Source organism: Paracraurococcus lichenis (genome assembly GCF_030657435.1).
Taxonomy (GTDB): Bacteria; Pseudomonadota; Alphaproteobacteria; order Acetobacterales; family Acetobacteraceae; genus Paracraurococcus; species Paracraurococcus lichenis.
In genome coordinates, this window is the sequence record NZ_JAUTWS010000035.1 from 1 (window position 1) to 54,746 (window position 54,746).

Annotated in this window: 52 protein-coding genes and 1 tRNA gene (1 of these 53 running past the window's edge); 32 read left to right on the top strand and 21 right to left on the bottom strand. The window is 71.6% G+C overall.

Annotated features, from left to right (window positions below):
* Positions 1 to 389: 389 nt before the first annotated feature.
* A tRNA-Ala gene (locus Q7A36_RS25865) sits at positions 390 to 465 on the bottom strand.
* A 129-nt stretch (positions 466 to 594) separates the two neighbouring features.
* On the opposite strand from Q7A36_RS25865, the gene Q7A36_RS25870 reads away from it, so the two are divergent.
* A complete protein-coding gene (locus Q7A36_RS25870; RefSeq protein ID WP_305106657.1) occupies positions 595 to 1,326 on the top strand; it encodes a CoA transferase subunit A in 732 nt (243 codons plus the stop codon).
* A 4-nt stretch (positions 1,327 to 1,330) separates the two neighbouring features.
* Positions 1,331 to 1,978, top strand: coding sequence for a CoA transferase subunit B (locus Q7A36_RS25875; protein ID WP_305106658.1), 648 nt, complete (start codon positions 1,331 to 1,333; stop codon positions 1,976 to 1,978).
* Between the two features lie 37 nt (positions 1,979 to 2,015).
* On the opposite strand, the gene Q7A36_RS25880 is transcribed toward Q7A36_RS25875, so the two are convergent.
* On the bottom strand, positions 2,016 to 2,429 hold the full coding sequence (locus Q7A36_RS25880) for a DUF4149 domain-containing protein (RefSeq protein WP_305106659.1): 414 nt from the start codon (positions 2,427 to 2,429) through the stop codon (positions 2,016 to 2,018).
* 116 nt (positions 2,430 to 2,545) lie between these two features.
* On the opposite strand from Q7A36_RS25880, the gene Q7A36_RS25885 reads away from it, so the two are divergent.
* Positions 2,546 to 3,787 carry an NAD(P)/FAD-dependent oxidoreductase gene (locus Q7A36_RS25885; protein ID WP_305106660.1) on the top strand — a complete coding sequence of 414 codons (1,242 nt, stop codon included), beginning with the start codon at positions 2,546 to 2,548 and terminating at the stop codon, positions 3,785 to 3,787.
* Between the two features lie 188 nt (positions 3,788 to 3,975).
* Positions 3,976 to 5,199, top strand: a complete 1,224-nt coding sequence (locus Q7A36_RS25890) for an oxalate decarboxylase family bicupin (protein ID WP_305106661.1) — start codon at positions 3,976 to 3,978, stop codon at positions 5,197 to 5,199.
* A 61-nt stretch (positions 5,200 to 5,260) separates the two neighbouring features.
* Here Q7A36_RS25890 and ahcY read toward each other — a convergent pair whose 3' ends face one another.
* Positions 5,261 to 6,664: an adenosylhomocysteinase gene (ahcY, locus tag Q7A36_RS25895; RefSeq protein ID WP_305106662.1), complete on the bottom strand. Its 1,404-nt coding sequence runs from the start codon at positions 6,662 to 6,664 to the stop codon at positions 5,261 to 5,263.
* 213 nt (positions 6,665 to 6,877) lie between these two features.
* Here ahcY and Q7A36_RS25900 point away from each other — a divergent pair, with 213 nt between their 5' ends.
* Together Q7A36_RS25900 and Q7A36_RS25905 are read left to right on the top strand one after the other, a co-directional pair.
* Complete coding sequence (locus Q7A36_RS25900; RefSeq protein ID WP_305106663.1) at positions 6,878 to 8,065, top strand: PQQ-dependent sugar dehydrogenase; 1,188 nt, start codon at positions 6,878 to 6,880, stop codon at positions 8,063 to 8,065.
* A 5-nt stretch (positions 8,066 to 8,070) separates the two neighbouring features.
* Positions 8,071 to 8,658: a c-type cytochrome gene (locus tag Q7A36_RS25905; RefSeq protein ID WP_305106664.1), complete on the top strand. Its 588-nt coding sequence runs from the start codon at positions 8,071 to 8,073 to the stop codon at positions 8,656 to 8,658.
* Between the two features lie 39 nt (positions 8,659 to 8,697).
* On the opposite strand, the gene Q7A36_RS25910 is transcribed toward Q7A36_RS25905, so the two are convergent.
* Genes Q7A36_RS25910 through Q7A36_RS25940 form a run of 7 tightly spaced genes read right to left on the bottom strand, consistent with a single transcriptional unit; the run spans position 8,698 to position 15,748 of the window.
* Positions 8,698 to 10,233, bottom strand: coding sequence for an amidase (locus Q7A36_RS25910; RefSeq protein WP_305106665.1), 1,536 nt, complete (start codon positions 10,231 to 10,233; stop codon positions 8,698 to 8,700).
* A 14-nt stretch (positions 10,234 to 10,247) separates the two neighbouring features.
* A complete protein-coding gene (locus tag Q7A36_RS25915) occupies positions 10,248 to 10,949 on the bottom strand; it encodes an ABC transporter ATP-binding protein (protein WP_305106666.1) in 702 nt (233 codons plus the stop codon).
* The gene (locus Q7A36_RS25920) at positions 10,949 to 11,686 is read right to left on the bottom strand and encodes an ABC transporter ATP-binding protein (RefSeq protein ID WP_305106667.1); all 738 of its coding nucleotides are present in this window, start codon (positions 11,684 to 11,686) and stop codon (positions 10,949 to 10,951) included. Before Q7A36_RS25920 ends, Q7A36_RS25915 begins: the two co-directional genes overlap by 1 nt.
* The gene (locus Q7A36_RS25925) at positions 11,683 to 12,684 is read right to left on the bottom strand and encodes a branched-chain amino acid ABC transporter permease (RefSeq protein WP_305106668.1); all 1,002 of its coding nucleotides are present in this window, start codon (positions 12,682 to 12,684) and stop codon (positions 11,683 to 11,685) included. The genes Q7A36_RS25920 and Q7A36_RS25925 overlap by 4 nt, the downstream gene beginning before the upstream one ends.
* Complete coding sequence (locus Q7A36_RS25930) at positions 12,684 to 13,550, bottom strand: ABC transporter permease subunit (RefSeq protein WP_305106669.1); 867 nt, start codon at positions 13,548 to 13,550, stop codon at positions 12,684 to 12,686. The genes Q7A36_RS25925 and Q7A36_RS25930 overlap by 1 nt, the downstream gene beginning before the upstream one ends.
* A 7-nt stretch (positions 13,551 to 13,557) precedes the next feature.
* Complete coding sequence (locus tag Q7A36_RS25935) at positions 13,558 to 14,787, bottom strand: urea ABC transporter substrate-binding protein (RefSeq protein WP_305106670.1); 1,230 nt, start codon at positions 14,785 to 14,787, stop codon at positions 13,558 to 13,560.
* 22 nt (positions 14,788 to 14,809) lie between these two features.
* On the bottom strand, positions 14,810 to 15,748 hold the full coding sequence (locus tag Q7A36_RS25940; RefSeq protein ID WP_305106671.1) for an acetamidase/formamidase family protein: 939 nt from the start codon (positions 15,746 to 15,748) through the stop codon (positions 14,810 to 14,812).
* 344 nt (positions 15,749 to 16,092) lie between these two features.
* Here Q7A36_RS25940 and Q7A36_RS25945 point away from each other — a divergent pair, with 344 nt between their 5' ends.
* Complete coding sequence (locus Q7A36_RS25945; protein ID WP_305106672.1) at positions 16,093 to 17,061, top strand: Bug family tripartite tricarboxylate transporter substrate binding protein; 969 nt, start codon at positions 16,093 to 16,095, stop codon at positions 17,059 to 17,061.
* A gap of 10 nt (positions 17,062 to 17,071) precedes the next feature.
* Here Q7A36_RS25945 and Q7A36_RS25950 read toward each other — a convergent pair whose 3' ends face one another.
* Complete coding sequence (locus Q7A36_RS25950) at positions 17,072 to 17,758, bottom strand: 2OG-Fe(II) oxygenase (protein WP_305106673.1); 687 nt, start codon at positions 17,756 to 17,758, stop codon at positions 17,072 to 17,074.
* A 120-nt stretch (positions 17,759 to 17,878) separates the two neighbouring features.
* Between Q7A36_RS25950 and zapE the strand changes: the two genes are divergently transcribed.
* The 9 genes from zapE to Q7A36_RS25995 all read left to right on the top strand — a co-directional run bounded on the left by zapE (position 17,879) and on the right by Q7A36_RS25995 (position 28,668).
* Positions 17,879 to 19,051, top strand: a complete 1,173-nt coding sequence (gene zapE / locus Q7A36_RS25955) for a cell division protein ZapE (RefSeq protein ID WP_305106674.1) — start codon at positions 17,879 to 17,881, stop codon at positions 19,049 to 19,051.
* A 58-nt stretch (positions 19,052 to 19,109) separates the two neighbouring features.
* A complete protein-coding gene (locus tag Q7A36_RS25960; RefSeq protein ID WP_305106675.1) occupies positions 19,110 to 19,475 on the top strand; it encodes a hypothetical protein in 366 nt (121 codons plus the stop codon).
* A gap of 218 nt (positions 19,476 to 19,693) precedes the next feature.
* Positions 19,694 to 20,647, top strand: a complete 954-nt coding sequence (gene mdh / locus Q7A36_RS25965) for a malate dehydrogenase (protein ID WP_305106676.1) — start codon at positions 19,694 to 19,696, stop codon at positions 20,645 to 20,647.
* A 78-nt stretch (positions 20,648 to 20,725) separates the two neighbouring features.
* A complete protein-coding gene (sucC, locus tag Q7A36_RS25970) occupies positions 20,726 to 21,949 on the top strand; it encodes an ADP-forming succinate--CoA ligase subunit beta (RefSeq protein ID WP_305106677.1) in 1,224 nt (407 codons plus the stop codon).
* Between the two features lie 3 nt (positions 21,950 to 21,952).
* Positions 21,953 to 22,837 (top strand): succinate--CoA ligase subunit alpha, encoded by an 885-nt coding sequence (sucD, locus tag Q7A36_RS25975; protein WP_305106678.1) that lies wholly within the window; start codon positions 21,953 to 21,955, stop codon positions 22,835 to 22,837.
* A 324-nt stretch (positions 22,838 to 23,161) separates the two neighbouring features.
* Positions 23,162 to 26,053 carry a 2-oxoglutarate dehydrogenase E1 component gene (locus Q7A36_RS25980; protein WP_305106715.1) on the top strand — a complete coding sequence of 964 codons (2,892 nt, stop codon included), beginning with the start codon at positions 23,162 to 23,164 and terminating at the stop codon, positions 26,051 to 26,053.
* A 47-nt stretch (positions 26,054 to 26,100) separates the two neighbouring features.
* Complete coding sequence (odhB, locus tag Q7A36_RS25985; protein WP_305106679.1) at positions 26,101 to 27,342, top strand: 2-oxoglutarate dehydrogenase complex dihydrolipoyllysine-residue succinyltransferase; 1,242 nt, start codon at positions 26,101 to 26,103, stop codon at positions 27,340 to 27,342.
* A 135-nt stretch (positions 27,343 to 27,477) separates the two neighbouring features.
* Entirely contained in the window at positions 27,478 to 27,765 is a 288-nt protein-coding gene (locus Q7A36_RS25990; RefSeq protein ID WP_305106680.1) for a hypothetical protein, read from the top strand.
* 111 nt (positions 27,766 to 27,876) lie between these two features.
* Positions 27,877 to 28,668, top strand: a complete 792-nt coding sequence (locus tag Q7A36_RS25995; protein WP_305106681.1) for an SDR family NAD(P)-dependent oxidoreductase — start codon at positions 27,877 to 27,879, stop codon at positions 28,666 to 28,668.
* Between the two features lie 164 nt (positions 28,669 to 28,832).
* On the opposite strand, the gene Q7A36_RS26000 is transcribed toward Q7A36_RS25995, so the two are convergent.
* Positions 28,833 to 29,162: a DUF1330 domain-containing protein gene (locus Q7A36_RS26000; protein ID WP_305106682.1), complete on the bottom strand. Its 330-nt coding sequence runs from the start codon at positions 29,160 to 29,162 to the stop codon at positions 28,833 to 28,835.
* A 146-nt stretch (positions 29,163 to 29,308) separates the two neighbouring features.
* Positions 29,309 to 30,652 (bottom strand): hypothetical protein, encoded by a 1,344-nt coding sequence (locus Q7A36_RS26005; RefSeq protein ID WP_305106683.1) that lies wholly within the window; start codon positions 30,650 to 30,652, stop codon positions 29,309 to 29,311.
* A gap of 286 nt (positions 30,653 to 30,938) precedes the next feature.
* Here Q7A36_RS26005 and Q7A36_RS26010 point away from each other — a divergent pair, with 286 nt between their 5' ends.
* The 4 genes from Q7A36_RS26010 to Q7A36_RS41650 all read left to right on the top strand — a co-directional run bounded on the left by Q7A36_RS26010 (position 30,939) and on the right by Q7A36_RS41650 (position 34,059).
* Entirely contained in the window at positions 30,939 to 31,205 is a 267-nt protein-coding gene (locus Q7A36_RS26010) for a hypothetical protein (RefSeq protein ID WP_305106684.1), read from the top strand.
* Between the two features lie 96 nt (positions 31,206 to 31,301).
* Complete coding sequence (locus Q7A36_RS26015) at positions 31,302 to 32,906, top strand: cytochrome ubiquinol oxidase subunit I (RefSeq protein WP_305106685.1); 1,605 nt, start codon at positions 31,302 to 31,304, stop codon at positions 32,904 to 32,906.
* A gap of 5 nt (positions 32,907 to 32,911) precedes the next feature.
* Positions 32,912 to 33,958 carry a cytochrome d ubiquinol oxidase subunit II gene (gene cydB, locus Q7A36_RS26020; RefSeq protein ID WP_305106686.1) on the top strand — a complete coding sequence of 349 codons (1,047 nt, stop codon included), beginning with the start codon at positions 32,912 to 32,914 and terminating at the stop codon, positions 33,956 to 33,958.
* Between the two features lie 2 nt (positions 33,959 to 33,960).
* Positions 33,961 to 34,059 (top strand): DUF2474 family protein, encoded by a 99-nt coding sequence (locus Q7A36_RS41650; RefSeq protein WP_370655710.1) that lies wholly within the window; start codon positions 33,961 to 33,963, stop codon positions 34,057 to 34,059.
* Between the two features lie 69 nt (positions 34,060 to 34,128).
* Here Q7A36_RS41650 and Q7A36_RS26025 read toward each other — a convergent pair whose 3' ends face one another.
* Genes Q7A36_RS26025 through Q7A36_RS26035 form a run of 3 tightly spaced genes read right to left on the bottom strand, consistent with a single transcriptional unit; the run spans position 34,129 to position 36,286 of the window.
* The gene (locus Q7A36_RS26025; RefSeq protein WP_305106687.1) at positions 34,129 to 34,632 is read right to left on the bottom strand and encodes a universal stress protein; all 504 of its coding nucleotides are present in this window, start codon (positions 34,630 to 34,632) and stop codon (positions 34,129 to 34,131) included.
* On the bottom strand, positions 34,632 to 35,378 hold the full coding sequence (locus tag Q7A36_RS26030) for a TIGR02186 family protein (protein ID WP_305106688.1): 747 nt from the start codon (positions 35,376 to 35,378) through the stop codon (positions 34,632 to 34,634). Before Q7A36_RS26030 ends, Q7A36_RS26025 begins: the two co-directional genes overlap by 1 nt.
* Positions 35,378 to 36,286, bottom strand: coding sequence for a sulfite exporter TauE/SafE family protein (locus tag Q7A36_RS26035; protein ID WP_305106689.1), 909 nt, complete (start codon positions 36,284 to 36,286; stop codon positions 35,378 to 35,380). Before Q7A36_RS26035 ends, Q7A36_RS26030 begins: the two co-directional genes overlap by 1 nt.
* 217 nt (positions 36,287 to 36,503) lie before the next feature.
* On the opposite strand from Q7A36_RS26035, the gene Q7A36_RS26040 reads away from it, so the two are divergent.
* Both Q7A36_RS26040 and Q7A36_RS26045 read left to right on the top strand, forming a co-directional pair.
* Entirely contained in the window at positions 36,504 to 37,430 is a 927-nt protein-coding gene (locus Q7A36_RS26040; protein WP_305106690.1) for a hypothetical protein, read from the top strand.
* 189 nt (positions 37,431 to 37,619) lie between these two features.
* Positions 37,620 to 37,883, top strand: a complete 264-nt coding sequence (locus tag Q7A36_RS26045) for a hypothetical protein (RefSeq protein ID WP_305106691.1) — start codon at positions 37,620 to 37,622, stop codon at positions 37,881 to 37,883.
* A 61-nt stretch (positions 37,884 to 37,944) separates the two neighbouring features.
* Here the strand turns inward: Q7A36_RS26045 and Q7A36_RS26050 are convergent, their stop codons facing one another.
* Positions 37,945 to 38,892 carry an MlaA family lipoprotein gene (locus Q7A36_RS26050; protein ID WP_305106692.1) on the bottom strand — a complete coding sequence of 316 codons (948 nt, stop codon included), beginning with the start codon at positions 38,890 to 38,892 and terminating at the stop codon, positions 37,945 to 37,947.
* Between the two features lie 80 nt (positions 38,893 to 38,972).
* On the opposite strand from Q7A36_RS26050, the gene hpnI reads away from it, so the two are divergent.
* Together hpnI and hpnJ are read left to right on the top strand one after the other, a co-directional pair.
* On the top strand, positions 38,973 to 40,118 hold the full coding sequence (hpnI, locus tag Q7A36_RS26055; RefSeq protein ID WP_305106693.1) for a bacteriohopanetetrol glucosamine biosynthesis glycosyltransferase HpnI: 1,146 nt from the start codon (positions 38,973 to 38,975) through the stop codon (positions 40,116 to 40,118).
* 121 nt (positions 40,119 to 40,239) lie between these two features.
* Positions 40,240 to 41,685 (top strand): hopanoid biosynthesis associated radical SAM protein HpnJ, encoded by a 1,446-nt coding sequence (hpnJ, locus tag Q7A36_RS26060; RefSeq protein WP_305106716.1) that lies wholly within the window; start codon positions 40,240 to 40,242, stop codon positions 41,683 to 41,685.
* Between the two features lie 57 nt (positions 41,686 to 41,742).
* On the opposite strand, the gene Q7A36_RS26065 is transcribed toward hpnJ, so the two are convergent.
* Positions 41,743 to 42,171, bottom strand: coding sequence for a hypothetical protein (locus Q7A36_RS26065; RefSeq protein WP_305106694.1), 429 nt, complete (start codon positions 42,169 to 42,171; stop codon positions 41,743 to 41,745).
* A gap of 141 nt (positions 42,172 to 42,312) precedes the next feature.
* On the opposite strand from Q7A36_RS26065, the gene hpnK reads away from it, so the two are divergent.
* The 5 genes from hpnK (at position 42,313) to Q7A36_RS26090 (ending at position 46,591) form a co-directional block, all read left to right on the top strand.
* A complete protein-coding gene (gene hpnK, locus Q7A36_RS26070) occupies positions 42,313 to 43,119 on the top strand; it encodes a hopanoid biosynthesis-associated protein HpnK (protein ID WP_305106695.1) in 807 nt (268 codons plus the stop codon).
* 35 nt (positions 43,120 to 43,154) lie between these two features.
* Positions 43,155 to 43,625: a DUF3429 domain-containing protein gene (locus tag Q7A36_RS26075; RefSeq protein ID WP_305106696.1), complete on the top strand. Its 471-nt coding sequence runs from the start codon at positions 43,155 to 43,157 to the stop codon at positions 43,623 to 43,625.
* A 100-nt stretch (positions 43,626 to 43,725) separates the two neighbouring features.
* Positions 43,726 to 44,748, top strand: a complete 1,023-nt coding sequence (locus Q7A36_RS26080) for a lysylphosphatidylglycerol synthase domain-containing protein (RefSeq protein ID WP_305106697.1) — start codon at positions 43,726 to 43,728, stop codon at positions 44,746 to 44,748.
* Positions 44,749 to 44,825: 77 nt separating this feature from the next.
* Positions 44,826 to 45,374 carry a DUF3159 domain-containing protein gene (locus tag Q7A36_RS26085; RefSeq protein ID WP_305106698.1) on the top strand — a complete coding sequence of 183 codons (549 nt, stop codon included), beginning with the start codon at positions 44,826 to 44,828 and terminating at the stop codon, positions 45,372 to 45,374.
* A gap of 257 nt (positions 45,375 to 45,631) precedes the next feature.
* Complete coding sequence (locus Q7A36_RS26090; RefSeq protein WP_305106699.1) at positions 45,632 to 46,591, top strand: Bug family tripartite tricarboxylate transporter substrate binding protein; 960 nt, start codon at positions 45,632 to 45,634, stop codon at positions 46,589 to 46,591.
* A 165-nt stretch (positions 46,592 to 46,756) separates the two neighbouring features.
* On the opposite strand, the gene Q7A36_RS26095 is transcribed toward Q7A36_RS26090, so the two are convergent.
* Complete coding sequence (locus tag Q7A36_RS26095) at positions 46,757 to 47,506, bottom strand: SDR family oxidoreductase (RefSeq protein WP_305106700.1); 750 nt, start codon at positions 47,504 to 47,506, stop codon at positions 46,757 to 46,759.
* A gap of 247 nt (positions 47,507 to 47,753) precedes the next feature.
* On the opposite strand from Q7A36_RS26095, the gene Q7A36_RS26100 reads away from it, so the two are divergent.
* Genes Q7A36_RS26100 through Q7A36_RS26110 form a run of 3 tightly spaced genes read left to right on the top strand, consistent with a single transcriptional unit; the run spans position 47,754 to position 53,440 of the window.
* The gene (locus tag Q7A36_RS26100; RefSeq protein WP_305106701.1) at positions 47,754 to 48,866 is read left to right on the top strand and encodes an efflux RND transporter periplasmic adaptor subunit; all 1,113 of its coding nucleotides are present in this window, start codon (positions 47,754 to 47,756) and stop codon (positions 48,864 to 48,866) included.
* A 6-nt stretch (positions 48,867 to 48,872) separates the two neighbouring features.
* Positions 48,873 to 52,019 (top strand): efflux RND transporter permease subunit, encoded by a 3,147-nt coding sequence (locus Q7A36_RS26105; RefSeq protein ID WP_305106702.1) that lies wholly within the window; start codon positions 48,873 to 48,875, stop codon positions 52,017 to 52,019.
* 5 nt (positions 52,020 to 52,024) lie between these two features.
* A complete protein-coding gene (locus tag Q7A36_RS26110; protein WP_305106703.1) occupies positions 52,025 to 53,440 on the top strand; it encodes a TolC family protein in 1,416 nt (471 codons plus the stop codon).
* A gap of 102 nt (positions 53,441 to 53,542) precedes the next feature.
* Here Q7A36_RS26110 and Q7A36_RS26115 read toward each other — a convergent pair whose 3' ends face one another.
* Positions 53,543 to 53,944: a DUF6481 family protein gene (locus tag Q7A36_RS26115; RefSeq protein WP_305106704.1), complete on the bottom strand. Its 402-nt coding sequence runs from the start codon at positions 53,942 to 53,944 to the stop codon at positions 53,543 to 53,545.
* A gap of 98 nt (positions 53,945 to 54,042) precedes the next feature.
* Positions 54,043 to 54,746, bottom strand: partial view of a protein adenylyltransferase SelO gene (locus Q7A36_RS26120; RefSeq protein WP_305106705.1) — the 3' portion only. The gene runs 772 nt beyond the window's last position; 704 of the gene's 1,476 nt are visible here — the last part of the coding sequence; its start codon lies off the right edge, out of view; the stop codon is at positions 54,043 to 54,045.

Below are 54,746 nucleotides of genomic sequence, written 5' to 3' on the forward strand. Positions count from 1 at the left end.
GGGCTTGGAGCACGACATTCGGTCTTCGCGAGCCAGCAGACCCGTGCCGTCACGCGGCATCGGGGTGCTCGGCGCCTGCCTGGTCCGCTCCGGTCGCCCCGAAGGCGAAGGGGGTTCCCCCGAGGGCGGCAGCGCGGCAGTCGCCCGGGCCGGAACTCCGCGGCGCCAGGCCAGGCGAGGCCGTCCACGCTCAGGCAGAGGCGAGTCTTTGGTTCGATATATCAACTCTGGGGGCGGGCAGGGACCCGCAAGGACTGTCCCCCGGCATGCGCTCCCGGTGTCCCGCGGGTATCCGCCGCGACGGGAACCGCCCCCGGGCCCGGGACACCCCGGGCGGCCCTGAAAAGGCGAAGGGCCCGACCGCGTCAGCGATCGGGCCCTTCAGGGATTGGTGGAGCCAATCGGAATCGAACCGACGACCTCTTGAATGCCATTCAAGCGCTCTCCCAACTGAGCTATGGCCCCCCGGAGAGGACGCGGCGTATAGCGCCCGCCCGAGGGGTCCGCAAGAGCCCGGGAGGGACTTTCGCACATGACGATGCGCGATTAGGGTCCGCCCGGCTTCGACCGCCGAAAACCTCTGGAGGGGTGCGCATGGGCAAGGTGTATCCGGACGCGAAGGCGGCCCTGGCGGGGCTGCTGCGCGACGGGATGATGATCCATTCCGGTGGCTTCGGCCTCTGCGGCATCCCGGCCCTGCTGATCGAGGCGATCCGCGACAGCGACGTGAAGGACCTGACCATCGTCTCGAACAATGCCGGTATCGACGAGGCCGGGCTCGGCCTGCTGCTGAAGACGCGGCAGGTGAAGAAGATGATCAGCAGCTATGTCGGCGAGAACAAGACCTTCGCCGAGCAATTCCTGGCCGGCGAGCTGGAGATCGAGTTCAACCCGCAGGGCACGCTGGCCGAGCGCATCCGCGCCGGCGGCGCCGGCATCCCGGCCTTCTACACGAAGACGGGGGTCGGCACCGAGGTGGCCAAGGGCAAGCCCACGGCCGAGTTCGACGGCGAAACCTATGTACTGGAGCGCGGCCTCGTTGCCGACCTCGCCATCGTGCACGCCTATATGGGCGATACCGAGGGGAACCTCGTCTACCGGAAGACGGCGCGCAACTTCAACCCGATGATGGCCACCGCGGCGAAGGTGACCGTTGCGCAGGTCGAGCACCTGGTGCGACCGGGCGACATCGACCCGGACCACATCGTGACACCCGGCATCTTCGTCAAGCGCATGATCGCCTGCCCGCCGGGCTACGAGAAGCGCATCGAGCAGCGCACCGTCCGCAAGCGTGAACCGGCCGCCGCCGCCGGCCAGGAGGTCTGATCCCATGCCCTGGACCCGTGACCAGATGGCCGCCCGTGCGGCGCGCGAGCTGCAGGACGGCTTCTACGTCAACCTCGGCATCGGCATCCCGACGCTGGTGGCGAACCATGTGCCCGCCGGCATGAACGTGCAGCTGCAGAGCGAGAACGGCATGCTCGGCCTCGGCCCCTTCCCCTTTGAGGGCGAGGAGGACCCGGACCTGATCAATGCCGGCAAGCAGACCATCACGGCGCTGCCGACCAGCAGCTATTTTTCAAGTGCGGACAGCTTCGCCATGATCCGCGGCGGTCACATCGACCTGTCGATCCTGGGGGCCCTCCAGGTCGCAGCGAATGGCGACCTGGCCAACTGGATGATCCCCGGCAAGATGGTCAAGGGGATGGGCGGGGCGATGGACCTGGTCGCCGGGGTGAAGAAGGTGGTGGTGCTGATGGAGCACACCGCCGGCGGGAAACCCAAACTGCTCAAGCAGTGCAGCCTGCCGCTGACCGGTCAGCGCGTGGTGGACATGGTCATCACCGAGCTCGCGGTCTTCGAGATCGCCCGCAAGGGCGAGACCGCCGTGCGCCTCGTCGAGCTCGCGCCCGAGGTCACGCTCGAGGAGGTGCAGGCCAAGACCGAGGCGAGCTTCACCCCCGCCTTCCGGAACTGAGCCTGGGCGCCGACCCAGGGCGATCCACAGCGGGCCCTCAGGCAAAGCGGACCAGCACCACCAGCGCGGCGAGCATCTGCGCCGCGTTCAGGATGACGCTGAGGCGATGCGCCCGGTCGAAGCGCGGCTTCGCCGCCGCATCGCCCCTTTGGGCCGCATCCGACAGGGCATTGATCCGCGGCATCAGCCCCTGCCGCAGCCAGCCGGTCAGCGCCGCCGTCGCGGCCATGGCCAGCGCATCCGGCAGCCGCAGGGGCAGCAGCGCCACGGCGGCGGCGGCCGAGAGGCCGAGCACCCAGAGGTAGTAGACCGGGAAGACCTGCCGGATGAAGCGGCCGGACCACTCCGGCGGCAGGCGGGTGAAGACCAGCGGCGCGACGGCGACCGCGAAGAACGCCATGCCGCCCAGCAGCAGGGCGGTGGCGAGGAGGGCGACGGCGGAGAGGAGCATGCGCCGCAGGTGGCGCCGCCGCGCCGCGGCGCAAGCCGCCCCGTATGGACGCGCCACGCCGGACTGGCCAGGATCTTGCTGCGCCTGGGCGCAAGGAAAAGGACGGAAAGGCCTGCATGCCCTCAACAACGATCGTCCTCGGTGCCGGCATGGTCGGCGTCTCGGTCGCCGTCCATCTGCGGCGTCGCGGCCATGATGTCGTGCTGGTGGACCGCACCGGCCCCGGCGAGGGCGCGAGCTTCGGCAATGGCGGCCTGATCCAGCGGGAGGCGGTGCATCCCCATCCCTTCCCGCGCACGCTCTCGGAATTGCGCCGCATCGCCGGCAACCGCGCGGTCGATGCGGTCTACCACCCGCTGGCTCTGCCCGGCTTCGCCTCCCCGCTGCTGCAGTACTGGTGGCATTCCGAGCCCAGGCGCTACGTCCAGGCGGCTGAGGCGCATGCGCGGCTGATCGCCACCTGCCTCGACGAGCACCGCACCCTGGCCGAGGCGGCCGGCGCGATGGACCTGCTGCGGCCGATCGGCTGGATGCGGCTCTACAGCGACGCGGTGATGCTGGAGGCGGCGCTGGCCCAGGCCGAGACGGCGCGGCGCGACTGGGACGTGAACTACGTCGCGCTGGACGCCGCCGGGCTGGCAGAGGCCGAGCCGCACCTGCAGGTGTCCCGCGCCGGCGCCATCCACTGGACGGACCCCTATTCGGTCAGCGACCCGCATGCGCTGACGCTCGCCTATGCCGGCCTCTTCGCGCGGGAGGGCGGGACGGTCGCGCTCGGCGATGCCATGACGCTGCGCCGCGCCGGCGCCGGCTGGGCCGTCCGGACGCAGGCGGGCGAGGTGGAGGCGGCCGAGGTGGTCGTCGCCCTCGGCGCCGCCGCGGTCGAGCTGACGAAGCGCTTCGGCTATGCGCCGCCGCTCTTCGGCAAGCGCGGCTACCACATGCACTACCGGCTGCGCGGCAATGCGGTGCTGCACCGGCCGGTGCTGGACACCGAGAGCGCCTTCCTGCTCGCGCCCATGCGCGCCGGCATCCGGCTGACCACCGGCGCGGAGTTCGCCAGGCCCGGCGCACCGCCGACGCCGGTGCAGCTCGAGCGCGCGGAGCCGATCGCGCGCGGCTTGCTGCCGCTCGGCGAACGCGTGGAGGGCGTGCCCTGGATGGGCGTGCGGCCCTGCATGCCCGACATGCTGCCGGTGATCGGCCGGCTGCCGGGCCAGCCCGGCCTCTGGTGCGCCTTCGGCCATGCGCATCAGGGCCTGACCCTGGGCCCGACGACGGGACGGCTGCTGGCGGCGATGATGACAGGCGATGCGCCCTTCCTGCCGCCCGAGCCCTACCGCGCTGAGCGGTTCTGAGGCAGGCGCGGGGATGGCGCTGCGGCCCGGGTCTGCATCCCCTCGCGCTGCAAAGCCTGCATCAAGGTACTGCGATCTGGCCCCGGCAGGACCGATATCGCCACTGGCCGAGGACACCGGGGCCGCCCGCCGGCGCTAAGCGCGCATCCGGCGGCGCGCTTCCCGCCGGCGCGGAGGACCACCCACCCATGGACCCATTCTCCCGACGCGGCGCGCTCGGCGCCGCGGGCGGCCTGTTGGCCGCGAAGACCGCACTGGCGCAGGCCCCGGCGCCGGCCGGCACGCCGAACGCGCCCGCAATCCCGTCGAACCGCCGCATCCTCGGCCCGCAGAACGAGGCGCGGCAGGCGCAGAACCCAGACGTCCTGAACCCGCCCTCGACGGACCAGGGGCCGATGCCCAACCTGCGCTTCGCCTATGCGGATTCGCACCGGCGCCTCGAGACCGGCGGCTGGACGCGCGAGATCACCATCCGCGAGCTGCCGATCTCCGCCAGCATGGCCGGCGTGAACATGCGGCTCGATGCCGGCGGCATCCGGGAGCTGCACTGGCACAAGGAAGCCGAGTGGGCGATCATGCTGGGGGGCAGCGCCCGCATCACCGCGGTGGACGAGAAGGGCCGCTGGTTCGTCGACGACGTGCAGGAGGGCGACCTCTGGTACTTCCCCTCCGGCATCCCGCATTCGATCCAGGGCCTGCAGCCCGAAGGCTGCGAGTTCCTGCTGGTCTTCGACAACGGCAGCTTCTCCGAGGACAGCACCTTCATGCTGACCGACTGGCTGAAGCACGTGCCGAAGAGCGTCCTGGCGAAGAACTTCCGCCAGCCCGAGAGCGCCTTCGGCAACCTGCCGAAGGAGCACCTCTACATCTTCAACGGGCCCGTGCCCGGCGCGCTGCAGGCCGACATCCCGAAGGAGGTGGAGAAGGTGCCGGAGAGCTTCAGCCACCGCATGCTGCAGCAGAAGCCGCTCTTCGAGGGACCCGGCGGCTGGGTGCGGGTCACGGATTCCTCGCACTTCCCGGCGTCCAAGAGCATCGCCGCAGCGATGGTGGAGCTGCAGCCGGGCGCGCTGCGGGAGCTGCACTGGCACCCGAATGCCGACGAGTGGCAGTACTACATCGCGGGCCAGGGCCGCATGGGCGTGGTCGGGGCGGAGCAGCATGCCCGCACCTTCGACTTCCGCGCCGGCGATGTCGGCTACGTGCCCTATGCCATGGGGCACTACATCGAGAATACGGGGACCGAGCCGCTGCGCTTCCTCGAGATGTTCAAGAGCGACCACTATGCCGACATCTCGCTGAACCAGTGGATGGCGGTGACGCCGCACGAGTTGGTGCAGGCGCATCTCCATCTGCCGGACGGCGCGCTGGCGGCGCTGGCGAAGGACAAGGTGCCGGTGACGCAGGGCTGACAACGAAAGGGCCGAGGGCGCGACGCGCCCCCGGCCCCGGTCGCCGCGCGGGATGCCGCGCTCAGTAGCGGTACTGGTCGGCCTTGAAGGGACCGGCCTGGTCCACGCCGATATAGCTGGCCTGCTGCGCCGAGAGGCGGGTCAGCTTCGCGCCCACCTTCTCCAGGTGCAGCGCCGCCACCTTCTCGTCCAGGTGCTTCGGCAGCACATAGACCTTCTTCTCGTACTTGCCCGGGTTGGACCAGAGCTCGATCTGCGCCAGCGTCTGATTGGTGAAGGAGGCCGACATCACGAAGCTCGGGTGGCCCGTGGCATTGCCGAGGTTCACCAGCCGCCCCTCGGAGAGCAGGATGATGCGCTTGCCGTCGGGGAACTCCACCTCGTCCACCTGCGGCTTCACGTTGTGCCACTGGTAGTTCTTCAGGCTAGCGACTTGGATCTCGCTGTCGAAGTGGCCGATGTTGCAGACGATGGCGCGGTGCTTCATCGCCCGCATGTGGTCGATGGTGATGACGTCGACATTGCCGGTCGCGGTGACGAAGATGTCGGCGCGCGGCGCGGCATCCTCCATCGTCACGACCTCGTAGCCTTCCATGGCCGCCTGCAGGGCGCAGATCGGGTCGACCTCGCTCACCATGACCCGGCAGCCGGCATTGCGCAGCGAGGCGGCGCTGCCCTTGCCCACGTCGCCGAAGCCCGCGACCATCGCCACCTTGCCGGACATCATCACGTCGGTGCCGCGGCGGATGCCGTCCACCAGGCTCTCGCGGCAGCCATAGAGGTTGTCGAATTTCGACTTGGTGACGCTGTCGTTCACGTTGATGGCGGGGAACAGGAGCTTCCCTTCCTTCGCCATGACATAGAGGCGGTGCACGCCCGTCGTCGTCTCCTCGGAGACGCCCTGGATCGCCTTGGCGAGGCGGGCGAACCAGCCCGGCTTCTCCGACAGGGTCCGCTTGATGAGGGCGAAGAAGACCTCCTCCTCCTCGTTCGTCGCCTTGTCGAGGAAGGCCACGTCGCCCTGCTCGGCGCGCAGGCCGTAATGGACCAGCAGGGTCATGTCGCCGCCGTCGTCGAGCAGCATGTTCGGCTCGCCGCCATCGGCCCATTCGAGGGTCTTGCGGACATAGTCCCAGTACTCCGGCAGCGTCTCGCCCTTCACGGCGAAGACCGGCGTGCCGGCGGCGGCGATGGCGGCCGCGGCATGGTCCTGGGTCGAGAAGATGTTGCAGGAGGACCAGCGGACATCGGCGCCGAGGGCCTTCAGCGTCTCGATCAGAACGGCGGTCTGGATGGTCATGTGCAGGCAGCCGGCGATGCGGGCGCCCTTCAGCGGCTGCGAGGGGCCGTATTCCTTCCGCACCGCCATCAGGCCGGGCATCTCGTCCTCGGCCATGGCGATCTCCTTCCGGCCCCACTCGGCCAGGGAGAGGTCCTTCACCTTGTATTCGGCGGCTGCGGCCATGACGGGCAATCCCTCGTTCGGTGGCCGGCGGCGTAGCATGCCCCGGTGTGCCTTGGCCAGGGGTCCCGTACAGGCATAAGCATGTCTTTATGTCCCCGGAAACCCAGGCCCTTCTCGGTCCGGTCGGCGGCCGATACGTCTTGCCGAACGGCCATTCCCACACCATGGTCCGGCCATGAAGGCCCGACAGGGCCACCTGGGAGGAAGGATCGCATGAAGAACCCTTGGCTCGCCCTCGGCCTGGGCGCCGCCCTGATGCTGCCCGCCATCGCCCAGGCCCAGCAGGCCCCGGCGCCGGCCTGGGCGCAGGGCCGGCCTGACAGCCTGGCGGCATCGCCGCTCGCCCCGAATGCCCCGAAGCTGACCGCCACGCCCCTGGAGCAGGTGCCGGTCGGCAAGCTGACCCTGCCGCCGGGCTTCAAGGCCGAGGTCTTCGCGCATGGCATGCCGGGCGCGCGCATGATGGCGCTGGGCTCGAACGGCACGCTCTTCATCGGCACGCGCACCATCGGCCGCGTCTATGCGGTGAAGGATGGCAAGACCTATACGATCGCGTCGGGGCTCAACCAGCCGAACGGCGTCGCCTTCAAGGATGGCGCGCTCTATGTCATCGCCATCAACAAGGTGTTCCGCTACGACGGGATCGAAGCGAAGCTCGACGCTCCCGGCACCCCGGCGGACCTGACCGCGGCCTTCGCCCTGCCGACCGAGGAGCACCATGGCTGGAAATTCGCCAGCTTCGGGCCGGACGGCAAGCTCTACATGCAGGTCGGCGCGCCCTGCAACATCTGCCAGATCGACGAGAACCGGCACGCGCTGCTGCTGCGCTACAACCCGGACGGCTCGGGCCGCGAGGTCGTGGCGCGCGGCGTGCGCAACAGCGTCGGCCAGGCCTTCCATCCCACGACCGGCCAGCTCTGGTTCACCAACAACGGCCGGGACTGGGCGGGCGAGGATTCGCCGGAGGACACGCTCGGCGTCGTGCAGAAGACCGGCGAGCATTTCGGCTTCCCCTTCTGCCACATGGGCAGCATGGCGGACCCGGACGTGAAGGGGCGGGAGTGCTCGGAATTCTCGCCGCCGGCGCTGAAGCTCGGCCCGCATGCCGCGGCGCTCGGCATCCGCTTCTACACCGGCGACATGTTCCCGGCGGAATACAGGAACAGCATGTTCATCGCCCGGCACGGCTCCTGGAACCGCACGCAGCGCATCGGCTATGACGTGGTGAACGTCACCCTCGATGCGCAGGGCAAGCCGAGCATGCGGCCCTTCCTGGGCGGGCTGCTGGAGGGCAATGCCTATCTCGGCCGGCCGACCGACGTGCAGCAGATGCCGGACGGCTCGCTGCTGGTCTCGGACGAGCAGGCCGGCGCGATCTACCGCATCACCTATTCCCGGTGAGGCGGTTGCGGGGAACCCTGCTCGCGGCGGCCCTCCTAGCCGCCGCGCTCGTGCTGCCGGCGCGGGCGGCCGAGCCGGCACGCGGCGAGGCGCTGGCCGGGGAGCGCGGCTGCGGCGCCTGCCACGGGGCGAAGGGCGTGTCGGCGCAGCCGAACATCCCGTCGCTGGCCGGGCAGCAGCCGGAATTCGTCACCCTGCAGCTCATCCTGTTCCGCGAGAGGCTGCGCGACGCGCCGCCCATGCCGGACATCGCGCAGGGCCTGGCGGATGAGCAGGTGGAGGCGCTGGCGGCCTTCTACGCCTCCCTCCCGCCTGCGCCGCCCGCCGACCGCGCGCCGAAGCGGGACGCCGCGGTGCAGGAGGGCGCGGCGCTGGCGCAGCGGCTGCGCTGCGGCATCTGCCACCTGCCGGACTATCGCGGGCAGAACCAGGTGCCGCGCATCGCCGGCCAGCGGGAGGAATTCCTGGTCCATGCCCTTGTGGGCTACCGCGACAGCACGCGGCACGGCACGGACACCAACATGAATGCCGTGATGTACGGCGTCTCGGATGCCGAGATCGCGGCGATCGCGCACTACATGGCGCATCAGTAGCGGGATGGGGGCGCCCCGCGGGACGCCCCCGCCTCCCCGTCAGCTCGCCGTCAGGCTCTTCCAGTCCACGCCGCTCTCGAAGGCCGCGGCGGCGCGGTAGATGGTGGCCTCGTCGTACATCTTCCCCGTCAGCATCAGGCCGACCGGCAGCCCGTCCGCCAGGCCGCAAGGGACGCTCATCGAGGGATGGTGCGTGCAGTCGAAGGGCGCGGTGTTCGGCAGCACCTCGAAGGCGCGCTGGATGATCTCGGTAGTGGAGGCCGCCGCCGAGGGCAGCGGCGTCGCCGCCATGGGCAGCGTCGGCATGGCCAGCAGGTCGTATTGCGCCAGCACGTCGTCATAGGCCTTGCGCAGCCGCCGGACCAGGTTCTGCGCCTTGGCATAGTAGTGGCCGCGATGGCGCGTGACCATGTAGTGGCCGAGCAGCATGGTGTTCTTCAGCGTCTCGGACAGCTCGTCCGCCCGCGTCCGCCAGGCGCTGTGCGCGTCGAGCAGCGAGTTGACGTAGAGCCCCTGCCAGTTGAAGCCGAAGCCGTTGCCCTGCATCATCTGCACCGTCGCGCCCTCGGCCGCCACCGGCAGCCAGATGGCGGCGCCCAGCGCATGCATGGGGATCGAGACCTCCTCGACCACGGCGCCGAGGCCCTTCAGCCGCTCGGCGGCCTCCCGGACCAGCGCGTCGTTCGCCTCCTGCGACTGCGGATGGCCGAAGCCCTCCTTCACCAGGGCGATCCTCATCCCCTTCACGCCGCCCGACATCAGGCTGCGGTAGTCCGGCACCGGCGCCGTGCTGTACTGCCGCGGGTCGAGCCCGTCGGGGCCGGCCAGCACTTCCAGCAGCAGCGCATTGTCCTCGACGGTCGCGGTCATCGGCCCGGTGTGGTCGAGCGTCAGCTCGATCGGCATGATGCCGGTATAGGGCACTAGGCCATGGGTCGGCTTCATGCCATAGATGCCGCAATAGGAGGCGGGCATGCGGATGGAGCCGCCCTGGTCGCCGCCGAGCGCCATCGGCACCTCACCCACCGCGACCACCGCGCCGGAGCCGGAGGAGGAGCCGCCGGCCGAATAGCCCATGCGGTGCGGGTTGTGCACCGGCGCCGGCGCGCTGGTATGGCTGCCGCCGGAGAAGCAGAAATACTCGCAGACCGTCTTGCCGACGATGGTGCCGCCGGCGTCGAGGATGCGGGTGACGACCGTCGCATCCACGTCCGGCACATAGCCTTCCAGCGTCGAGGCGCCGTTCATCATCGGCACGCCGGCGACGCAGATGTTGTCCTTGACCGCGACCTTCTTGCCCTTGAGCTTGCCGCTCGGCGCGCCTTCGATCGTGCTCTTCACGTACCAGGCGTTGTAGGGGTTCTCGGCGCCGGTGGGGCGATGGCCCGGCGTGCGCGGCCATTTCACCGCCGGCAGCTCGTCCGTCATCTGGTCGACGAGGTTGTAGGCGGCGATCCCGCCCTCGAGGCAGGCGCGGTGCTGCGCCAGCTCCTCCTCCGTGAAGCTCATGCCGAGCTCCGCCCCGACCTTGCGCAGCTCCTCCAGGGATGGAAGCCTGAGTGTCCCGAGCGGCATGGTGTCCCTCCTTGTCAGGCGTGGGTGCCGACGAACTCCTGCACCAGCGCAGGGTCGGCGAGCGCGGCCGGCGGCATCTCCCGCGTGATCCGGCCGCGATGGATCAGCAGGATGCGGTCCGAGAGGGCCTGGATGAAGTCCAGGTTCTGCTCGACCAGCAGCACGGAGAGGCCCTTCCGCCGCAGCGCATGGATGCGGTCGATCATGGCCTCGACGATGGAGGGCTGTATGCCCTCGGTCGGCTCGTCCAGCAGCAGCAGGCGCGGCCGGCCGCAGAGCGCGCGGGACAGCGCCAGCAATTGCTGCTCCCCGCCCGAGAGCGCGCCGCCCGGGCGGTCCAGCAGGCGCCGCAGCTCGGGGAACTCGTCCAGCACCTCTTCCAGCACCAGCGCCTCGTCGCCGCCCTTGGCGACGATGGCGAAGCGCAGGTTGTCGAGCACCGAGAGCGCCGGGAAGATCTGCCGCCCCTGCGGCACGTAGCCGAGGCCGCGGCGGGCGCGGGCATGCGGCGGCAGGCGCTGGATCTCCGCCCCGTCCAGCAGGATCCGCCCGGCCTTGGCCGGTAGCAGCCCCATGACGGTGCGCAGCAGCGTGGTCTTGCCCATGCCGTTATGGCCGAGGATGCCGACGCAGCTCCCCTCCGCCAGCGAGAGGTCGGCGCCGTGCAGCACGCCGATGCGGCCATAGCCGGAGACGAGGCCCGATACCTCCAGCATCACGCCGGCACCTTCTGCCGCGCCTCGGGCGGGCGGCCGAGATAGACGTCATGGACCCGGGGGTCGGCGAGCACCGCCTCGGCGCTGTCCTCGGCCAGCACGCGGCCCTGGTGGAAGACGGTGACGGTGCGGGCGATGGCGCGGATGAACTGCATGTCGTGCTCCACCACCACGATGGCGTGGTCGCGGTTCATCTCCCGGATCAGGGCGGCGGTGCCGGCGGTCTCCTCCGCGCTCATGCCCGCCGTCGGCTCGTCCAGGATGATCAGGTCGGGCTCCGGTGCTACGACGGTCGCAAGCTCCACCAGTTGCCGCTGGCCATGCGCGAGCAGCCCGACCGGCTTCGCGGCGAGATCGGCGATGCCGAGGCGGTCGAGTGCGGCCATGGCGCGCTTCCGCGCCTCCCGCTCGCCATGCCGGCGCCGCACGCCGAGCGTCACGCCCTCGAGCGCCGTCAGCCTGTCAAACAGTGAGGGCACCTGCGTCTTGATGCCGATCCCCCGCCGGGCGATCTCGTGCGGCTGCAGGCCGGTGATGTCCTCGCCGCGCCAGAGGATGCGGCCGGAGGTCGGGCGGTACTGGCCGGTCAGGCAGCGGAAGAAGGTGCTCTTCCCCGCGCCGTTCGGGCCGATCAGGCAGCGCAGCTCGCGCTCCCCGATCGAGAGCGTCACGCCGTCCACCGCGACGACGCCGCCGAAGCGCATGGTCAGGTTCTCGGTCGCCAGCAGCGCGGTCATGGCTCCTCCCGCCTCCGCACCAGGCCGAGCAGCGTCGGCTGCAGCCCGCGCGGGATGGCCAGCACCGCGACGACCAGCACCAGGCCGAGGATCAGGTTGGGGTTCACCTCCGGCAGGGTGCCGGCCCAGGCGGTCAGCGCCTGCAGCAGCATCGCGCCCACCACCGGGCCGAACAGCGTGCCGACGCCGCCGACCATGACCCAGATGATGATCTGTCCGGAATAGGCGAGGCTGAACATGGTCGGGCTGACGAAGACGCAATTGGCGAAGAGCAGGCCGGCCAGCCCCGCCATGGTCCCGCCGATGGTGAAGATGCCGAGCTTGTAGAGCCGCACGTCGTAGCCGAGGAGCGCGGCGCGCAGCTCGTTCTCCCGGATCGCCACCACCACCCGGCCGAAATGGCTGCGCAGGATCAGCTTGCAGAGCGCGTAGCAGGCGCCGAGGCAGAGCACGGCGACGGCGAAGATCTGCTCCGGCGCCAGCGGCGTGCCGGGATCGCCTGGCAGGTTCAGCGGCGGCGTCGCCGGGATGCCGTTGAAGCCGCCGAGCGGCGCGGCGCCGATGCGCCATTCGTCGCCGGCGGTGGAGTTGATGAAGTTGAACAGGATCAGCGTCACCGTCAGGGTGATGACGCCCATGTAGACGTCGCTGATCCGGCCGTAGAACATCACGTAGCCCAGCGCCGCCGCGGCCAGCGCCGGCACCAGCAGCGCGACGGGGATGGCCCAGGTGGTGTCGGGGAAGTTCAGCGCGCCGACGGCATAGGCATAGCCGCCGAGGCCGAAGAAGGCCGCCTGCCCGAAGCAGAGGATCCCTCCGAAGCCCCAGACCAGGCCGAGGCTGAGGGCGAGCACCGCCATGGCCGTATAGACCGTGGCATTGATGAGGGAGAAGAGCTCGAGCACCTGCGGCAGCCACCAGGCCGCGACGGCGGCGGCGAACAGCGCGAGGGCGGCCTGGAAGGCGGCGCGGCCCTTCTCCGTCCCGATCCCGCCCATCAGAGCGCCCGCCGGAAGAAGCGGCCGGTGATGCCCTGCGGCAGCAGCCGCAGCAGCACGATGGCGACGCCGAGCATCAGCACCTCTCCCAGGACCGGCGTGGTGGCGAAGGTCCCGAGCGTATTGACGCTGCCGAGCAGGCCGGAGGCGGTGGCGGTGCCGGCCAGCATCGCCGCGCCGCCGGTGATGACCGTGATGAAGCTCTTCGCGATATAGGCCGTGCCCATGGTGGGCACGACGCCGGAGAAGGGCGCCATCAGCGCGCCGGCGAGGCCGGAGACGGCCGCGCCGGCGGCGAAGGAGAGGGCATAGACCCGCTCCGTCGGCACGCCGAGGGCCGCCGCCATGCCGGCATTCTGCATGGTGCCCCGCGCGATCAGCCCCGCGGGTGTGAAGCGCAGCACCGCCCAGACCGCGGCGAGCAGCGCGACGGTCGCGCCGATCAGGAACAGCCCGTAGCCGGAGGTCGAGTAGGCGCCGATCTGCACGCTGCCGAGCGGCGCCGAGAAGCCGCTGACGGTATTGCCGAAGATCATCGTCACCGCCCCGATCAGCGCCAGCGACAGGCCCCAGGTGGCCAGCATGGTATCCACCATGCGCCCGTAGAGGCGGCGGATCACCAGGCGTTCCACCACCGCGCCGAGCAGCCCGACGCAGAGCGGCGCGACCACCAGCATGGCGACCCACAGGTTGATCCCGGCCTCGACGGCCAGGATCGCGCTGTAGGCGCCGAGCATCAGGAACTCGCCATGCGCGAGGTTGATCACCCGCATCATGCCGAAGACGATCGCAAGCCCCAGGCTGATCAGCAGCAGCGTGGCGATGCCGGTCAGCGCCTGGATGCCGGTGGCGAGGACGAGGTCCATGGCGGCGTCAGATCTTCACGTCCACCACCACCTGCTTGTTGGCGTTCGGCTCCTTCTGCAGGTCGCAGACCGACTGCGTGTCGGCGGGCGGGGAGTTCGGGAAGTGCTGCAGCACCTTGAAGCCCTTGTTCTGCACCTCGGCGACATAGACATCGAGGGTGACGTGGTTGGTCTTCGGGTCCAGCACCGTCTTGCCGGGCGGGCCGTCGAAGGAGACGCCGCTCTCCAGCGCCTCGATCACCTTCATCCGGTCCACGCTCTTGGCGCGGCGCACGCCCTCCGCCCAGAGATGCATGCCGACATAGCTGCGCATAGCGAGCTCGCCGCCGAGATAGGGCGTATTGGCGCCGAATTTCGCCTTGAACTTCTGCAGGAAGCTGGCATTGGCCGGCGTCTCGACCTCCTGGAAGTAGCTGAAGGCGCAGGTGATGCCGTCGCCTTCCTCCTGGCTCAGCAGCAGGCTCTCATTGCCGCCGCCGAAGGTGGTGGACGCCATGGGGATGCGGGACTTCATGCCCGCCGCCGCCCATTGCCGGTAGAAGGAGACATGCGCGCCGCCGACCAGGACGGAGACGACGATGTCCGGCTTGGCCGACTGGATCTTCTGGATGGCCGGGCCGAAATTGGTGACGTCGAGGGGAAAGAAATCCACCGCCACGGAATCGCCGCCGCCCTCGCGGAAGAACTTGGTCACCCATTTGCTGGTGATCTGGCCGTAGTTGTAATCGGCCGCCAGGATATAGGCCTTCTTGCCCCACTTGTTCATGATGTAGGGCACCAGGCGCTGCACGTTCTGCGCGGGCGTGGAGCCGGCGCAGAAGCAGTTGCGGTCGCAGACGCCGCCCTCGTACTGCGTGTTGTAGAAATAAAGGGTGTTGTAGCGCTTGAGCACGGGGCGGATCGCCTCGCGCGAGGCCGAGGTAATGCCGCCATGCACCACCGCCGCCTTGTCCTTGGTCGCGGCCTGGGTGGCGAACTGGGTATAGAGCTGGATGTTCGACTGCGGGTCGTAGTTGATCAGCTTGATGGGACGGCCGAGCAGCCCGCCGGCCGCGTTGATCTCGTCCACCGCGAAGTCCAGCGTCGCCACCATCGGCTTGCCGTAGATGTCGAGCCCGCCGGAGGCGTCATGGATGCCGACCACCGTGATCGGGTCGGCGCCCAGCGCGGCGTGCTGCATCACCAGCGGCGCGGCCAGGCCCCCGGCCGCCGCGGTCAGGAAGCTCCTGCGATCCATTATCCGTCCCCCACTCCGACTGTCAGAGGTATTGCTTGGCGAGCAGCATGTGCACGCCCTTGTTGCCGTCCACCGTCTGCGTCACCCGGAGGTCGCCGATCAGGGAGCACAGCATATAGGCCTGGTTGCGGGACAGGTTGGTCCGGGCGCAGATCTCGCGCACCATCTCCCGCACCGCCTGCTTGGCGGCATCGTCCAGGTCCTCGTCGAGCCCGATGCTCATCAGGTGCGTCGCCGTCTCGGCGAAGGGCATCTTCAGCGACAGGTCCTTGCGGACGGTCAGGCGGAAGCTGCCCTTCAGCCCGGTCTCGAGCGCGGTGATGCAGACCTCGCCATCGCCCTGCACGCCATGCCCGTCGCCGGCATAGAAGAGCGCGCCCTCGTTGAAGACCGGCAGGAAGAGCGTGGTGCCGGGCTTCAGCTCCTTGTTATCCATGTTGCCGCCGAAGGCGCGCGGAATGTTGGTGGTGCAGGCGCCCCATTCCGGCGGCGGCGCCGTGCCGATGACCCCGAAGAAGGGATCGAGCGGCAGCTCGGTGCCCCAGGGCAGGGTGCAGGTGCCGCGCGCGCGGTCGATCCTCGGATGGATCGTCTCGTATTCCGTAAACTCCTCCGGCAGCGTGCCGAGCAGCGGCATGACCGAGACGAAGCCCCAGTCCATGCTCGGCTCGGCCGAGAGGATGTCCACCTGCAGCACGTCGCCGCGCGCAGCGCCGCGCACGAAGACCGGGCGGTTGACGAAATGCGCGCCCGGGCCCTGCGGCACGCTCTCCACCGCCGCGCGGTATTCCGCCGGCACGGCGGCGGCATCGGGCGGGAAGGACGGCGCGCCGCCGGCGGGGATGGAGGTGATGGTGACCGTGTCGCCCGAATCGACGGTGACATAGGGCGGCGTCGTCGCCGACAGCGTGCCCCAGACCAGGGCGTCGGGCGTCGCGGGAATCTCGTGTTGGGATGGCATGGCGCAATCGCTCCGGCAGGGACGCGCCACGGCGGCGCGCCTGGACAAAGATCCGATCCGCGTGGCCCGGCACGACGGCCGCGCCGTCTTCGGCGCCGGTCCGCGGCGGGCCCTGGTGGCGGCGCGGGCGGGCCCGCGAAGGCCACCCTGCCGGTGATGCGTTTTCCCTTGCGGTCGATGATGGTCGCGCCGGATCGCGCGCGCAAGGGAGTGCGACGGCGCCTGCACGCGCGCCGCGCGCTGGATCGCCGTGAATGCGTGCAGGGGCTGCATCCCTCGCGGGCAGCGCGCCGTTGCGGCGCGCGCCGAACCGCGACAGGCTGCGCGCAACAAGGGAGGACGCCATGACCGCATTCGCGCGTCGCAGCCTGATCGCCGCCATGCTCGGCGCGACCGCGGCCCGGGCGCAGCCCGCCTGGCCGGAGCATGCGGTGCGGCTCGTCGTCCCCTTCCCGCCCGGCGGCTCCAACGACATCGTCGCGCGGTTGCTGGCCGAGGCGCTGCGCGAGCGCGGCGGCCAGCCCGTCCTGGTCGAGAACCGCGCCGGCGCCGGCGGCAACATAGGCGCCGATGCGGTGGCCAAGGCGGCGCCGGACGGCCACACGCTGCTGCTCGCCGCGCCCGGCCCCTTCGCCATCAACGAGCATCTCTACCGCAGCATGCCCTATGACCCGGCGCGGGACCTCGTGCCGGTGGCGCTGGTCGCCGCGGTGCCCATCGTGCTGGTCGTGCCCGCCGAGAGCCCGGCGCGGACGCTGCGGGACCTGATCGCGTCGGCGAAGCAGGCGCCGGGCCGGCTCGCCTTCGGCTCCTCCTCCATCGGCGGGACCAACCATCTCGCGGGGGAATTGCTGAAGGACATGGCCGGCATCGACATCGTGCACGTGCCCTATCGCGGCGCGGCGCCGGCCATGACCGACCTCGTCGCCGGCCGGCTGCAGTTCTATTTCGACAACATGCCCGGCGTGCTGCCGCAGATCCGCGACGGGCGCATCCGGGCGCTCGCCGTCGCTGGCGCCGCGCGCGCCGCCGTTCTGCCGGCGGTGCCGACCATGGCGGAGGCCGGGCTGCCGGGCTTCGCGGCCAGCGCCTGGTTCGGCCTCGCCGCGCCGGGCGGCACGCCGCCCGCGCTGGCGCAGCGCATCGGCGAGGCGGTGCTGGCGACGCTCACGGAACCCAGCCTGCGGGAGAAGCTGGCGGCCGCGGGCGCCGAGCCCGGCAGCCTCGGCCCCGCGGGTTTCGCGCGCTTCGTCGCGGCGGAGCGACTGCGCTGGGGGGAGGTGGTCCGCGCCTCCGGCGCGCGGGCCGAGTAGCCAGCCCGTCCTACCCCCGCCGGAACAGCCCCTTCAGCCACCAGGCCAGCCGGCCGAGACGCCGCTTGCGGTCCAGCGCCGCCGCGTCCCGCAGCCAGGTGACCTGCACCACCCGGCGCTCGCCGACGAAGGGCGTGTGGCCGTGCCAGGAATTGTCGCTACGCACGAAGGCGAAGATATTGCCCTCCTCCGGGCTCACCTCCGCCACCGGGTCCTCCAGCGATTCCCGCCGCAGGACGCGGATGCGCCCCTCCGGGCTGGCCCAGCCCGCATGCATGTAGAGCAGCAGGGTGGCGACCTTCCGCGCCCCGTCGGTATGCGGCCGGCCCTCATGCGCCGCCGAGACCTGCCGCACCGTCACCATCCGCGGCAGGGCGGTGAAGTCGATGCCGAATTTCTCCGTCATCGCCCGGTCCAGCGCGCCGCCCCCGATCTCGGCGAGCAGCGCGGCGAAGGCCCCCTTCGCGGTGAAGGTCTCGAGCGGGTGGTAGCCCGGCCGCGGCAGGCTGGGGAAATCCCGCCGCAAGGCCGGCAGCGCCTCGGGCCTGAGGCAGCCGGAGGCGGTGACCCAGGGATAGGGATTGTCGCGGCGCGGGGCGGCGCGGAAGGGCGAGAGGTCGAGCAGCCCGGCCGTTTCGGCGGCGGCCTGGCGCGGTTCGGCCAGCATGGTCGGCATGGGCGGGTCCCCCCTCTCCATGATCGCTCCCGGCACCCCCCAAAGGTCCCGTCAATGCGGCCGTTGCCTGTCCCGGCGATGGATTTCCCGACAGCCGTTCCCGGTTGTCCGCGGGCAGCGCCGGGGCTATCCCGGCGGCCGATGGACGCAACTATCGGCACCCTCCCCGGCGAGGCCCGGCCCGCGGGCCCGCTGCCGGCCTATCGCGCGCGGGTCACCGCCGGCCAGCTCAAGCCCGACCCGGCCCAGGCCCTGGCGGCGGAGACGCTGCAGGACCTCTGGCGGCGCCTCCGAGGCTACGAGCCGCAGGTCGAGCCGCCGGAGACGGGCGGCTTCCTCTCCCGCTTCTTCCGCCGCAAGCCGGCGCCGGAGCTGGTGGATGTCGCCCCCATGGGCCTCTACCTCGTCGGCGAGGTTGGGCGGGGGAAGTCCATGCTGATGGACCTCTTCTTCGCCTGCGCCGAGGTGCCGCGGAAGAAGCGGATCCACTTCCACCAGTTCATGCAGGACTGCCACCAGCGGATCCATCGCTGGAAGCAGGCCAATCCCGGGGAGGCGGACCCCATCCCGCCGCTCGCCGACAGCATCGTGGTGGAGGCCGCCCTCCTCTGCTTCGACGAGTTCCAGGTGCACGACATCACCGATGCCATGATCCTGGGCCGGCTCTTCGAGGCGCTGTTTGCCCGCGGCGTAGTGGTGGTTGCGACCTCCAACACCGCCCCGGACGACCTGTTCAAGGGCAAGCCGGGCCGGGATGCCTTCCTGCCCTTCATCGCGCTGATCAAGCAGCGGCTGAACGTGCTGGTGCTGGAGGCGCAGCGGGACTACCGGCGGGAGCGCATCCGCGGCCTGCCGACTTGGCACTCGCCGCTGGACGGCCGCGCCGAGCGGGCGCTGGACGCCGCCTTCCTCGAGCTCACCGGCGAGCGGCACGGCAAGCCCTGCCGGCTGACGGTCCTTGGCCGCTCGGTCGAGCTGCCGGAGGAGGCGCGCGGGGTGGTGCGCGCCGATTTCGACATGCTCTGCGGTCGGGCGCTGGGCCCGGCCGACTACCTGGCGCTGGCGACGCATTGCCATGCCCTGGTGCTGGACGGGGTTCCCCGGCTGGGGCCGGAGAATTTCGACCGCGCCCGGCGCTTCATCACCCTGGTGGACGCCCTGTATGAGCATCGCTGCAAGCTGGTCGCCTCGGCCGCCGCGCCGCCGGACCAGCTCTATGAGCGGGGCGAGAACGCGGCGATGTTCGAGCGCACCGCGAGCCGGCTGATGGAGATGCAGAGCCAGGACTACCTCGCCCTGCCGCACTTGACATAAACGGGTAAGGTTTCAAAAAAGACCCACCGCGTCGCGAAAGACCCGGAGGGGAGACTTCATGCGCCTTCTGACGCTGGCCCTGCTTGGCCTGATGATGTGTGCTGCCCCCACCCTTGCGGCCAATCACTCCGGTCCGGCCGGCGGCGGCGAGGCTGCAGCCAAGGCCAGGCCCCTGCAGGCGGCCAGGCCGGCCCTGAAGGCGCCCTCCCAGGCCGTCCGCCACCGCGCCGGGTCCCACGCCGCTGCCACCTGCGGCCGGACCGCCGCAGGGCGCTGCCGCGCCGCCGTCGCGGCCCCGGCCCGCTTCGGCTGGTCGCAGGGGCTGCCGCCCGCCGCCGGCATCCAGGCCGATGCCTGCCCGGACGGCACCATGGCCACGCTGGCCCATGGGCATGAGGACGTGGTCCGCTGCATGCCCATCTGACCCGGCCCACCCGCCCCGGCGCGGCGGTGCCGTAAGGCCGGCGGGCCGAGCACCGGGCCGGCGCCCGCCGCCCCCTCCCGGGCCAATCCCCGGCGGTTGCCCCGGCAATCCCGCCGCGCGGCACCAATTGCGGAGGCGCGCCGCGCCTTGTCGCCCGGAGGGTCCAGGAGTAGGAGTGCGGCGCAATATTCCAACGATCCTGCCGTAAGGACGTCTCCATGGCCCGCAAGAAAATCGCGCTCATCGGCGCCGGCAACATCGGTGGCACCCTCGCCCACCTGATCGGCCTGAAGGAGCTCGGCGACGTCGTCATGTTCGACGTGTTCCCGGGCGTGGCCGCCGGCAAGGCGCTGGACATCATGCAGTCCGGCCCGGTCGATGGGTTCGACAGCGCGATGAGCGGCACGGGCGACTATGCCGCGATCGCGGGCGCCGACGTGGTCATCGTCACCGCCGGCTTCCCGCGCATGCCGGGCATGACCCGCGACGACCTGCTGACCAAGAATGCCGGCGTCATCGGCCAGGTCGCCGAGGGCATCAAGACCTACGCGCCGAACGCCTTCGTCATCTGCATCACCAACCCGCTCGACGTCATGGTCTGGGTGCTGCAGCAGAAGTCCGGCCTGCCGCCGGAGAAGGTCGTCGGTATGGCCGGCGTGCTGGACAGCAGCCGCTTCCGCCTCTTCCTGGCGCAGGAGTTCAACGTCTCCGTCGAGGACGTGACCGCCTTCGTCCTCGGCGGCCATGGCGACACCATGGTGCCGCTGACCCGCTACTCCACCGTCGCCGGCGTCCCGGTCCCGGACCTCGTGAAGATGGGCTGGACGACGCAGGAGAAGATCGACGCCATCGTCACCCGCACCGCCAATGGCGGCGGCGAGATCGTCAAGCTGCTCGAGAAGGGCTCGGCCTTCTACGCCCCGGCCGCTTCGGCCATTGCGATGGCGGAGAGCTACCTGCTCGACAAGAAGCGCGTGCTGCCCTGCGCCGTGCTGCTGAACGGCGAGTACGGCCAGAAGGATTTCTATGTCGGCGTCCCCGTGGTGATCGGCGGCAATGGCGTCGAGCGGATCCTCGAGGTGCAGTTCACGCCGGAGGAGAAGGCGGCCTTCGACAAGTCCTGCGACGCGGTGAAGAAGCTGATCGAGGACTTCAAGAAGCTCGGCGTCTGAGGCCGGAGGCCGGGGCCCCGCCCCGGCCTTTTCTTTATCGGCCGGGGCGCCGGCCAGCCCATATCATGGGGTGAGCGGATGAACATCCACGAGTATCAGGCGAAGGAGTTGCTGCGCCGCTACGGCGTCGCGGTGCTCGACGGCCATGTGGCCTGGACGCCGGAGGAGGCCGAGGCGGCGGCGAGGAAGCTCCCCGGCCCGGTCTATGTCGTGAAGTCGCAGATCCATGCCGGCGGCCGCGGCGCCGGCCGCTTCGCCGACGACCCGAACGGCAAGGGCGGCGTCCGCGTCGTGAAGTCGGTCGACGACGTCAAGGCCGCCGCGACCGCGATGATCGGCCACACGCTGGTCACCAAGCAGACGGGGCCGCAGGGCAAGCAGGTCTCCCGCGTCTATGTCGAGGACGGCTGCGACATCAAGCGCGAGCTGTATCTCGGCCTGCTGGTCGACCGGGCGACCTCCCGCCTCACCATCATGGCCTCCACCGAAGGCGGCATGGAGATCGAGGAGGTCGCCGAGAAGCACCCCGAGAAGATCCTGAAGGCCGCGATCGACCCGGCCTCGGGCATCTCCGGCTTCCACTGCCGCAAGCTCGCCTTCGGCCTCGGCCTCTCGGGCAAGCAGGTCGGCAGCTTCACCAAGTTCGTCACCGCCCTCTACGGCGCCTTCCTCGAACTCGACTGCGCCATCGTCGAGATCAACCCGCTGGTCGTCACCGGCGCGGGCGAGATCGTGGCGCTCGATGCCAAGATCTCCTTCGATGACAACGCGCTGTTCCGCCACAAGGACCTCGAGGCTCTGCGCGACGACAGCGAGATGGACCCGAAGGAGCTCGAGGCGGTCAGGAACGACCTGAACTACGTCGCGCTCGACGGCGAGATCGGCTGCATGGTGAACGGCGCCGGCCTCGCCATGGCGACGATGGACATCATCAAGCTCTACGGCTCCTCGCCGGCGAACTTCCTCGATGTCGGCGGCACCGCGACGGCCGACCGGGTGACCGAGGCCTTCCGCATCATCACCAGCGACCAGAACGTCAAGGCGATCCTGGTGAACATCTTCGGCGGTATCGCCAAGTGCGACATGATCGCCACCGGCGTGGTCCAGGCCGCCAAGAACCTGACCCTGAAGGTGCCGCTGGTCGTCCGGCTTGAGGGCACCAACGTGGCGCTGGGCAAGCAGATCCTGGCCGAGAGCGGCCTGGCCATCATCCCCGCCGACAACCTCGCCGATGCCGCCGAGAAGGTGGTCAAGGCCGTGAGAGAGGCGCGCGCCTCTGGCGCGACGAAGCAGGGGGCCTGAGCCATGGCGATCCTCGTCGACGAGAACACCAAGGTCATGACCCAGGGCTTCACCGGGGCCCAGGGGACCTTCCATGCCGAGCAGGGCATCGCCTACGGCAGCAAATACGTCGGTGGCGTCACCCCCGGTAAGGGCGGGACGACGCATATCGGCCTGCCGGTCTTCGACACGGTGGCGGAATGCGCGGCGAAGACGGGCGCGAATGCCTCCGTCATCTACGTCCCCCCGCCCTTCGCGGGCGACGCCATCCTCGAGGCGATCGACGCCGCCATCCCGCTCATCATCTGCATCACCGAGGGCATCCCGGTCCTCGACATGGTGAAGGTGAAGCGGGCCCTGGCGGGGTCGAAGTCGCGCCTGATCGGGCCGAACTGCCCCGGCGTGATCACGCCGGAGGCCTGCAAGATCGGCATCATGCCGGGGCATATTCACCGCCGCGGCTCGGTCGGGATCGTGTCGCGGTCCGGGACGCTCACCTATGAGGCGGTGGCGCAGACCACGGCGGCCAATCTCGGCCAATCCACCTGCGTCGGCATCGGCGGCGACCCGGTGAAGGGCACTGACTTCGTCGAGGTGCTCGAGATGTTCCTCGCCGACCCCGAGACGGCCTCCATCGTCATGATCGGCGAGATCGGCGGCCAGTCGGAGATCGAGGCGGCCGAGTTCCTCGCCCGCGAGAACAAGGGCCCGAAGGCCAAGCCGGTCGTCGGCTTCATCGCCGGCGCGACGGCCCCCCCGGGCCGCCGCATGGGCCATGCCGGCGCGGTCATCTCCGGCGGCAAGGATACCGCGGCGGCGAAGATGGAGGCCATGCGCGCGGCCGGGATCCATGTGGCGGACAGCCCCGCGGCGCTCGGCTCCACCATGGTCAAGGCGCTCAAGGGCTGAGGCGTGCCGATGACCGAAGGGCCGGATGGCCCGGAGGTCTGAATCGGCCGGCCCGGCCTCTAAGCCATGCACGGGCAGCCCGGCAGGGCTGCCCGAATCGCTTTCTGTCCCGGCGCAGCATTTCATTGATGGAAAAATACCGGCCAGGGCCGGCAACCGACACGGCAGCCATGCCGGGATGACCTGGATCAAGGTCGGGGCTGCCGCATCGCCGCCATAGAGACTATGTTATCACCGCGCGGGCCCGCATTGGCGGTGGCCCGCGCCCTGCGCACAGACCCGATGAATGCCGCCGGCCCGACCGAGGCCGGCACGGAGAAGACCATGGCCGGAGTGGACATCCTCGCGAGTGCGATGACGGGCGCCAACGCCGCCTTCCTCGCCGATCTCTACGCCCGCTGGGTGGAGAAGCCCGAGAGCGTCGATCCCTCCTTCGCCGAGCTCTTCGACGCCCTCGGCGACGAGGCCCGCGCGGTGCTCACCGATGCCACCGGCGCCTCCTGGGCGCCCCGCCCGCGCGGCGGCTTCGCGCCGGAGCCCGAGGCGCCGCCCGCCCCGAAGAAGGGCGAGAAGCCCGCGCCCTCCACCGCCCCCGGGGCCGCCGACCCGGCCGCCATCCGCGCCGCCCAGCTCGATTCCATTCGCGCCCTGATGCTGATCCGCAGTTACCGGGTCCGCGGCCACCTGGAGGCGCAGCTCGACCCGCTCGGCCTGCAGCAGCCGAAGTCGCACCCCGAGCTCGACCCCGCCACCTACGGCTTCACCGAGGCCGACTGGGACCGCCCGATCTTCATCAACGGCGTCCTCGGCCTCGACACCGCCACCGTCCGCCAGATCATGGCGGTCTGCCGCGCCACCTATTGCGGCCCGATCGGCGTCGAGTTCATGCATATCCAGGACCCGGACCAGAAGGCCTGGATCCAGCAGCGCATGGAAGGCGCCCCCTGGGCCACCGCCTTCGACAAGGGGGCGAAGCGCCAGATCCTCGAGCACCTGACCGAGGCCGAGGGCTTCGAGGCCTTCTGCGCCCGGAAATACGTCTCGACCAAGCGCTTCGGGCTCGAGGGCGGCGAGACCACCATCCCGGCGGTGCAGGAGGTGATCGAGACCGCGGCGAAGGCCGGGGTGAACGAGATCGCCATCGGCATGGCGCATCGCGGCCGGCTCAATGTGCTCGTGAACGTCGTCAAGAAGCCCTACACGCAGGTCTTCTCCGAGTTCAAAGGGGTGGGCGCCAACCCGGACGACGTCCAGGGCTCGGGCGACGTGAAGTACCATCTCGGCACCTCGACCGATATCGAGATCGCCGGGCGGACCATCCACCTCTCGTTGCAGCCGAACCCCTCGCATCTCGAGGCGGTGGACCCGGTGGTGGTCGGCAAGGTGCGGGCGCGCCAGGACATGGCGGGCGACACGAAGACCCGCCGCACGGTCATGGGCATCCTGCTGCATGGCGACGCCGCCTTCGCCGGCCAGGGCCTGGTCTACGAGACCATGGCGATGAGCCAGCTCATCGGCTACCGCACCGGCGGCACGGTGCACATCGTCACCAACAACCAGATCGGCTTCACCACCGTCCCGGTGCATGCCTATTCCGGCCTCTACTGCACCGACATTGCCAAGGCGGTGCAGGCGCCGATCTGGCACGTGAACGGCGACAACCCGGAAGCGGTGGTCTTCGTCAGCCGCCTCGCCGCCGAGTTCCGCCAGCAATTCGCGGTGGACGTCGTGGTCGACATCGTCTGCTACCGTCGCCACGGCCATAACGAGAGCGACGAGCCGGCCTTCACCCAGCCGATCATGTATGGCCGGATCAAGGAGATGAAGACCACCCGCACGGTCTATGCGGAGCGGCTGGCGGCCGAAGGCTCGGTCCCGGCCGAGGAGTCGAAGGCGATGCTCGACGCCTTCAACCAGACGCTCGAGGACGCGCACCAGGCGGCGCAGACCTTCAAGCCGAACAAGGCGGACTGGCTGGAGGGCCACTGGTCCGGCCTGCAGGCCGTGGCGGTCGGCGCCGAGGTCGAGCAGCTCCATCCCACCGCGGTGCCGCTCGAGACGCTGCGCGAGGTCGGCGCCGCGCTCGCGCAGGTGCCGGACGGCTTCGGGGTGAACCCGAAGATCCTCCGCCAGCTCGAGGCCAAGAAGCAGGCGATCGAGTCCGGCGAGGGCATCGACTGGGCGACCGGCGAGGCGCTCGGCTTCGGCACGCTGCTGCTGGAGGGCCACCGCGTCCGCCTCTCGGGCGAGGACGTGCAGCGCGGCACCTTCAGCCACCGCCATGCGGTGCTGGTCGACCAGAAGACCCAGGCCGAATACGTCCCGCTGAACAACATCCGCGACCAGCAGCCGCGCTTCGAGGCCTTCAACAGCCTGCTCTCCGAGTTCGGCGTGCTCGGCTTCGAATACGGCTATTCCCTCGCCGACCCGCATACCCTGGTGCTGTGGGAGGCGCAGTTCGGCGATTTCGCCAATGGCGCGCAGGTCATCATCGACCAGTTCATCGCCTCCGGCGAGACCAAGTGGCTGCGCATGAGCGGCCTGGTGATGCTGCTGCCGCACGGCTACGAGGGCCAGGGGCCGGAGCACTCCTCGGCGCGGCTCGAGCGCTACCTGCAGCTCTGCGCCGAGCGGAACATGCGGGTCTGCAACCTGACCACCCCTGCCAACTACTTCCATGCGCTGCGCCGGCAGCTCAAGGCCAACTACCGCAAGCCGCTGGTGCAGATGACGCCGAAGTCGCTGCTGCGGCACAAGCTGGCGGTCAGCAGCCTCTCCGACTTCGGCCCGGGCAGCGGCTTCAAGTACGTCATCCCCGAGATCGACGCGATCGCGCCGGAGGAGGAGGTGAAGCGCGTCGTGCTCTGCACCGGCAAGGTCTACTACGACCTGCTGCAGGAGCGGCGCGACAAGGGCGTGCGCGACGTGGCGATCATCCGCGTCGAGCAGCTCCACCCCTTCCCGGCGCAGAGCCTCGCGCGCGCCCTCGCGCCTTACCGGAATGCCGAGGTCATCTGGTGCCAGGAGGAGCCCGAGAATATGGGCGCCTGGAACTTCATCGACCGCCGGCTGGAGAAGGTCCTGAAGACCCTCGACATCAAGGCGAAGCGGCCCGATTACGCCGGCCGCAAGGAGGCGGCGAGCCCGGCCACCGGCCTCGCCAAGGTGCACAGCCAGGAACAGGAAGCCCTGGTGCGAGAGGCGCTCGGGCTCTAGTGCGCGGCACGCGATGAACCCGAGCACCGCAGGAAGGCGATAGGACGATGGCGACCGATATCCTCGTGCCCACCCTGGGCGAAAGCGTCAGCACCGCGACCGTGGCGCGCTGGCTGAAGAAGGCCGGCGAGCCGGTGGCGGCGGACGAGCCGCTGGTGGAGCTCGAGACCGACAAGGTGACGGTGGAGGTGAACGCCCCCGCCGCCGGCGTGATCGAGAGCATCTCGGCCGACGAGGGCGCCGAGGTCGAGCCCGGCGCCGTGCTGGGCGTGATCGCCGCCGGCGCCGCGCCGAGCCAGGCGGTGAAGCCGCACAGGCCGGAGCCCGTCGCCCCGGCCGCGCCGCAGCCGAAGGTGGAGACGCCGCGCCAACCGGCCGGCCCGGTCGCCGTCCCGGGCACGCATGCCGCCCCGCCGCTGCCCGCCGCCGCCAAGCTGATGGCGGAGAACAACCTCACCGCCGAGCAGATCGGCACGGGCAGCGCCAAGGACGGCCGCATCGCCAAGGGCGACGTGCTCGACTTCCTCTCCCGCCCCGCGGCGGCCGCCGCCCCGGCCGCGGCCAAGCCCGCCGCCCAGCGCACGCTGGAGGAGGGCGAGGAGCGGGTGAAGATGACGCGGCTGCGCGTCACCATCGCCCGCCGGCTGAAGGAGGCGCAGAACACCGCCGCCATGCTCACCACCTTCAACGAGGTGGACATGGGCGCGGCGATGGCGCTGCGCAGCGAGTACCGCGAGCAGTTCGAGAAGCGCCACGGCGTCCGCCTGGGCTTCATGTCCTTCTTCGTGAAGGCCTGCGTCGCGGCGCTGAAGGAGTTCCCGGCGGTCAATGCCGAGATGGAGGGCGATACCCTCATCTACAAGAACTTCGTCCATATGGGCATCGCGGTGGGCGGGCCGAACGGCCTGGTCGTGCCCGTGCTGCGCAACGCCGACCAGCTCTCCTTCGCCGCCATCGAGAAGACGATCGGCGCCTTCGGCAAGAAGGCCCGCGACGGCCAGCTCAAGCTGGAGGAGCTGGCCGGCGGCAGCTTCACCATCACCAATGGCGGCATCTACGGGTCGCTGATGAGCACCCCGATCCTCAACCCGCCGCAATCCGGCATCCTGGGCATGCACAAGATCCAGGACCGGCCGATGGTGGTGGGCGGCAAGATCGAGATCCGCCCGATGATGTACATCGCCCTCTCCTACGATCACCGCATCGTGGACGGGAAGGAAGCGGTCAGCTTCCTGGTCCGGGTGAAGGAGAGCATCGAGGATCCGCGCCGGCTGATGCTGGACATCTGACCATCTGAGCACCTTGGGCGGGCCGGTGCGGCACCCCCGCGCCGGCCCGCCGCATTTTCGCGGCAACCGCCGCCCGATCTGCTACACTGCATTCAAAAGGGAACCGGCCCAGCCGGCCCGCCCGGGAGTAGTCACATGCGTTCCTTCGAAGGCCAGTTTTCCGACAACCGCCCGCTGAAGCGGACGCGGGAAGAGAAGGTCCGCCTGCTGGCGGAGCTGAAGGAGACGATCCGGACGATGAAGCCGCACACCTCGCCGGAGCTGCGGACCTCCATCGCCGGCAAGATCAAGGAGCTGGAGGCGGATCTGGCCGCCCCGCCGCCGCCGCCGCGCGAGCGCCGCGTGCCGAGCCACCAGCAGGACCAGTTCGGCAATGGCCCGCGCGGGCCGCGCCGGACGCCGCGGCCGCCGCGGGACTTCTGAGGGCCGGAGGGGGCGCCGCCCCCTCCAGACCACCCCCGCCAGCGGGCGAGCGCCCCCTGGACCGGCCTGGGTTTCCCCCACACCATGCCGCCGGCAAAAGGGGGAAACGGCATGCGCCTCAAGGACAAGACGGCCGTCATCATCGGCGCCGGGCAGAGCCCCGGCGAGACGCTAGGCAATGGCCGCGCCACCGCGCTCCGCTTCGCCGCGGAAGGCGCCCGCGTCCTCTGCGTGGACCGCGACCTGGCCTCGGCGCGGGAGACGGCCGGGAAGGCCGGCAACGGCGCCGTGGCCTTCCAGGCCGACGTGCTCAATGAGCAGGACCTCGCCGCCGCTATCGCCGAGGCCGTGCGGCTCTGGGGCCACCTGGATATCCTGCACTACAATGTCGGCGTCTCCATCGCCGGTGGCGACGCCCCGCCCACCGAGATCACCGCCGAGGCCTTCGACCGCGTCACCGCCATCAACCTGCGCGGCTTCGTGCTCGCGGTGAAGCACGCCCTGCCGGTCATGCGGCGGCAGCAGGAGGGCGTCATCCTCTCCATCTCCTCCGCCGCGGCGGTCGAGAGCTACCCCTATGTCGCCTACAAGACCACCAAGGCCGCCATGCTGGCCTTCACCGAGCAGGTGGCGATCCAGAACGCCGAACACGGCATCCGCTGCAACACTATCCTGCCCGGGCTGATGGACACGCCCATGGCGGTCGATACCCGCGTCCGCCACACCGGCAAGTCGCGGGCGGAGGTGGCGGCCGAGCGCGACGCCAAGGTGCCGCTCCGCCGCCGCATGGGCACCGCCTGGGACGTGGCGAATGCCGCGCTCTTCCTCGCCAGCGACGAGGCCGGCTTCATCACCGGCGTCGCCCTGCCGGTCGATGGCGGGCGGCTCGTGCAGATCGGCTAGCGGCCCGGCCCGAAGCCCGGTGCCGGCGCGGCGGGTCGGCCCCGAGGGGAAGCGGACCTGGACGCCCCGCATTCCCGGCCGAACCCGCATTGCAATGGACGGCGATCTGGGGTCCCCGGGTCAGCGGCAGGCGGGGCCTGCCGCATCGCAGGTGCCGTTCCCCGTTATGCCCCTTCGACGATGCGGATGTCGCGCTCGGCGCCTCCGGCGAGGGCAGCCAGGGCTTCCTGATAGGCCGCGCTGTCATGCGCCGCGCGGGCGTGCTCCACGCTGTCGAACTCGATCACGACCGTGCGCTGCATGAGCCCCGCTTCGTAGGTGTGTGCCGGCAGCCCACGCACCAGGATGCGGCCGCCGGCGGCGACGATCGCCGGACCGCTGAGCCTGGCATAGGCCGCCAGCGCGTCCGGGTTGCTGACCGAACGATAGGTGGCGACCCAATAGGCTTTGGCCATCGTGGGCGTTCCTTCCTCTTCCGCGATGCCGAGCGGCATGCCTCGTGACGACATCACCGCCCCAACGGAAAGGCAACTCCGCTGGTCCGGGCCGGGGAGCGGCCGTGGCGGGATGCGGACCGGGCGTCAGGCTTCACAACCGGATCGGGCGGCAGGCGCGCAGCCCGCCCCGCCCGCGCCGGCGGTCAGCCCGGCTGGCCGGTGCATCCCTGGTAGGTCTGCCCGACCAGCAGGCTGGTGGCGAAGGAGATCGGCTGCCGCGGCGCCTCGCCCGTCGCAGCGGCGTGCTGCATCTCCTGCCACTTGCAGGCGAAGGCGGTCGGGCGATGACGGAAGAGCTCGGTCTTCCGGCCCTCCAGGTCGGTATAGTGCACCGGCGCCTGCCAGCCCCGGTGCCCCTCCGCCAGCAGCACGACATTGGCCAGCAGCAGCACCGCGCCGAGGCCGAGGCTGCGGACCAGCGCTGGCGGCAGCGGCAGCGCGACCAGCAGCAGCAGCAGCGCCGGCAGCAGCAGCCGCTCCCCGGGATTGACCACGTTCTGCACCAAGTCGGGCAGCACGGCGAACCCGGCCAGCAACAGGGCGGCGGTGGCCAGCACCGGCCAGGGACGCCGCCCCGCCCGGAAGGCCCCGCGCAGCCCGAGCGCCAGCAGCACCCCGAGCCCGGCGGCGAAGACGAGGTTCGCCGCAATCCCGGCGCGGTAGAGCCAGGGGCGCAGCGCGGCGTCCCCGCCCTCGAGGAAGACGAAATTGTGGTAGGGCCCGAGCTTGGCGAAGGTATAGAGCTTGTAGGCGATGAAGCCGAGCAGGCCGCCGGTGCTGCCCGGCTCGGTCGCATTGGCGCCGGCGCCCGCCAGCACGTACCACAGCGTCAGCCCGGCCGCGGGCAGCAGCCCCAGCACTGCCCCGGCGATCCGTCGCCGCAGCAGGGCGGTGAGGCCGACCAGCAGTCCGAAGGCGGCGAAGACCATGGCATGGGTGAAGAACAGCGCCAGGCTGAAGGGCAGGATGGCCCGCGCCTGCACCCGCCGCCCTTCCGGCAGCAGCAGCCAGGCACCGAGGATCACCAGGCCGAGCTGATAATTGGCATAGCCGTTCCAGAACCCGGCATGGAAGAAGACGGCGACCAGCAGCAGGGCGGCGAAGGCGCCGGCCGCCTGCGGCTGGTACCGCCGGCCGAGCGCGAGCGCGACCGCTGTCGCCGCCGCCACCAACCCGAGCAGGAAGAGCCGCGCCGCCAGTGCCGGCGGCAGCACCACCGACAGCAGCCCGAGCAGGAGCTGGACCGAGCTGTTCGGGATGGGCGAGGTCGCCAGGTGGAGCGCGCCGACCGGCTCGCCCCGGAACCAGCGCGCCAGCAACTGGCCCTGATAGGCCCATTCGGAGAAGTCCTGCAGCGGCGGATAGGGGGAGAGCAGGATCGCGCCGGCCACCACGGCGGCAAGGCCGAGGCAGAGGACGGTCCAGGCGATCTCGGCAGGGGCGGTGGCCGCCGCCGGGCGTGGCCGGGCCGTATCGGTCATCGTCATGCCGGCGTGCTGGAAATGTGCCAAATCCTGTCTCCGGAACGGCCTGATGCTCCCTCCCTTCTCTGTTGCGCCGCATCAATTTGCCACTGACATGCGCTTGACGGGCAAAGCCCTGTACAGCCGGGGGGTGTCGGCATTAGTATGGTCGGATGTTGTTCTTCGGTTCCCGCTTCGTCGCGCGAATTACCGGCCCGGCCGCCTGAGCCGCGCTGCCCGGGTGGCGGCGCGTCCGCGCTGCCGGGTCTCCTTGCCCCCGCCCTTCGCGCCCGAACCGGAGACTTTCCCGATGTCCGACCTCGTCGCTGCCCGCTTCCTCGTCACCGCCGAAGCCTCCCCCGGCCTGCTGTCGCGCCTGCTGCAGCCGCTCGCCAAGCGCGACCTGACCGCCGATGCCGTCCATGCCGTGCGGCAGGGCGAGGAGGTCCATGCCGAACTGGTGCTGGACGCCATGCCGGCCGGGATGGTGCACCTCGTCGCCGGCAATCTCGGCCAGGTCTTCGGCGTCCTCTCGGTCGAGACCGTGCTGCCCGCGCCCCTGCGCGCCGTGGCCTGACCGCGCCGGTTTTCGTGACGCGGGGCCATACGGACTGAGGGAACCCCTCCGGTGGCAGGCGGCTAAGCTGCCGTCACGCTGGCGGGGGACCGGACGATGCTGTGGGACGCCTTCCCGGATGCGCTGCAGCTCGCACGCTTCCAGTTCGCCTTCACCGTGACCTTCCACTTCCTCTTCCCGGCCTTCACCATCGGCCTCGCCAGCTACCTCGCGGTGCTGGAGGGGCTGTGGCTCTGGACGGGGCGGGACAAGTACCTCGACCTGTTCCGCTACTGGCTGAAGGTCTTCGCCGTGAACTTCGCCATGGGCGTGGTCTCCGGCATCGTCCTCTCCTACCAGTTCGGGACCAACTGGGCGGCCTGGGCGGACCGGGTCGGGCCGATCCTCGGGCCGCTCATGGCCTATGAGGTGCTGACGGCCTTCTTCCTCGAGGCCGGCTTCCTCGGCGTCATGCTCTTCGGCCTCGGCCGCGTCGGCCGCGGGCTGCATTTCTTCGCCACCTGCCTGGTCGCGGTGGGCACGCTGATCTCGGGCTTCTGGATCCTGTCCGCCAATTCCTGGATGCAGACGCCGCAGGGCTTCTCCATCGCGCCCGACGGCCGCTTCATGCCGGAGGACTGGTGGGCGATCGTCTTCAACCCCTCCTTCCCCTTCCGCTACCTGCACACCATCACCGGCGCCTTCCTGACCACGGCGATGATCGTCGGCGCGGTCGGCGCCTGGCATGTGCTGCGCGACCGGCACAACGAACGCGCGCGGACCATGTTCAGCATGGCCATGTGGATGGCCGCCGCCGTCGCGCCGGCGCAGGCCTTCTTCGGCGACATGCAGGGCCTCTGGGCGCTGCACCACCAGCCGCAGAAGGTCGCGGCCATGGAGGGCCACTGGGAGACGCAGGCCCCCGCGCCGCTGATCGTCTTCGGCCTGCCGGACATGGCGCGGGAGGAGACGCGGCTGAAGCTGGAGGTGCCCTATCTCGGCAGCCTGATCCTGCGCCACAGCCTGACCGGCGAGGTGAAGGGGCTGAAGGACTTCCCTAGGGATGCGCGGCCGACCAACGTGCCGCTGGTCTTCTGGGCCTTCCGCATCATGGTCGGCATGGGCGTGCTGATGATCGGCCTCGGCCTGGTCTCGCTGCTGCTGCGCTGGCGCGGGCGACTCTATGACTCTCCGTGGTTCCTCCGCTGGGCCATCGCCATGGGACCGGCGGGGCTGATCGCGGTGACCTTCGGCTGGATCACGACGGAGGCGGGGCGGCAGCCCTTCACCGTCTATGGCCTCATGCGCACGGCCGACAGCGCGAGCCCGATCGCGGCACCCGCGCTGGTCACCTCCATCACCCTCTTCGTCACCGTCTACTTCGTCGTCTTCGGCGCGGGCATCTGGTACCTGCTCCGCCTCTTCCGCCACCCGCCCCTGCCGGGCGAGCACGGCGCCGAGACCGAGCCGCCGATCCGCACCGCCGGCATCACGCCGGCCCCCTCGGTCGACCCGGACCGAGTGCGCGACGCGCGGCCGCAGCCGGCGGAGCGCCGTGACGCAGGCGGGCCGGCAGGCCCGCCGGTTCCGGCCGGCGCCAGCCCGATGCGCCGTGACGCAGGCGGGCCGGCAGGCGCGCCGGTCCCGGCCGGCGCCAACCCCATGCGCCGTGACGGGGGCGGGCCGGCAGGCCCGCCGCTCCCGGCCGGCGCGGCGGAGTGACGAGCATGAGCGCCGAGACCATCGCCACCATCTGGGCCTTCCTGATCGCCACCGCCGTCTTCCTCTATGTCTGCATGGACGGCTTCGACCTCGGCATCGGGATCCTCTTCCCCTGGATCAGGGGGCGGCAGGACCGCGACCTCGCGGTCAATACCGTCGCGCCGGTCTGGGACGGCAACGAGACCTGGCTGGTCCTCGGCGGCGGCGGGCTCTTCGCCGCCTTTCCGCTGGCCTATGCCGTGGTCATGCCGGCGATCTACATGCCGGTCATCGTCATGCTGCTGGCGCTCATCTTCCGCGGCGTCTCCTTCGAGATGCGCTTCCGCGCCGCGACCGAGGGGCAGCGCCGCTGGTGGGACCGCGCCTTCTCCGGCGGCAGCTACGTCGCGGCCTTCGCGCAGGGCATCGCGCTCGGCGCGCTGGTGCAGGGGGTGGAGGTGCAGGGCCGCAGCTATGCCGGCGGCTGGTGGGACTGGCTCTCCCCCTTCTCCATCATCACCGCGGTGGCGACGGTGGCCGGCTACGGCATGCTGGGCGCCTGCTGGCTGGTCTGGAAGACCGAGGGCGAGATGCAGGACCAGGTGAAGGCGCTGGGGCGGCTGATGACCTGGCTGACGCTGGGCTTCATCGCGCTCGTCAGCATGATCGTCCCCTTCCTGCTGCCGCAGTTCCGCGCGCGCTGGTTCGACGTCCCGGCGATCCTCGCCGCCCTGCCGGTGCCGGTGCTGGTCGTGGTGCTGGCCTGGCTGCTGTTCCGCGGGCTGGAACGGGCGGGCCGCAGCACGCCCACAACCAGCATGGTCTGGCGCGACGCCATCCCCTTCGGCTGCGCGCTGGGGCTGTTCTTCCTGGCCTATACCGGCCTCGGCATCTCCATGTGGCCGTATGTGGTGCCGCCCGGCATCACGATCTGGGACGCCGCCTCGCCCCGCTCCTCGCAGCTCTTCATGCTGGTGGGCGCGGCGGTGCTGATCCCGATCATCCTCGGCTATACGGGCTATGCCTATTACCTCTTCCGCGGGAAGGTCCGGGCGGGCGAGGGATACCACTGACCATGGCGCGGCGGCTGCTGTGGTTCGTCGCGCTCTGGGCGGCGGGGGTGGCGGCCGTCGGCATGGCGGCCTTCCTGCTGCGCGGGCTGCTGCGGCTGTAGGGCGGATCGCCGCACCCGCTCACCGGTCCGGCTGCGGCGCGGTGCCGGACCAGCCGGACGGGCGCGCGGTCAGGTGACCCGATCGAGCTCCCTGTCGTCCAGCCCGCCCGGCACGATCGTCATCGGCACCCGCACCCGGCCGGCATAGCGCCCGGTCAGCGCGGTGATCAGCGGCCCCGGCCCGCCGCCGGTCGTCGCCGCCGAGGCGAGGACCAGGATCGAGATGCGCGGGTCCTCCTCCAGCAGCGCCAGCAACTCGTCGCGCGGCTCGCCCTCCCGGATCAGCAGGATGGGCAGGCCGCCGGTGATCTCCTGCACCTGCGCGCCGAGGCCAGAGAGCAGCTTCTCCGCCTCCTCCCGCCGCTCCTCGGCCATCAGCACGCCGACGCCGGCCCATTCGATCATGCCCACGGGCTCGATCACCCTGAGCAGGGCGACGCGGCCGCCGCCGTTGCGGGCGCGCAGGCAGGCATATTTCAGCGCCACCTCGCGCTCCGGACTGTCGTCCACCACCACCAGGAAGACGCGGTCCCGCTTCGCGGTCGCCGCCTTCTCCGCCGCGGTCTCGGCCATCAGCCCCTCCGGAACAGGACGCTTCCCAGCCAGCCGGCGAAGGCCGCGGCGAGGACGCAGGCGAGACCGTAGACCAGCGGCTGGCCGCGCGCGACGGTCGCGATGCGGTCGGCCGTGCCCACCCGGTCCACCCGGAAGGCAAGCTCCTGCCGCGCGACTATCCGGCGGGAGCGGACCAGCAGCACCTCCACCTGGTAGTCGCCCGTCGGCACCGCCGCCGGCAGGGGCAGCCGCACATAGAAAAGGCGCGAGCCCTCGATCTCCACCGCCTCGGTATGCTCGAGCCAGAGGCCCGAGCGGCGCTCAAGCTCGAGCAGGGCGGCGCGGAAGCCGGGGTTGCGGGCGCCGGTGCTCGTCAGCGGCAGGGCATCGAGGCCGATGGCGTTCCGCTGCCGCTCCTCCTCCGGCAGGATCTGCCAGGCCGGGCGGGTGCCGGCGAGGACGTAGTAGCCCGGCACCTCCGGGAAGCGGGCGGAGGGACCATTCACCCAGACCAGGCCGGCGACCGAGACCTTGCGCCGCACCACCACCGGCCGCGTCGGGCCGCGGGCGACCACGATCACCTCGTCCCCGCCGGGGCCGATCGGCTGCTCCGTGCTGCCGAAGACGACCAGCGAGGCACCGGTGAAGCCCGTGGTCACCTCGATATCGGTCCGCGACAGGGCGGCGACCAGCGGCAGCTCCTGGCCCGGGGCGCGGGCCGGCAGCAGCCAGAGGGCTGCGAGCAGCAGCAGCCAGCGGCGCATCAGAGCGCCGGCCCGGAGGAGTAGAGGTCGCCCGGCGGCTTCAGCAGGCCCCAGAGCAGGCTGAGCGCGACGCCGAGCACCAGCAGGCCGAGCAGCGCCCGCGTCTCCTCCCCCTTGAGCCGCGTGCCCATCTGCGCGCCGAATTGCGCGCCCGCGACGCCGCCGGCCAGCAGCAGCAGGGTCAACAGCACGTCCACCGTGCCGAGCTGCAGCGCCGCCAGCAGGGTCACGTTGGCCGCGACGAAGACCACCTGGAACAGCGAGGTGCCGATCACCACCGAGGTCGGCATGCCCAGCAGGTAGATCATGGCCGGCACCAGCATGAAGCCGCCGCCCACGCCCATGACCGCCGAGAGCAGGCCGATGAAGGCGCCGATCAGGAAGGGCGGGATGACGGAGATATAGAGCCGGGACTTGCGGAACCGCGTCTTCAGCGGCAGCCCGTGCATCCAGGTGTGCTCGTGCAGCTTGCGCCGCCCGGCGCTGCGGCGGCGGAGGATGGCGCGCACGCTCTCCATCACCATCAGCCCGCCGACGGTCCCCAGCACGACGACGTAGAAGAGCGAGACGGCGAGGTCCACCTGGCCGAGCCGCCGCAGCAGGGCGAAGAGCTGGACGCCGAGGACCGATCCGGCGAAGCCGCCCGCCAGCAGCACCGTCCCCATCTTCGCGTCCACATTGCCCCGCCGCCACTGCGCGATGAGGCCGGAGACCGAGGCGCCGAGGGTCTGGTTGGCGCCGGAGGCGACCGCGACCGGGGAAGGGATGCCGATCAGGATCAGCAGCGGCGTCAGCAGGAAGCCGCCGCCCACGCCGAAGAGGCCGGACAGCCAGCCCACGCCGAAGCCGATGCCCATCAGGACGAAGGCATCCACCGACATCTCGGCGATCGGCAGATAGACCTGCATCGCGGGTTCCGGCCCAGCCTCGGATGGGGAGAAGGCGGGCGGTTTGGACCGCTCCCGTGGCAGGAGCAAGGCAGAATCCGTCCCCGGCTGGCATTCCGGCCACAGCGTTGCGGCCCGGCCATGACATCGACAGTCCATGCCGCAGCACCGAACCGGCGCGGGGGGCGGGCGTTGACCGGCGCACCCCTGCAACCACCACATCCGGGACCTGAGACGCATGTCAACCTCGACCACCACCGGCGCCGCCTATGGCACCGGCCTGCCCGACGGCACGGCCCCCCTTCCCTCCCGCATCTCCTGGGGCGCGGTCTTCGCCGGCGGCGTGGTCGCCGTGGCCGTCGGCACCATGCTGAACGTCCTCGGCCTCGCCATCGGCGCGACCGCGGTCGACACCACCGCGGGCCAGACGCCGGGCGCCTCCAGCTTCGGCATCGGCGCCGGCATCTGGCTGCTGGTGGCCAACACCATCGGCCTGCTGGTCGGCGGCTATGTCGCGGCAAGGCTCTCCGGCAGCGGCGATTCCACCGACAGCGTGCTGCACGGCCTGTCGGTCTGGGCGATCGGCTTCCTGCTCTCGGCCGTGCTGCTCGGCAACATCATCGCCGGCACCGCCAATACCGCCTTCCAGGGTGCCTCCTCCATCGCCGGGGGCGTGCTGCAGGGCGTCGGCAGCGCCGCGGGCGGCGCGGCCAATGCGGCCTCCGGCCCCGCCTCGCAGCTCGCCCAGCAGGTCGATCCGAAGCAGCTGGTGGAGCGGGCGCAGACCGCGCTGCGGACGGGCGGCGACCCCGCGCAGATGAGCAGCGACCAGCGCAATGCCGAGATCGCCCAGCTCCTGACGCGCCGGGTGACCGATGGCCAGCTCAGCCAGCAGGACCGCGACCGGCTCGGCCAGCTCGTGGCGGCCGAGTACAACATCGCGCCGGACGAGGCGCAGCGGCGGCTGCAGCAGGTGGAGCAGCAGGCGAACCAGGCGGCGCAGGAGGCCTCCCGGCGCGCGCGCGAGGCGGCGGATGCCGCGGCGACGGGCGGTGCGGTGGCGGCCTACTGGATCTTCGCCGCCATGCTGCTCGGCGCGGTGGCGGCGGTGCTCGGCGCCCGCGTCGGCACCCGGACCCCGCCGGCGGTGCGGCGCTACGCCTGACCCGCGCGTAGGGGGCGGTTCGCGCCGGGGCCGGACGGCCCGGCGGCGCGGACCGGCCCCGCGCCTGAGAGGACGACCATCCCGAGGACAGGGCGCCCCCAGGCTGCGAGGTCAGCCTGGGGGCGCCTTGGTGTTTGAACCGGAATGCTCCGCCGGCGTTGACATTTCCCGAAGAAGGAGAGGCCCGATATGCGCTTCATTCCCCTGGCACTTGCCCTCGCACTGCTGGCCGGCGCCGCGCCGGCCCTGGCGAAGGAGGGCGGCTGCCTGAAATACGGCGCGGCCGGCGCGGTTGCCGGCCACATGGTCGGCAGCGGCCATGGCGTCGCCGGCGCGGCGGCAGGCTGCGCCCTCGGCGCGCATGAGCGGAACAAGGCCGAGAAGCGCGATGCCGCGCAGCAGCAGAACCAGGCGCAGCAGGCGCCCGCGCAGCAGCAGCAGCCGACGCGGTAGCGGCACCGGCCGGGGCGCGGCCGCGCGCCCCGGCCAGCCCAGGGGCTGCGGCTGGCGCCCCTCAGCCCCGCCTTCCGTCCCCGCGCTGCACGACCACTTGGCGCGAGGGCGGCTTCCGCTTCGCCACCACCTTCCGCACCGGATGCGCCACCGGGCGCCGCTCGGCCCGGGCCGGGCGCGCCGCCTGCGGCGCCGGCCGCGGGGCCGGGGCTACAGCCGGGGCATCCTCGCCCGGGTCCTCCAGCACATCCGGATCCGTCACCGGCGCGCGGCCGAGCTCGGCATCGCGGTGCTGGCGCCAGAGGCTGCGCAGCCGGGCATAGACGTCGAGCGAGTTGGTCCTGAGGTCGTCGATCGTCTCGATGTTCCGCTCCCGTTCGTCGACGCCAAGCGCCACGCTGCGACCGAGGGAGGTCACGAAGGGCGCCGGGTAGTTCACCGGATTCAGGAAGCCGTTGACGACGGACCCCGTCAGTTCCCGCGGGTTGGAGGGGCCGACCACCGGCACCATGAGGTAGGGCCCGTCGCCGACCCCCCACATCGCCAGGGTCTGGCCGAAATCCGCGACCTGCTTCGGCGGTCCACCGATCGATTCCAAGTCGAACAGCCCGCCGAGGCCCAGGGTGGTATTCACCACGAAGCGCATCAGGGAGGTGCCGGCCTCGATCGGCCGGCCCTGCAGCAGGCGGTTGGCGAGGACGGCCGGCTCGTTCAGGTTCTGCAGGAAATTGCGGATTCGCGCGCGCGGCCAGGGGCCCAGCACCTCGCGGTAGCCGAGGGCGACCGGCTTGAGCACCGCGTCGTCCAGCGCGAAGTTGAAGTCGAGGACGCGGCGGTTCGTGGCCTCGAAGGGGTCGCCGGGGTCGGTCGGCGCGGCCACCACCAGGGTGGGTGGCGTATCCGCGCTGGGCGGCCCGGCCTGGGCGACCTGGCGGGGCTTGGCCGCCTGCGGCGCGCAGGCCGATAGCGCGAGGGCGAGGCAGAGCAGGGTGGGTGGCAGGCGCTGCATGCAGGATGGGACCCGGCGGGGGAGACCCCTTCTAACGCAATCGCGCGCCAGGCGGCGACGCACGATACCGCTGCCGTTGCATGCTTGAGTTGCTGGCGGCGGGACTCGGCCTGCTGGCCGGGCTGGTGGCGCTGGTCGGCAGCGCGACGGCGCTGCTCGCGGCGCGGGCGATCGGGCGGCTGGCCGCGGCGGCGCCGGCGACCGGGCCGGCCCTCGCGGCGAGCCTCCTGAAGCCGCTGCACGGCGCGGCGCCCGGGCTGCGCGGAGCGCTCGACTCGACCCTGGCGCAGGCGCATGCCGCGCCCTTCGAGGTGCTCTTCGCCGTCCGCGACCCGGCCGATCCGGCCGCGGCGGTGGCGGCGGCGGCGGTGGCCGCGGCGCCGGGCGTGCCGGCCCGGCTGCTGAGCGACCCGCGGCTGCACGGGCCGAACCGCAAGGTGTCGCAACTGATGAACCTCGAGGGCCGGGCGGCGCATCCGGTGCTGGTGGTGGCCGATGCCGACATGGCGGTGCCGCCGCACTGGCTGACCGCGGTGACCGCGCCGCTCGCCGACCCGGCGGTGGGGCTGGTGACCTGCCTCTACCGCGGCGAGGCGGCGGATGCGGGCCTCTGGTCGCGCCTCGCCGCCCTCTGGATCGACTGGCAGTTCCTGCCCAACGCGGCCCTGGGCGAGGCCATGGGGCGCGCGCATGGCTGCTACGGTGCGACCATGGCGCTGCGGGCGGAGACGCTGGCGCGCCTCGGCGGCTTCGCGGCGCTCTCGGACCTGCTGGCGGACGACCATGCGCTGGGGGTGGCGGTGCGCCGGCTCGGCCTGCGGGTGGAGGTGGCGCCGGTGCTGCCGGGGCATGTGATGGCCGAGCCCTCCCTGCCCGCGCTGGCGCGGCACGAATTGCGCTGGGCGCGGACGCTCCGGCTGCTGGACCTGCCGGGCTATGCCGGCATGGGGATCACCTTCCCGCTGGCCTGGGGGGTGCTGGCCGCCCTGCTGGTGCCGGGGGGCTGGGCGGCGCTGGCCCTGGCGGCGGCGGCCCGGCTGGCACTGGCGGTGCGGGTCGACCGGGCGTTGCGGCGACGCCTCAGTCCCGGGCGGCTGGCGCTGCTGCCCCTGCGCGACGCGCTCTCCTTCGCTATATGGGGGCTTGGGCTGGCCCGCGGCACGGTGACGTGGCAGGGCCGGCGATACCGGATGCGCCCCGACGGCAGCATGGTCGAGGCAGGCTGAGCAGGCCCTTGCGGCCGGGACCGCACTTCGTGCGGCCCGGGCCTTCGACGGGGCGCCTGCTCAGGTTTATGTTGCGGTGCAGACCTCGAGAGGTCTGCTGAGAGGGCTATTGCCAGTGACGATGCGGACCCTGTTCCTCCAGGCGCCTTCCTTCGACGGGTTCGACGGGGGCGCCGGCTCCCGCTACCAGGCGAAGCGGGAGATCAAGAGCTTCTGGTTCCCGACCTGGCTGGCGCAGCCCGCGGCGCTGGTCGAGAACAGCCGGCTGGTGGACGCGCCGCCGCACAAGCAGACGCTGGCCGACGTGCTGCCCATGGCGAGGCAGCACGACCTGGTGGTGCTGCACACCTCGACGCCCTCCTTCGCCTCCGACGTGAAGGTGGCAGAGGCACTGAAAGCCGAGAACCCGTCGCTCAAGGTCGGGATGATCGGCGCGAAGGTGGCGGTGCAGGCCGAGGAGTCGCTGCGCGACGCCGGCGTGATCGACTTCGTCGCCCGCAACGAATTCGACTTCACCATCAAGGACGTGGCGGACGGCATGGACTGGTCCGCCATCAAGGGCCTGTCCTACCGGAACCGCGAGGGCGTGATTGTCCACAATGCCGAACGGCCGGTGCTGGAGGACATGGACGCCCTGCCCTTCGTCAGCCCCGTCTACCGGCGCGACCTGAGCTACGAGAAGTACTTCATCGGCTACCTGAAGCACCCCTATGTCTCGATCTACACGGGGCGGGGCTGCAAGAGTCGCTGCACCTTCTGCCTCTGGCCGCAGACGGTGGGCGGGCACCGCTACCGCACCCGCTCGGTCGAGAACGTCATCGAGGAAATCCGCTACATCAAGGCGAACTTCCCCGGCCTGAAGGAAATCTTCTTCGACGACGACACCTTCACCGACAACCTGCCGCGCGCCGAGGCGATCGCGCGGGAGATGGGCAAGCTCGGCGTCACCTGGTCCTGCAACGCCAAGGCGAATGTCCCGCGGGAGACGCTGAAGGTCCTGAAGGACGGCGGCCTGCGCCTGCTGCTGGTCGGCTACGAGAGCGGCAACCAGCAGATCCTGCACAACATCAAGAAGGGCATGCGGGTCGAGGTCGCCCGGAAGTTCAGCAAGGACTGCCGCGATCTCGGCATCACCATCCACGGCACCTTCATCCTCGGCCTGCCCGGCGAGACCAAGGAGACGATCGAGGAGACGATCCGCTTCGCGATCGAGACCAACCCGCACACCCTGCAGGTCTCGCTGGCCGCGCCCTACCCGGGGACCTTCCTGTTCGACCAGGCGGCGCGGGAGGGCTGGCTGGACACGGCGAACACCGAGTACGTGGATGCGCATGGCGTGCAGATCGCGCCGCTGGCCTATCCGCACCTGTCCCATACCGAGATCTTCGACAGCGTCGAGACCTTCTACCGCCGCTTCTACTTCCGCGCGCCGAAGATCGCCTCGATCTGCGGGGAGATGATCCGCGACCGGCAGATGCTGGTGCGGCGGCTGCGGGAAGGCGTGGAATTCTTCGGCTTCCTGCGCGAGCGGGCGAAGGCGAGCGCGGCGCAGAAGGCGGCAGCCTGATCAGGGCGGCCGGACGGCGTCCCGGCCGGGACGCTGCCCGCCATGCGACAGGCGCGGTCACCGGCCCGGCGAGGTTGCGGCGGCGCGCTCCTCCCGGAAGCGGCCGGCCTCGAGGACCGGCAGCCCCGCCTCGGTCGGCACATAGATGACGGTCCGGTCGCGGCTGTCGTCGAGCTTGTTGATCCAGAGATACCGCAGATAGGCATCGTTGCCCTGCAGGCTGGCGCCGATGATCCGGTTCGCCTCGGCCACGCCCTTGGCCCGCTCGATCTCCGCCTCCGCCAGCAGGCGGGCGGCGTCCTTCTGCGCCTGCGCCTGCCGCACGATGACCTGCCGGTCCTGTTCGGCCCGCGCATAGGCCGCCTTGCCCGCCATCTCGGCGGAATAGACACTGTATTGCGGACAGCCATAGAGGCCGCCCGCCGTCACCACGATGAGGAGGACGGTTCCGCTGACGGAGAACGTCCGGATCGTCTTCGGGTCCATGGATGGGCCTTCGCCATCATAACGAAGGCAGTGTGCAGAATTCGCGGCATGCATCACCTTCCATGCGCGCCGGCCCCGGGGCAAAGCAGCCGCCATGGCGGAGAAGGGGACAGCGAGGCGATGGCGGGCCAGGCGAGAGGCGTGATCGTGACCGCCGACGACCTCGGCCTCTCGCCCGAGGTCAATGCCGGCATCGAGCAGGCCCACCGCGAGGGCGTGCTGACCGCGGCCAGCCTGATGGTCTCCGAGCCCGCGGCGGCCGCCGGCGTCGATCTCGCCCGCCGCAACCCGCGCCTCGCGGTCGGCCTGCACCTGACGCTGACCGACGGCACGCCGACCCTGCCGCCCGAGCGGATCCCGGCGCTGGTCCAGCCGAACGGCCGCTTCCGCGACGACATGGCCGGGCTCGGCCTCGCGCTCGCCGCCTCGCCCGCCGCCCGGGCGCAGCTTCGCGCCGAGATTGCCGCGCAATTCGCCGCCTTCCGCGACACGGGCTTGCCCTGCGACCACCTGAACGCCCACAAGCACTACCACCTGCACCCGGTGATCGCTGGCTTCGCCTTCGCCGAGGCCGCGCGCCATGGCATCCGCGCCGTGCGCATCCCCTGGGAGCCGCCCTCGCTCGTCCCCGGCGCCGGCCGCGCCCTGTGGCCGATGATCGCCTTCCTCCGCCGCCTCGCCGCCCGGCACGGCCTGCGTGCCCCCGACCGCGTCGTCGGCCTGCGCTGGTCCGGCGCCTTCACCCCCGACCGCCTGGCCGAGGTCCTGCCGCGCCTGCCCGCCGGCGTGACGGAGATCTACCTCCACCCCGCCACCTCGGGCGGCTTCCCCGGCGCCGCGCCGAGCTACCGCTATGCCGAGGAACTCGCGGCGCTCATCGACCCGCGCGTCCGGGCGCTGGCCGCCCGCTGCGAGACGGGCGGCTATGGCGCGATGCTGGCGGCCTGACGGGAACGGCCCCCGACCGCCACCGTTCGGCTGGCATGGCCGAGATCCATCTGACCGAAGCAGAGGCCCCGCCCAGGGAGAGCCTCCTCTTCGGCGTCGCCGCCATCCTCCCGCTGCTCGCCTTCGCCGCCGGCGCCTGGCTGCTGCCCTTCGCCTGGCTGCCGCTGGTGGTCGCGCTCGGCGTGGTCTGGGGCGCGGCAATCCTCATCTTCCTCGCCGGCGTGCGCCGCGGCCTCTCCTTTCGCACCCCGGGCGGGACGCGCCCGTCGCAGCTTGCGACCATGCTCTGGCTGTTCCTCGCGGGGCTGCTCGCCCTCGCCTCCCCCTGGCCGGCGCCGGCGCTGCTGCTGCTCATCCTCGGCTATGGCAGCCTCGCCCTGCTGGACCCGATGGCAGCGCGGCGCGGCGAGGCGCCGCCCTTCCTCGGCCGGCTGCGCCCCGTGCAGATGGCGGTCGGGCTGCTCTGCCTGCTCGCCCTGCTGCTGCGGGTGATGCTGGTCGCCTGAGCCCGCCGCCGGAGCGGATCGCCGGAGGGCGGCGACGCCTGAAGGCGTGAATCCGCTCCGGGAACACCGGGATGGAGCGCATCCGCCCTGTACAGTCGGGGTGGATGCGCTCTATCGCGCGCCGGATGACCCCGCCGCCCGCCCGCCGATGAGCCGCCTCGGCCTCCTGCTCGCCCTCGGCGGCCTCGCCCTCGCGCTGCTGCTGCTCGCGCAGCAGGATTTCTCCGAGGTCGGCGCGCTGCTGGCGACGGCCGGCTTCGGGCTGGTGGTCGCCTCGCTCGCGCATGTCCCCTCCATGGCGCTGAACGGCCATGCCTGGCGGCTGCTGCTGCCGCGGGCGCGCCGCCCCTCCGTCACTGCCATGACGGCCAATGTCTGGATCCGGGAATCGGTCAACGGCCTGCTGCCCGTGGCGCGGGTGGGCGGGGAGATCGCCAGCTACCGCCTGCTGCGCGGGGAGGGCGTGGCGGTCGCCCCGGCCGCGGCGAGCCTGATGGTGGACATGGCCATCTCCATCCTCAGCCAGCTCGTCTTCGCGCTGCTCGGCCTGGCGCTGCTCGCCTGGGCCGGCGCCGGGATCGGCTGGGGCGGCCTCCTGCTCGGCATGCTAGGCGGCCTCGCGCTCGCCGGCGGCTTCATCCTGGCGCAGCGGGCCGATATCCTCTCGCGCCTCGCGCGGGTGCTGAACGGCATCGCCGCCGGGCGCTTCCCGGCGCTCGAGGCGCATTCCGCCCGCATCGACCGCATGACCCGCCGCCTCTGGCGGGTGCGCGGCGCCATCCTCGGCTGCTTCCTCTGGCAATTGGCCGGCTGGATGGCCGGCGCGCTCGAGATCTGGGCGGCGCTCTATTTCCTCGGCCACCCCGTGGGCCTCGCGGAGGCGCTGGCGATCGAGGCGCTGGTCCAGGCCGTCTCCTCCGCCGCCTTCCTCGTCCCCGGCGCGCTCGGCCTGCAGGAGGCGGGGTTCCTCGGCCTCGGCCTGCTGCTCGGCCTGCCGGCGGAGGTCGCCGCCGCGCTCGCCATCGCCCGGCGCATCCGCGACCTGGTGGTCTTCCTGCCCGGCCTGCTGGCCTGGATCTGGGCGGAGCGGCGGATCGCCGCGGCGGCGCCCGGCCCCGCGTGAGGACACGATCCACCCATAATTCCCCACCGCGGATGAGCCGCCCTGTTATCGTATTGCGGGCGAAGGGGGGGCGGCTCATGGGCATCCTGCTGGCATTCGCACCGTTCCTCGCCTTCGCCGTCATCGACCGGCTGGCCGGGCCGATGGAAGGGCTGGTCGCGGGCGCGGTCGTCTCGACGGGTCTGGTCCTGCGCGATCTCATCGGCGGCAGGACGGCCAAGGTGCTCGAGATCGGCACCGCGATCCTGTTCGGCGGCCTGGCGCTATACGCCCTGCTGGGCCGGCCGGCCTGGTCGGTCATCGGCGTCAGGCTCGCCGTCGATGCGGGGCTGCTGCTGATCGTCCTCGCCTCGATGGCCATGCGCCGGCCTTTCACCCTGCAATATGCCCGCGAGCAGGTCCCGCCGGAATTCTGGGACGCGCCGGAATTCGTCCGCACCAATTACGTGATCACCACCGTCTGGGCCCTGGCCTTCGCGGTCATGGTGATGGCCGAGTTGGCCCTCCTCACGATGCCGGGCCTGCCGCCGCGCCTCGGCATCGCGGCAATCGTCCTGGCGCTGATCGGAGCGGTGAAGTTCACCGGCTGGTACCCGGAACGCGTCAAGGCCAGGACCACCGCGTAAGCGCCGCAAGCCGCCCTCTCCCGGGTTCCAGGCACGGCGGCCGGGTCGCATGCCTGCGCCGGGACACCCTGCCCGGCAGCCACCCCGCCCATCCTCACCCTGCGCGGCCGGCCCGGGGGTGGGCCAGAGCGGATCGCGGACGGACATGCAGGCCCGGAAGCGTGGATCCGCCGCACGATCAAACGCTTGCAGCGGATCGGCATCCCGTCCGGAAGGCCAATCCGGTGTAGCCTGCCGGGACAATCCCTGGAGGAACCGTGCCACTCCGCCGCCGCATCCTGGGCGTCGCCGCGCTCCTGCCCCTCGCCGCCCGCGCCGAGACCTTCCCCACGCGCCCCATCCGCATGATCGTCGGCTTCGTCCCCGGCGGCGGGGCGGACATCACCGCCCGGATCCTGGCCCCGCGCCTCTCCGCCGCGCTCGGCCAGCCCGTGATGGTGGAGAACCGGCCGGGCGGCGCCGGCAATCTGTCCAACGAGGTCGCGCTGCGCGCGCCGCCCGACGGCACCACCCTGCTGGTGGCGACCATCGGCCAGACCACGGTGAACCCGGCCCTGTCCAGGGTCGCCCTCGACCCGGTGGCCGATTCCGCGCCCATATCGCTGCTGGTGCAGGTGACCAACCTGCTGGTGGTGCCGGCCGACCGGCCCTGGCGCAGCGTCGCCGACCTGATCGCCGCGGCGCATGCGCGGCCCGGCACCTTGACCTACGGCTCCTCCTCGGTCGGCTCGGCCGGGCACCTGGCGGCGGCGGTGCTGGACCAGGCCGCGGGGATCGAGACGGTGCACGTCCCCTATCGCGGCGGCGGGCAACTCATCACCGACCTGCTCTCGGGCAAGGTGGACTTCGCTTTCGCCACCGCCGCGACCACGGTGCAGCACGTGGCCGCCGGCAGGCTGCGGGCGCTGGCGGTGCCGACCGCCCGACGCTCCGCCCTGGCGCCCGGGGTGCCGACCATCGCCGAGAGCGGCGTGCCCGGCTTCGACGTGGTGAACTGGTACGGCCTGACCGCCCCGCGCGGCACGCCCGCCCCGGTCATCGCCCGGCTGCACGCCGCGGTGCAGGAGGCGCTGGGCGATCCGGAGGTGCTGCAGAAACTCGCCGTGCAGGGGCTGGAGCCGCTGCCGGGCACGCCGGAGGAGTTCGGCGCCTATCTCCAGGCCGAGGCCGCCCGCTGGGCCCGGGTGGTCAAGTCCGCCGGCATCACCGCGGAGTAGCCCGTCCCGAAGCCGCGGCACGACGCCTTCGATGGCGCCGGAGCCCCCGCGAAACCCGGGTCGCAGGGGGGATGCAGGGGACGAACGCGCCGGGGGGCCGAGGGCTGGGGTCGCCCGCCGGTGTCGAGCGCCCGGCAGACCGGGCGCGCCCCCGAGACGGGTCCGTCAGTCCCGGTGCACGCGCAACGGCGCGAAGCTCTGCACCACCGGCATCACCTGCAGCGTATTGACGTTCACCCGTGCCGGCCGTGTCGCCACCCAGTGCACCGCATCGGCGATGTCCTCCGGCACCAGCGGCTCGGTCCCGGCATAGACGCCCGTCGCCTTGGCCTCGTCGCCCTTGAAGCGGACGGAGGAGAACTCCGTGCCGCCGACCAGCCCCGGCTCGATCTCCGTCACCCGCACCCTTGTGCCGAACAGGTCGGCGCGCAGGTTCAGGCTGAACTGCCGGACGAAGGCCTTGGTCGCGCCATAGACATTGCCGCCGGGATAGGGCCACTCGCCGGCAGTCGAGCCGATGTTCACGATGTGGCCCGCATCGCGCGCCACCATCCCCGGCAGCACCGCACGCGTCACGTACATCAGCCCCTTGATGTTGGTGTCCACCATCGCGTCCCAGTCGTCGAGCTCGGCCGCCTGCGCCGGCTCCAGCCCCCGCGCCAGGCCGGCATTGTTCACCAGCACGTCGACGGCGGCGAAATCCGCGGGCAGGCCGGCGACCGCCGCCGTGACGGCGGCACGGTCCGCGACGTCGAGCGGCAGCGCATGCACGCGCCCCTCGCCGAGCTCCGTGGCCAGCGCCGCCAGCCGGTCCGCCCGGCGGCCGACCGCGACGATCCGTGCCCCATCGGCGGCGAAGCGGCGGGCGATGGCCAGGCCGAAGCCCGCGGTGGCGCCGGTGACGAGAACGATCATGCACTTCTCCTTCGCAGTTGCGTGATGCCCAGGATGAACCCTGAGGGGTTGAAACGCCTTACAGAACGTCCATTTTCCAGCCATCGGCCGGCGTTGCAGACCGCGAGCCTATTGCGGCGCGTCCCAGGTTGCAGGGACCACTTGAGCCGACGCGCGCCCTTTCCAAGCGGCGTGCCCTCTCCGGGCGCTGAGCCATGCGCCTCCCATCCAGTGATCGGGGGCTTCATCCGTGTTGTCCGCATCCGCCATGCGCCGCTGGCTGCACATGGCCGTCATCGTCCTCGCCCTTCCAGCGCTGGCCCAGGCCGCCGAACCCGCGGCCAACGAGGTCCTGATCCGCATGGACGAGCGGCGGGCCCGCGCCGCCGGCATCGACGTGACGCGCGTGCAGGCGGAGGCCGGCACGACGCAGACCATGCTGCCCGGCACCGTCATCGTCCCGCCGCAGCAGCTCCGCATCGTCGCCGCCCCCGCCGCCGGCCTGGTGGAAGCCGTGCTGGTCGCGCCGAACGAGCCGGTGCGGGCCGGCCAGCCCCTCGCCCGCCTGCGCAGCACCGACCTGCTGGAGGCGCAGCGCACCTATCTCCAGGCCCTCTCGGGCGAGGCGCTGGCGCGGCAGCGCCTCTCGCGCGACGAGCAGATGTTCAGGGAGCGCATCATCGCCGAGCGCCGTCTGCTGACCACGCGCGCCGAGGCCGACTTCGCCCGCACCACCCTGCAGGAGCGCGAGCAGATGCTCGCCCTGCTCGGCATGGCGGAGGCCGACATCGCCACGCTGAAGTCCAGCCGCCGCATGGCCGCGGCGCTGACCGTGACGGCGCCGGAGGACGGCGTGGTGCTGGAGACGAGGACCAGCGCCGGCGAGCGCGTCGCGGCCTCGGCGCCGCTCTTCTCCATCGCCCGGCTGACGCCGCTCTGGGTCAACCTGCAGGTGCCGCTGCCCCAGGCCATGGTGATCGAGCCCGGCACGCGCATGAGCGTCCCCGGCACCCAGGCGCAAGGCGAGGTCGTCCGCCTCGGCCGCAGCGTCGATCCGGCGACGCAGTCGGTGACCGCCGTCGTCGAGGTGACGGACGGCGCCGGCAGCCTCCGCCCCGGCCAGGTGGTGACCGCCGCCGTCGCGCTGCGGCCGAACGGCACGCCGCAATGGCGCGTGCCGGCCGGCGCCGTGGTGCGCCATGCCGGCAAGTCCTGGGTCTTCGTGAAGGCGCAGGACGGCTTCCGCGCCAAGCCCGTCACCGTCATCGCGGAGACGGCGAGCGACAGTTCCATCCGCGCCGGCCTCGCCCCCGACGACCAGGTCGCCATGCGCGGCATCCTGACGCTGCTGGCCGAACTCACCGACGTCTACGGGGGCTGAGCGCAGATGATCGGACGCCTCGTCGGCCTGGCGCTGCGCCAGCGCCTGCTCGCGCTTCTCATGACCCTCGGCCTCATCGCCTGGGGCGTGGACGCCTATCGCAAGCTGCCCATCGACGCCTTCCCCGACGTCTCCCCGACCCAGGTGCTGGTCGCCATGCAGGCGCCCGGCCTGCCGCCGGAGGAGCTGGAGGCGCAGGTGACCAACCCGACCGAGATCGCGATGCGCGGCATCCCGAACCTGGTCGGCATCCGCTCCGTCACCCGCTACGCCGTCGCGCTGATGACCTTCGAATTCGCGCCCGGCACCGACATCTACTGGGCGCGCACCCAGGTGGACCAGCGGCTGGACGACCTGGAGTCGCAATTCCCCGACGGCGTCTCGGGCGGCCTCGCGCCGGTCGTCACGCCGCTCGGCGAGATGCTGATGTTCACGCTGGAGGGCGGCGCGATCTCGCCCATGCAGCGGCGCACCATCCTCGACTGGGTGATCCGCCCGCAGCTCCGCGGCCTGCCCGGCATCGCCGACGTCAATACCCTCGGCGGCTTCGTCCGCACCTATGAGGTCGCGCCCGACCCGGCGGCCATGGCGGCGCGCGGCATCACCACGCGGATGCTGGCCGAGGCGCTGTCGGAGAACAACCGCAACGACGGCGCCGGCCGCGTGCGGGACGGCGAGGAGGCGTTGCTGGTCCGCGCCGAGGGCCGCATCCGCACCATGGAGGACATCCGCCAGATCGTCGTGGCGGCGCACCCGACCGGCATCGTCCGCGTCTCCGACGTCGCCGATGTCCGCACCGGCGCGCTGGCGCGCAACGGCGTGGTGACCCGCAACGGGGAAGGCGAGGCGGTCTGGGGCATCGTGCTCGGCCTGCGCGGGGCCAATGCCAAGACGGTGGTGAACAACGCCAAGGCGAAGCTCGCCGAGATCCAGCGGACCCTGCCGGAAGGGGTGAAGATCGACATCTTCTACGACCGCAACGATCTGATCGAGAAGGCGGTCTGGACCGTCCAGAAGGTGCTGCTCGAGGCGATCGCGCTGGTCGTCGTGCTGCTGATCCTCTTCCTCGGCAACCTGCGCGCGGCGCTCGTCGTCTCGCTCTCCCTGCCGCTGGCGGTGCTGGCGACCTTCGGCATCATGCGCATGGCCGGCATATCCGCGAACATCATGTCGCTCGGCGGCCTCGCCATCGCTATCGGCCTGCTGGTGGACTGCGCCGTCGTCGTGGTGGAGAACACCGCCCACCGCCTCGGCACTGCCCATGGCAAGACCGATTACCGCGCGCGGATGCGCATGACGCTGGAGGCGGTGCGGGAGGTCGCGGTGCCTCTGGTCTCGGGCGTCGTCATCATCGTCACCGTCTTCCTCCCCCTGCTCTCGCTGCAGGGGCTGGAAGGGCGGCTCTTCGCCCCGGTCGCACTGACCATCGCCTTCGCCCTCTGCTCGGCGCTCTTCCTCTCGCTCACCGTCGTGCCGGCGCTGGCGGCGACGCTGCTCACGGTCGGCGGGCATGAGCGGGAGCCCTGGCTGGTGCGGATGCTGCACCGGGGCTACGACCCCTTCCTCGCCTGGGCCATGCGCAACCCGCTGGCGATCGGCGCCGTCGCGGTCGGCGGCCTGCTGCTGGCCGGCTTCCTCTTCACCCGCATCGGCTCCACCTTCATGCCTGTCATGGACGAGGGCACGCCGGTGGTCACGCTGCGCAAGCACCCGACCATCAGCGTGGAGTCCGCGGCCGCGACCGACATGATCATCCAGCGGCAGATCATGGCCGCGGTGCCGGAGGTGCGGGGCATCATGGGCCGCGCCGGCGCCGACGAACTCGGCATCGACCCGGTCGGGCTGAACGACACCGACCTCTTCCTCGACATCAAGCCGCGCGAGCAGTGGCGGCAGCCGAAGGACCGCGACTTCGTCGTGAACGAGTTGCGCAAGGTCCTCGACCACATCCCCGGCATCTCCTACGCCATCAACCAGCCGATCGACATGCGGGTGCAGGAGATGATCATCGGCGCCCGCGGCGACGTGGTGATCAAGGTCTTCGGCTACGCCATCGACCAGCTCAACGACCTCGCCGCGCAGATCGGGGAGGTGGTGCAGGGCATCCAGGGCAGCTCGGATGTCTTCGCGCTGCGCAACGAGGGCATGAAGTACCTGAAGGTGGAGATCGACCGCTTCGCCGTCGGCCGCCTCGGCATCAATGTCCGCGACGTGCAGCAGGCGCTGCGCGTCTGGGTGGACGGCCGCGACATGGGCCTGGTTCTGGAGCAGGAGCGGCGCATCCCGCTGATGCTGCGCGGCGAGGGGAGCCTCCGCCGCTCCGCCGCCGACCTCTCCCGCGTCATCCTCGCCCTGCCCGGCGGGCGGACGGTCGCGCTGTCGCAGGTGGCGAAGATCTCGGAGGAGGAAGGGCCGATCCAGGTGATCCGGGAGGGCACGCAGCGCTACGCGACGGTGCTGGCCAATGTCCGCGGCCGCGACCTGGTCGGCTTCGTCGCCGAGGCGCAGGCGGCCGTCGCCGCGAAGGTGAAGGTGCCGGACGGCTACCGGCTGGAATGGGGCGGGCAGTTCGAGAACCAGCAGCGCGCCTCGGCCCGCCTCGCCATCGTCGTGCCCATCGCCCTCGCGCTGATCTTCATGCTGCTCTACTTCACCTTCAACTCGGTGCGGGAGGCGCTGCTGGTCTTCTGCAACGTGCCCTTCGCGGCGATCGGCGGCGTCATCGCCCTCTACATCTCGGGCGAGTTCCTCTCCGTCCCCGCCTCGGTCGGCTTCATCGCGCTGGTCGGCATCGCGGTGCTGAACGGCGTGGTGCTGATCTCCTACATCAACCGCCTGATCGCGGAGGGCGGCCTGTCGCTGCACGACGCGGTGCGGGAGGGGGCGAAGCGGCGCATGACGCCGGTGACGCTGACCGCCTTCATCGCCGCCTTCGGCCTGGTGCCCTTCCTCTTCGCCGAGGGGCCGGGGGCGGAGATCCAGCGGCCGCTCGCCATCGTCGTCATCGGCGGCCTCGTCACGGCGACCATCCTGACACTGGTGCTGCTGCCCATCCTGTACGACCGTTTCGCGCTGGGCCGGACGGAGCCGGAGGAGCATGCAGCCCCTGCCCCGCGCCCCGCGCGGGCGGAGCGGCCGGCCGCCGCGGAGTGACGACCATGCCGAGACTGTTCCTGGCCGCGGCCTGCGCCGCGGCGCTCCTCGCCGCGGGCCAGCGCGATGCGGCAGCGCAACAGACGCCCCTGTCGCGGCCGCCGCTCGCGGTCCCGCCCGAGGTGAACCCGCCCGCCCCCGTCCTGCGGCCGCCGACCCCGGCGCCGCGCCGCGCCCCGCCGCCGCGCGAGGAGCCGCCGCCGCCCCCGCGGGCCCGCCGCGCGCCTCCGCCGCCGTCAGGGCCGCCGCCGATGGAGAGCGCGGCGCTGGCCCGCGACCTCGACGCGGCGCTCTCGATCGACGCCGTCGCCCGCGCCATCCAGGGGCAGCGGGAGGCGGTGCGCTCGCGCGACGCGCAGGTCCGCTCGCCCATCGCCGGCTCGCCGGCCATCGGCTCCTCCTTCCGCTCGGACACGCGCGGGCCGCGGCTGGCGAACGAATGGGACGTGGAGCTCGGCGCGCCGCTCTGGCTGCCGGGCCAGCGCAGCGCCCTCGCCGGCACCGTTAATGCGGGCGTCGAGGAGCAGGAACGGCGCCTCGCGCTGCGCCGGCTCGAGCTCGCCGGGCTGCTGCGCGACGCCTACTGGGCGGTGGGCGCGGCCGAGAGCGAGTTGCGCGTCGCCCGCGACCGGCTGGCGACCGCGCGCGACATCGGCCGCGACGTGCAGCGCCGGGTGGAGCTCGGCGACATCGCCGAGACCGAGGCGCTGCTGACCCGCAACGAGACCCTGGCGGCGGAGCTCGACCTCGCGCGCGCCGAGGCGGCGGTGCAGGCGGCACGCGCCGCCTATCGCACGCTCACCGGCGGCAGCGAGGCCGCGCTGCTCCCCCCCGGGACCTCGGCCGGCATGGCCGGGGCGCGGCCGGAGCCGGCGCTGGGCGAGGCCACGCCCCATCCCGCGATCCGCGCGGCGGAAGCGGCACTGGCCACGGCCGAGGCGCGCGCCCGGCTGGTGCGGGCGACGCCGATCGACAATCCGGAGCTCGGCCTCTTCACCCGCGGCCAGGGCGGGCCGGCGACGGAGAACGGCACCTCGCTCGGCCTGCGCGTGCGCATCCCGCTGCCGACCGAGGCGCGCAACGCCCCGCGCCGGGCGGATGCGGAGGCCGAGCGGACGCGGGCCGAGGGCGAGCTGATCCAGGCGCGGCGGGTGATCGAGGGCGAGATCGGCCTGGCGCGGCTCGGGCTGGCGGCGGCGGGGCGCAACCGGCAGCTCGCGGCGCAGCGGCGCGCGGTGGCGGAGCAGCAGCTCACCGCCGCGCGCACCGCCTTCCGCAGCGGCGAGATCGGCGCCTTCGACCTCTTCCGGGTGCGGCAGTTGCAGATCGAGGCGGCGGCGGTCGAGGCGCGGGCGGAGGTCGAGGCCGGGCGCGCGCGCAGCCGGCTGAACCAGGCGCTCGGCCTGGCGCCGAGGGGATGACGAAAACGGCGCCCGGGTTGGTCCACCCGGGCGCCGTCATTCTCGCTCAGTCAGGCAAGGAGCCGAACCCTCCGGCGCGCCGTGGCACGCCGGAGAAAGGCTCTAGCGGCGGCGCGCCTTGCGGGCGGCGTAGCGGGCGTCGCGGGCGGCCTTCTGCTCGGCCGCCAGCGCCAGGGCGCGGGCCTTCTTCTCGGCATCGAGGGCCTCGGCCCGGGCCTGCTGCTCGGCTTCCAGGGCCAGGGCCTGGGCGGCCTCCTCGGCCTCCCGGGCGGCCTGCGCCGCCTTCTCGGCGGCCAGCCGCTCGGCCTCAGCCGCGCGGGCGGCCTTGCGCTCGGCGGCGCGGGCCTCGCGGGCCTCGGCGATGGCCTTCAGGGCCGCCTGCCGCTCCAGCACGGCGGGGTCGTCCGCCGCCGGCCGCGCGCGGAACTTCTCCAGGATGGCTTGCTTCGCAGTCGCTGCGGTCTTCAGGCGGTCATTGAAGTTGGTTTGGTCGTAGGATCGCATCCCACAACCTTACAGCGACCGGCCGGCCCGGCACAAGCATGCGGTCGGATACATTCGATGACCGGAGCATTGCATCGGACGCGCAGCGCTCGCCCGCCTCACGTCCCGCAGAAGGTCTGCAGCACCCGCTCCTCCGGCTTCGGCGGCAGGGTATAGTCCTCGAGGCCCGGCCGGTCCTCGAAGGGCCAGGCGACGGCGTCGAGCAGCGCCTCGAAGGGGCGCAGGTCCTCGCGCTCCACCGCCGCGGCGATCGCCGCCTCCACCTGGTGGTTGCGCGGGATGATGGCCGGGCTCGCCGCCCGCATCGCCGCGGCGCGGGCGGCGGGCGCCGTCGCTTCCTCGGCCAGCCGGGCGCGCCAGCCCAGGGCCCAGGCCTCCCAGGCGGCCGGGTCCCTGAACAGCGCCTGCACCGCCGCATCGCCCGCCGGACCCTCGGCAGCGCCGGCCAGGGCGCGGAAGGTCAGGGTGAAGTCCGCCTCGTTCTCCTGCATGCGGGCCAGCAGGTCCTCGGCCAGTGCCAGGTCCTCCTCGCGCGCCTCAAGGAAACCGAGCTTGCGGCGCAGCCCGGCATGCCAGGCGGCCTCGAAGGTGGGGGCGAAGCGTGCCAGTTCCGCTTTGGCGATCTCGATCGCCGGCTCCTGCTCGGGCGCGAGCAGCGGCAGCAGCGTCTCCGCCAGCCGCGTCAGGTTCCAGTGCGCGATGCCGGGCTGGTTGGCATAGGCATAGCGGCCATAGGCATCGATGGAGCTGAACACCGTCTTCGGGTCGTAGGCATCCATGAAGGCGCAGGGGCCGTAGTCGA

Bases quoted from the DNA above. Each gene is read 5' to 3' on its own strand.
- Q7A36_RS25870 (WP_305106657.1), top strand. From the start codon at position 595: ATGGGCAAGGTGTATCCGGACGCGAAGGCGGCCCTGGCGGGGCTGCTG.
- Q7A36_RS25875 (WP_305106658.1), top strand. From the start codon at position 1,331: ATGCCCTGGACCCGTGACCAGATGGCCGCCCGTGCGGCGCGCGAGCTG.
- Q7A36_RS25880 (WP_305106659.1), bottom strand. From the start codon at position 2,429: ATGCTCCTCTCCGCCGTCGCCCTCCTCGCCACCGCCCTGCTGCTGGGC.
- Q7A36_RS25885 (WP_305106660.1), top strand. From the start codon at position 2,546: ATGCCCTCAACAACGATCGTCCTCGGTGCCGGCATGGTCGGCGTCTCG.
- Q7A36_RS25890 (WP_305106661.1), top strand. From the start codon at position 3,976: ATGGACCCATTCTCCCGACGCGGCGCGCTCGGCGCCGCGGGCGGCCTG.
- ahcY (WP_305106662.1), bottom strand. From the start codon at position 6,664: ATGGCCGCAGCCGCCGAATACAAGGTGAAGGACCTCTCCCTGGCCGAG.
- Q7A36_RS25900 (WP_305106663.1), top strand. From the start codon at position 6,878: ATGAAGAACCCTTGGCTCGCCCTCGGCCTGGGCGCCGCCCTGATGCTG.
- Q7A36_RS25910 (WP_305106665.1), bottom strand. From the start codon at position 10,233: ATGCCGCTCGGGACACTCAGGCTTCCATCCCTGGAGGAGCTGCGCAAG.
- Q7A36_RS25915 (WP_305106666.1), bottom strand. From the start codon at position 10,949: ATGCTGGAGGTATCGGGCCTCGTCTCCGGCTATGGCCGCATCGGCGTG.
- Q7A36_RS25920 (WP_305106667.1), bottom strand. From the start codon at position 11,686: ATGACCGCGCTGCTGGCGACCGAGAACCTGACCATGCGCTTCGGCGGC.
- Q7A36_RS25925 (WP_305106668.1), bottom strand. From the start codon at position 12,684: ATGGGCGGGATCGGGACGGAGAAGGGCCGCGCCGCCTTCCAGGCCGCC.
- Q7A36_RS25930 (WP_305106669.1), bottom strand. From the start codon at position 13,550: ATGGACCTCGTCCTCGCCACCGGCATCCAGGCGCTGACCGGCATCGCC.
- Q7A36_RS25935 (WP_305106670.1), bottom strand. From the start codon at position 14,787: ATGGATCGCAGGAGCTTCCTGACCGCGGCGGCCGGGGGCCTGGCCGCG.
- Q7A36_RS25940 (WP_305106671.1), bottom strand. From the start codon at position 15,748: ATGCCATCCCAACACGAGATTCCCGCGACGCCCGACGCCCTGGTCTGG.
- Q7A36_RS25945 (WP_305106672.1), top strand. From the start codon at position 16,093: ATGACCGCATTCGCGCGTCGCAGCCTGATCGCCGCCATGCTCGGCGCG.
- Q7A36_RS25950 (WP_305106673.1), bottom strand. From the start codon at position 17,758: ATGGAGAGGGGGGACCCGCCCATGCCGACCATGCTGGCCGAACCGCGC.
- zapE (WP_305106674.1), top strand. From the start codon at position 17,879: ATGGACGCAACTATCGGCACCCTCCCCGGCGAGGCCCGGCCCGCGGGC.
- Q7A36_RS25960 (WP_305106675.1), top strand. From the start codon at position 19,110: ATGCGCCTTCTGACGCTGGCCCTGCTTGGCCTGATGATGTGTGCTGCC.
- mdh (WP_305106676.1), top strand. From the start codon at position 19,694: ATGGCCCGCAAGAAAATCGCGCTCATCGGCGCCGGCAACATCGGTGGC.
- sucC (WP_305106677.1), top strand. From the start codon at position 20,726: ATGAACATCCACGAGTATCAGGCGAAGGAGTTGCTGCGCCGCTACGGC.
- sucD (WP_305106678.1), top strand. From the start codon at position 21,953: ATGGCGATCCTCGTCGACGAGAACACCAAGGTCATGACCCAGGGCTTC.
- Q7A36_RS25980 (WP_305106715.1), top strand. From the start codon at position 23,162: ATGGCCGGAGTGGACATCCTCGCGAGTGCGATGACGGGCGCCAACGCC.
- odhB (WP_305106679.1), top strand. From the start codon at position 26,101: ATGGCGACCGATATCCTCGTGCCCACCCTGGGCGAAAGCGTCAGCACC.
- Q7A36_RS25990 (WP_305106680.1), top strand. From the start codon at position 27,478: ATGCGTTCCTTCGAAGGCCAGTTTTCCGACAACCGCCCGCTGAAGCGG.
- Q7A36_RS25995 (WP_305106681.1), top strand. From the start codon at position 27,877: ATGCGCCTCAAGGACAAGACGGCCGTCATCATCGGCGCCGGGCAGAGC.
- Q7A36_RS26000 (WP_305106682.1), bottom strand. From the start codon at position 29,162: ATGCCGCTCGGCATCGCGGAAGAGGAAGGAACGCCCACGATGGCCAAA.
- Q7A36_RS26005 (WP_305106683.1), bottom strand. From the start codon at position 30,652: ATGACGATGACCGATACGGCCCGGCCACGCCCGGCGGCGGCCACCGCC.
- Q7A36_RS26010 (WP_305106684.1), top strand. From the start codon at position 30,939: ATGTCCGACCTCGTCGCTGCCCGCTTCCTCGTCACCGCCGAAGCCTCC.
- Q7A36_RS26015 (WP_305106685.1), top strand. From the start codon at position 31,302: ATGCTGTGGGACGCCTTCCCGGATGCGCTGCAGCTCGCACGCTTCCAG.
- cydB (WP_305106686.1), top strand. From the start codon at position 32,912: ATGAGCGCCGAGACCATCGCCACCATCTGGGCCTTCCTGATCGCCACC.
- Q7A36_RS41650 (WP_370655710.1), top strand. From the start codon at position 33,961: ATGGCGCGGCGGCTGCTGTGGTTCGTCGCGCTCTGGGCGGCGGGGGTG.
- Q7A36_RS26025 (WP_305106687.1), bottom strand. From the start codon at position 34,632: ATGGCCGAGACCGCGGCGGAGAAGGCGGCGACCGCGAAGCGGGACCGC.
- Q7A36_RS26030 (WP_305106688.1), bottom strand. From the start codon at position 35,378: ATGCGCCGCTGGCTGCTGCTGCTCGCAGCCCTCTGGCTGCTGCCGGCC.
- Q7A36_RS26035 (WP_305106689.1), bottom strand. From the start codon at position 36,286: ATGCAGGTCTATCTGCCGATCGCCGAGATGTCGGTGGATGCCTTCGTC.
- Q7A36_RS26040 (WP_305106690.1), top strand. From the start codon at position 36,504: ATGTCAACCTCGACCACCACCGGCGCCGCCTATGGCACCGGCCTGCCC.
- Q7A36_RS26045 (WP_305106691.1), top strand. From the start codon at position 37,620: ATGCGCTTCATTCCCCTGGCACTTGCCCTCGCACTGCTGGCCGGCGCC.
- Q7A36_RS26050 (WP_305106692.1), bottom strand. From the start codon at position 38,892: ATGCAGCGCCTGCCACCCACCCTGCTCTGCCTCGCCCTCGCGCTATCG.
- hpnI (WP_305106693.1), top strand. From the start codon at position 38,973: ATGCTTGAGTTGCTGGCGGCGGGACTCGGCCTGCTGGCCGGGCTGGTG.
- hpnJ (WP_305106716.1), top strand. From the start codon at position 40,240: ATGCGGACCCTGTTCCTCCAGGCGCCTTCCTTCGACGGGTTCGACGGG.
- Q7A36_RS26065 (WP_305106694.1), bottom strand. From the start codon at position 42,171: ATGGACCCGAAGACGATCCGGACGTTCTCCGTCAGCGGAACCGTCCTC.
- Q7A36_RS26075 (WP_305106696.1), top strand. From the start codon at position 43,155: ATGGCCGAGATCCATCTGACCGAAGCAGAGGCCCCGCCCAGGGAGAGC.
- Q7A36_RS26085 (WP_305106698.1), top strand. From the start codon at position 44,826: ATGGGCATCCTGCTGGCATTCGCACCGTTCCTCGCCTTCGCCGTCATC.
- Q7A36_RS26095 (WP_305106700.1), bottom strand. From the start codon at position 47,506: ATGATCGTTCTCGTCACCGGCGCCACCGCGGGCTTCGGCCTGGCCATC.
- Q7A36_RS26100 (WP_305106701.1), top strand. From the start codon at position 47,754: ATGCGCCGCTGGCTGCACATGGCCGTCATCGTCCTCGCCCTTCCAGCG.
- Q7A36_RS26105 (WP_305106702.1), top strand. From the start codon at position 48,873: ATGATCGGACGCCTCGTCGGCCTGGCGCTGCGCCAGCGCCTGCTCGCG.
- Q7A36_RS26110 (WP_305106703.1), top strand. From the start codon at position 52,025: ATGCCGAGACTGTTCCTGGCCGCGGCCTGCGCCGCGGCGCTCCTCGCC.
- Q7A36_RS26115 (WP_305106704.1), bottom strand. From the start codon at position 53,944: ATGCGATCCTACGACCAAACCAACTTCAATGACCGCCTGAAGACCGCA.